This window comes from Nostoc sp. UHCC 0252 (genome assembly GCF_034931145.1).
Taxonomy (GTDB): Bacteria; Cyanobacteriota; Cyanobacteriia; order Cyanobacteriales; family Nostocaceae; genus Nostoc.
Map to the genome: position 1 here is coordinate 107,524 of NZ_JAYGHE010000011.1, position 47,522 is coordinate 155,045.

A 47,522-nucleotide genomic window follows, 5' to 3' on the forward strand; every position below is an offset into this window, starting at 1 on the left:
CGGGCGACGGTGTGAGATTGGGTAATCACTACAGTTTTTACTATTACCCAAGGATGATTTTGGGCAATAACTGGTTTTATCATGGTGAATGTCTCCTTTTGTTAGGGAGCCAAGAGCCAGCAGGAAGCCTCGGAAACTTATTTGCTGGCTTTTGACAAGATTTGTAATTTTGTTGCTGGGTTGCTGTAAGTGTGAGTGTGTTTTCATCGCTTCTAAACACTCTCATCTCATAGATTTTGTGGTAAAACCTGGGTTGCATCATGGTCGTGAAGTCCTGGGACAACTAGCCATAGCCACATCCGGCATTTGAACAAGCGCAATGATAGAAGTTCTTCAGGGAATTTTTGATTTCTGTGACCTTGCCAGTGTCCAAGGTGTGCAAGTTGTTGTTTGGCGCAGGTTGGGCAGAGGTCGCCTGGTTTTCCTTTGTCGATGGTGTAGTTTGAGTCTTCAGGATTAAGGGGTTTAATTCCAGGAAAGCGCCCTGCTTGGGAATGGGGGCAGGGTTTGCCGTCGAGTTCTGCGGGGATGATGCCAGTGCAAATTAGGTTGTCGGGGTATACGTTGCCGTCGGGGGAGAGGAAGAGGGCTTTGGGTTCGGTGTTTTGAATATTCATGCTCTACCGAATAAAATGTTTGACTAAAAAACAATATATGCGGTAAAGTATTATTATGTAAATAGATTTAGTTTAAATTTTGAATCCAGCTTGTTTTGCAATTAAGGTCAAATACTTAGATGTGGCTAAAGTCGGCTCATATACACTTTTTTCCCATTGGCTCACTGTTGCTTGTCGCACACCTAGCCTTTGTGCAAACTCCGCTTGTGTTAAATCCATGTGTTGCCGCAGTGCTTTAATTAACTCAGCATTCCACAGTACAGTATCACCCTGAAGCTGAATTTGATATTTATCAGGAGGTTTACGGAATATGACTTGTTGCTGATCAAAATCCACTTTTTCAACGCGATATCCCGCTTCCATCCAAGCGTAAGCTTGTGATGAGCCTTGTTTCCGGTTACTCCACCATGCCTGTTTATTTCTTGCTGATTCAGGCAATACATCGTTTATTAAAGTCTCAATTTCAGCAAATGATAGAGTTATTTCATTTTGATCACCGCCACGCAAAAATTCTAGGAGTGGCTGGTATTTGCTGCCCTCCTTCATGTAACCTCTTCCTCTACTACCATCTATTATCTTTTACCAATTAGTTAATCTTCAGTTAGCCTGCGACTTTCAAAGTTATTAATGTGTCCTGGCTGAATAATTAGATCGTGGAACTCTTCACAAATAGATTTGATTAACTCTTCATTCTCATCTGTTAAGTAGCGTCCATGCATCAGTCTATTCCTCAATACACGAATATAGTTGATTTTGTTTGTAATTGTATTTCGTGCGCTTTTGTCAACAATACTAGCGAAGGCTGACTGAGGAGAATTTGCTAACTTATAACCTCCTTCTAAGTCATCAACCATACTAATCATTTCTGATAAATCTGTGAAATTTGCATGGTAAAGCCAGTGCATAATTAGGGGTTTATGTCGCTGGTAGTCAGCTTCCCGTTTCTGACTATCCACCGCTTCACTTTTACATTTTTCATATCTTTGCAATTTCTCTTCCCATTTATATCCATATCTTATTTTGTATTTTTCAATATCTTGTTTAGCATCTTCTATATATTTATCAAGAGTATCTTGCCAGCCAGAGCCATATTTTTTGAGCATTACAGATATAATAAATTCCCTGACTGCGTTTTCAAAATTTATGACTAAAGGGAATAATCTCTTGCTTCGCTCATAACCATAAAAGTTATAAACTAGGGTCAATTTCGGAAAGTAAGTTTCTGTCGGCTGTGCTAAAGCCTTCTCAAGTTCGACAGGTTCAACTGGAACTACCATTTCAACGTCAAAAGTTATTAAAATATGGGAATTTATATCAGATTGCCAGTGTACATTTAAAAGAAACTCAAAATTTTGGGTAACTGCTGCTTGCAATTCATATTGATTACTTAATGGGTTTAGAGGTACTGATTCGTATTCGTCATATACAGCACCCAAGTCATCGAAAAGATCATACAAAGCTCTTTCTAATTCCTCCTGTGGCTGTTCAAAGACAGTCAAGTAACAAGCATGGATCATTTAAACTGCCTCTTGAAATAGCTTTCCAAGAAGCTTCTGGGCTTCAGTACGGCGCTCTTGGGCAGCTTTCGATAATTGCCCTGCCTCTTGTGTTAATCGCTGTGCTTCTGCAATAATTTGTTTCTGTTCAGCGAGAGAGGGAAGTATCACAGGCAAATCATTTAAAGCAGTAATGGTTAACATAGGCTGAACGCTACCAGTTGAAAGGGAGTGAATCAGGGCTTGACCAACATCTGAATTGAGATAGAAAACCAAGTAAGCTGAATCAATCTTATTCGTTAGGCGCAGTCTTGCAAGGTGTGTATCTATGTTCGCAGGCTGGTCAGATTCATAAACAGCAGCTATCCCCGGACGCATAATCAGACTAACTAGTACATCACCCGTATGAACTTGAGTTGCTTCAAGTTTCTTATGTTCATCTGGAGTTAGATAGCGCACATGATTAAGGTTGATACCCGGCGCTGAAATATTACGTGTTGAGAGTAAAGGAATCCCGTCCACATTCTCAACCCCAGTAACGGAGTAACCACGCTTGGTAGTTCCCTCAAGAAGTAAAGTTCCCAGTTTAACCACAGGAAAGGGACTTTTCTCTAATTGCGCCATTGCACCTGTTACTACTTGGGAGTAAGGCTGAAAGTTCCAGACACCCTTCTGACGCAACTGTGAAAGATTAACAACAGTTTTTTCCATTTAACTATCTCCCTAACAACTCAGCCAAATCTGTAATTACTTCTCTAACCTCTGACGGTTCGTTAACCTCATCTTCAGGGATAGAAATACGACCAGCCCCGTCATAGCCAATATTATCAATCCTAGCCATGTAAATCTCATAATCCCGATCAGCTTCGATAACTTCCTGACCAATTTCTAGCTGACTTTCTGTCGTCAAAGCTATCTCACGCTTTTCAAGAATAACCACGCTAGTCTTTACGCCAGCACCGTAGGGCATGAATGTTTCTTTTGGTAAACTAATAACTGCCTTCAAGCTTGCCCAGCGTAAAATCCAGTCTCTTACATTCTGCATTGAACTGTTTGCTAAAACTCCATCAGGTAAAACAATTACTAACTTTCCACTTGGTGCAAGATATTCCAAGCAACGATTTAAAAAAGCAACTTCCTGGGGAATACTTCTAACAATTTTACCATTTTTATTTGTCACCCCATCCCGTGCAGCAAAATCCTTCAAAACATTTTCATTTGTTAATTTAGAACCAAATGGAGGATTAGTTAAAATCATTGTCAGCCCTCCCAGATAAAACCCTGGACGTTCTGGAAGTCCCTCTGTAATTCCTCCTGTAATGCTACCCAATCGCTCCAGCGAATCCATTACCTTTAAATCCGCATATTGTGCGCCATTCATTAAAGTATTAACTCGCGCTACGTGCATCACATTTCGAGAATATTCAGCACCAAATAAATGATTATCTCGAAACTTGATAAACTCTTCTGTTGGTTCTTCAGGATTAATCCCTTCAGCACTACCACCATTATTTGCTATTGCTTTTGCATACTCCTGCTTACGCACATAATCCAAAACGTGGGTCAACATCCGCGCTGAACCGCAAGCAGGATCACCAACATAATCGTTTACTGTAGGTTGCAAAATTCCCACCATTAAATTAATTACAGGTGTAGGTGTGAAATATTGCCCCAAATCATCGCGGAAAGTCTTACTCAAAAAATCCTCAAACACCCCACCTTTGACATCTGCTGAAGATTTTCGCAAACTCCAAGGCTGTAAACGCTTGACGATTTCCATTGTCGTGTGAGGCTTGAATTGCAGCACATCAGCCTCATTAAAAGCCAAACGCACACCCAAATCATCACCAAATTTTTTCGCTATTGTTTCTCGTTCCCACTGCTTCGCTTTCTCAAAAGTGTCTCTTACCTGAACTAATAAACGTTCTGGGTCAGTTTCATTACTAACACTAAATACATAAGCCCGTGATTCTCCTGTTTGCTTTACCAAGTCAATTGTTGCCTGTTCGTCATACCACTTAGCAAACAAGAATTTAACCATTGCATCAACGGCTTCTTGTGGCTGCAAACCCTCATTATCTCTCAGAATAGAGTGACAACCAGATCGCGTATCTCCCAAAACCTCCCGAAACCTATCACGGGTTAGGGGCGTGAGTCCTGTTTGAATCCCATCTGGTTCACTGGGATTAAGGATTACAGTATAAAAACTGTGCTTTGCGGCTTCACGGGAGCTTTCATACTTCTGTAAATCACCAATTATTTCTAACTTGCGTGGATATTCAAGGTCACGACGATAAATTACTGTATGTTTACCACTGGTTAAAATCGCATAACGGGCAGATGGTGAAGCACTCATGTAAGCATTGAGTCGGTTAAGATGATCAACCCAACCTTCGCCCTCAGTCCCGCCAACTTTTTTACTTGGTTCCATAGCCTCCACCATAATGAAGGCTACATCCAAATTACCTACAGAATCAGCATAACGGTCATCGTAAACTACAAGGTCTGCCCTTCCTTGATAGCGTCGCCCACCTTGATGAGTTCCCTCGGCAAAATCCGAATTTAGTTCTAGTTCCATTGCCTCTAGTGGAACACCGTACTCTTCTACTAAAATCTGAAGCGCCCACATCGTCACAGGGTCTTCTGCTGGACGCACATAAGAACCATCAGCTTTAAATAACTTCCGTAGATTTATATCCTGGCGATACTTCTCTGGTATGTTAGCCGGATTTTGGTAAGGATTAGTGAAATCGGAGAAAGGCATGAAGTTATTGCTATGGGAGACAGACTACACAGTAGATAAATGATATGCGATCGCGGGCGATCGCGCTTTCTGTATTAAAAAGCGAAGACAAGCTATTTAGTCATAACTGCGATCGCTACGATCTGCTGCCCTACACAGAGAAGACATCGCTTTTGAGTTAATATAGGCATAAAACTAAGTAATTGTTGATTTATTATGCTATATCAACCAATTTCAACAATTTTACCCAAAATACGCGAAAGCTTAAAACAACTCTATGGAGAACAATTAGACAAACTAATTTTATTTGGTTCACAAGCCAGAGGAACAGCACAACCAGACTCAGATATTGATATTTTAATTGTATTAAAAGATGTCTTTAACTATTCTCAAGAAAGTGAAAAAATAAGTCAAACTATTGCTGATTTATGTTTAGAATATAATGTTTTAATTAGTTGTGCTTTTGCTACTAGTGAACAACTAGAAAATTATAATAGTGGTTTCTTTCGTAATGTCAGGCAAGATGGGTTATTAATATGACCCCTGAACAACAAAAACTCTTAGAAAAAGCGGAGAGAAGTTTACAAGCAGCAGAAGAACTCAACCAAAAAGGTTTTGCTGAATTTGCAGCATCTCGTGGCTATTACGCAATGTTTTATATCGCTACCGCTTTTTTAGAAGGGGAAGGACTGGCTTACTCTAAACATTCAGCCGTAATTGCTGCTTTTGGAGAAAGATTTGCACGTCCACAACGAGTTCCTCGTGAATTTCATCGTTATTTAATTGATGCAGAAAGAACTCGTTTACGCGGTGACTATAATACTGATCCTAATATTACTCAAGCTGATGCGGATCAGATTATTCAGAGAACTATCGAAATTCTTAATTTTGCCAAAGCAAATATTGACTCTCTATCCCCTTGAACAAGCACAAAAATAGCTTTATCATTGCGATCGCACCCCTAATCTATAATTTTACCGGCTTTTTTAGGTAAATTTTTGATTTAACCGGGAGTATCACAACGCACATTCCGCGCCCCCAAATGTCAAAAAAGACTCCTAAGCGAAAAAAATAGGGGATTGCCAATTTAATTAAATCAACCTAACGAGGAAGACGAAATCCCCAAAAAGCTGTTACTTAATAACTAGTGACTTTTTGCCAAACATGATTTTGATAGCAGACGAATTGTGATGAATACAGCTAATTTTCCGTGGCTGACGACGATTATTCTGTTGCCGATAGCCGCTTCACTACTGATTCCCATCATCCCGGATAAAGAAGGCAAAACAGTGCGCTGGTACTCCCTTGTCGTAGGGCTGATCGATTTTGCACTCATTGTTTATGCCTTTTATACTGGGTATGATTTCTCCAATCCAGATTTGCAGTTGGTGGAGAGTTACCCCTGGGTACCCCAACTAGATTTGAATTGGTCAGTAGGGGCAGATGGCTTATCTATGCCCCTAATTATTTTGACTGGATTCATTACCACGCTGGCGATATTAGCAGCTTGGCCTGTCACCTTCAAGCCGAAGCTATTTTACTTCTTGATTTTGGCGATGTATGGCGGTCAAATAGCCGTGTTCGCCGTCCAGGATATGCTGTTATTTTTCCTGGTGTGGGAACTGGAACTAGTACCGATATACTTCCTGCTGTCGATTTGGGGAGGCAAAAGACGGCAGTATGCAGCGACTAAATTCATTTTATACACAGCAGGCGGTTCGCTGTTTATTTTGCTGTCTGCCCTGACAATGGGATTTTACGGCGATACGGTGACGTTTGACATGCGATCGCTCGCCTTAAAAGACTTTGCCCTCAATTTCCAACTTGCCGTCTATGCTGGCTTCCTGATTGCCTACGCCGTCAAGTTGCCGATTATCCCCTTGCACACCTGGCTACCTGATGCCCACGGTGAAGCAACAGCACCTGTACACATGCTACTAGCAGGTATTCTCTTGAAAATGGGCGGTTACGCCTTAATTCGGATGAATGCCCAAATGCTCCCCGATGCCCACGCTTATTTTGCACCAGTTTTGGTGGTTTTGGGGGTAGTTAATATCATCTACGCAGCCTTAACATCCTTTGCCCAGCGCAACCTGAAGCGAAAAATTGCCTACTCCTCAATTTCTCACATGGGCTTTGTGATGATTGGTATTGCCTCCTTCACTGATTTGGGATTGAGTGGGGCAGTGTTACAAATGGTTTCCCACGGCTTAATTGGGGCGAGTTTGTTCTTCCTGGTTGGCGCAACTTACGATCGCACCCACACCCTGATGTTGGATGAAATGGGCGGTGTTGCGAAGAGAATGCCGAAAATTTTCGCCATGTTCACTACCTGTTCGATGGCTTCTTTGGCATTGCCTGGGATGAGCGGTTTTGTGGCAGAATTAATGGTATTTGTCGGCTTTGCTACTAGCGATGCTTATAGCTCTACCTTCAAAGTTATCGTGGTGTTCTTGATGGCAGTGGGAGTGATTTTAACTCCGATTTATCTGCTGTCGATGTTGCGAGAAATTTTCTACGGTAAAGAGAACGAGGAATTAGTTTCTCACCAAGCTTTGATAGATGCCGAACCCCGTGAAGTATTTATCATTGCCTGTTTGTTAATTCCAATTATTGGTATTGGTTTCTATCCAAAATTGCTGACTCAAATGTATGACGCGACAACTGTACAATTGACAGCAAGATTGCGTGATTCCGTGCCGACATTAGCACAGCAAAAAGACGACGCACTAAAGGTTTCTTTGAGTGCGCCGGAAATTGGTAATTAAGTTGCGATCGCTACTTTAGTTTAGTTTAAATATTGATTGCTTTGAGGGCAGGTTATGTACCTGCCCTTTTTGTTACTCACTCGTAATTTTTTATTTGGTAATGTAATAAATAAATCATTGAGCTGATTGATTTGTTTGCAACCAGTTCAGCAAATCTTCCATAGCAGTGAAATCTAACAAAGCTTCGCCAAGGTTTTCTAATTGATTTAAAGAAAGAGATTGGATGCGCTCTTGCAATTGTGGTGATAATTCTCCCACTCGTCTTTGTAGTAACCTTAAAATAAGCTGTTGTTCACCTTCCTTTTTACCTTCTTGTTTACCTTCTTGTTTGCCTTCTTGTTTTCCGCGCTCGTAGCCGATGCGCTCACCTGTAGTTATATATCTCATAGTCCGCTCCTGCTCAAATTGTTTAAACTCTTCCCAAAACTGATTTTCCAATGCTTTTGGTAATATCATAACCCAATCGATAAATCGATATAGATTGCGAATATCCTGCTCTTCTAAACCTAAATCATATAGTCTGCGAATTAAGCTAAATTTCCATATTTTGCGTTGTTCGGGTGATGAGCGTGTCTGTTGTGTTTTCAAATGCGCCATGACGACAGTTGCAAATGGATTATCGCTATTTTCTAACTCGTGGAAGCGATTTTCGTAATCCAAAAGTTTAATACTGCCAAATTCAAAAGTTAAGCGAGTATTGGGATAATTGTAGCTGTAATTGCTTGGTCGCCATTCGCGGTTTGGATCACAGAGAATTGCAAGGCTTATTGCTGGCCGATCAAAGCGGTCAAATATGCGAAAATTGTAGGTAAACATCCGCTTAGGAAAATTATCTTCTTTTTGTCCCTGAATTTCAACATGGATTAATAACCACAGTTCTTCCCCTTGCGTTTGCCAGACTTTGACTAATTGATCGGCATATCGCTTACCTTGTTCAGCTTCACGAGCTATTTGTTGAAATTCTTTATCCAGAAATTCATAGGGACGTTCCCAATCAATTAATGCAGAAGTTTCTGGAAAAAAGAAATGCATTGCTTGGGGAAAATAAGCTTCTATAATTTCTTTCCAAGGGCTATCAAAATCAGCGCGTTCGCTAACATTATTCATGAATTGATTGCAGATGATAAATTTGCAAAATTATTAACATTGAGTTTCGCTTTGCTCAACTATAGCATTCATAAATCCTGCGTTCAAAGCTGTGCCAACATTAGCAAAAAAAACGAGCATCAAAGGTCTTTTGAATGCGATCCAAATTGCTAATTAGATAGCGATCGCTATTTTAGTTGAAATATTTATTGCATTGAGGGCGTGTTTGTACCGGCCTTTTTTGGTACGCTTTTGGAGCAGTACATACCAAAAGAAAAATATTTCGCGCTTTTTTGCTATTGTCAGTTAGAGATTCTGGTAATCAATATCGAAAAACCATGAATTTAATGTAAAATTTTGTTTGCAATCACAAGTCTGTGAATACTGAGAAAGATCCACAGGCGATGTCTACAACGGGCTACGCCTAGACAAAAAATGGTTCTTTATTCTTGCCCTGCGATCGCACATCAATAGATTACGTACAATCTATCTAGAATCAAATTTGGCAAAACCGCTCATGTTAAACTACAATCCACTGCATTGTTTGCCATCTTCCGAAGAATTACCTGACTCAGATGATACTGCTGTGGATAATGAACTCCAAAATTTAATTCCCGGCTTGCTGAAAACGACACTGGCTTTAGCTTGGTGCGATCGCTGGGATTGGTTCTTTGGTGTTGATATGGGTATTTATTCTCACCCAGACAAACCAGCCATTGTCCCTGATGGGTTTCTCAGCTTAGGAGTTAAACGCTTCATTGATGAGGACTTGCGCCTAAGTTATGTACTATGGGAAGAAAAGAAGCAGCCAATTTTAGCACTAGAAGTTGTTTCCCAAATATATCGGGAAGAATATACCACCAAAAAAGAATTCTATGCCAAAGAATTAGGGATTTTGTACTACGTTGTATATAGTCCGCTTCGGCGTAAAAAGACACCTTTAGAGGTGTATCACCTAGTTGATGGGGAATATATCTTAATGTCAGGAAATCCCGTTTGGCTGCCGGAGATTGGTTTAGGAATTGGACGAGAACGGGGAATTTATCAAGGTATTGTGCGGGAGTGGCTGTACTGGTATGACGAAGAAGGGCAAAAATTGCTGACACCAGAAGAACGCATTAGAGAAGCGGAAGAACGCACAGCTTTTGAAGAACAGCGACGGGTGGAAGCAGAACAACAGGTGAAAATGTTAATTGAAAAATTGAATGCGCTTGGTATTGATCCAGAAAGTTTGTTATAGATTCAGCAGATTTTGTAATTTTCGCTGCCTTAGTGTTAATTAGCTTCTTGGCTGGGGAATTATATCTATGAAGCAACTAATAGCTGGACGGTAAAAATCGTCATAGCTTGTTGCTCAATAAATATATTTACCAAAACCTTCATCAAAAATATGGAAGTTAAATTAGGATTTGGAGCAGTCCCAAAACCTCAATATGTCTTTGTCAGCAAAGAATCCGATCACTGTTGGTATATGCTTGCTGAAGATGAAAAACGTATCGCAATTTATGAAAGAGCCTTGACTGGGTTAATTACAGGGATAGAAGTTAATAAAAAGGTTGAAAATACATTCGGAGAAGTTATCAGAACAGATTTAAATGTTTTGGCAGACAAACCCTATATTATCCGTTCAGGAAGTGATACCTATTTTTGTAAAGGTTTATTGCTGTCTTTAGATATTCTTACTTTTGAACAACTGCGTCATCCACTTACTATTGCCGTTAGTCCTGGAGATAAAAAAGTAGTATTCTGTAATATTTACGATCCAGTAACTTATCGCTCTATAGGTGTTAGTTGGGATGGACATAGAGAATTAGACTGGCAAGCTTTAGGACAAAGAGTAAGTTTAAAAATTAATAATATTCATAATTTTAATCAAGATAAAAATCAATCTCAATCAGAAGCAAATGACAATATAAAAACGCCTGAACCGCGTGATGTTTTTATAGCTAAAACTGACACATATTTAGCTCAATTAAATTGGACTCCAGAGCAGGGAAGGGAGTATTTACAGCAGAAATATGGCAAGCGATCGCGTCTACAACTCACTGATACAGAAATTCTGGATTTCATTGATTATCTGAGGCTACAACTAACCCAAAACTGCTCAACTTAGGTGCTGTTATGTGAACTTGGGATAATTGCGATCGCTTTTAGTCCAAATCTTCTTCGGTAAGTCCAGCATCTTTCATAATGCTTTTCAAAGTTCCAATCGGTAAATCTCGATTACTATGAACCGGAACGGAGAGGATAACATCAACACCTTCTTTTACGTAAATATGATGACTGCCAGTAATCCGTTTCAATTGCCAACCCTGCCGTTCCAAAATTTTACAAAGTGCTTTACCTGAAACCGCTTTCATAGCGATATTTCAACCAACTGTTTCTCCGGGTCAAGTTCTTCTCGTTCGCTAGCAACTTCCAACCAACCTTGAACTGCATCTTGCAGCATCTCTAACAAATGTTCATAGCTGTCTCCCCAAGTGTGGCATCCTGGTAGGGCAGGTACAGAAGCACACCACACACCGTCTTCTTGCCAGATAACTGCTTTAATTTTCATTACCAATCATCTCCACAAGATTGCGACTTAATATTCTAGCGTCAAGCCGAGTGCTGCATCTACGCCCGTCGTAGACATCGCTTGTTTGCTGCACTGAGGTTATTGTTAAAGACATCCAATTTAGTATTGTATTAGGTTGACTTCGCCTCAGACGCTGGATAAGCTTTATGTGCTTCTGCGTAAATCTTTAATGCCACAGCCATCTGCTGTTCGGCAGTCTCTCCCTGCTCTTTGAACCAAGCAAAAGTTTCAGGATCTACCTTAACTGTTATTGTTACAGGTGACTTGGGCATTCGCAATTGTGCTTTAGCAAAAAATTCTTCTGACAAGGGTGGAATATCTGAGGTGTCGATGTCTTCGTCATTCATTGCATCGACTCTAACCCAATCGGTTCTTGAGGTATTGTTCATAGCTTTTTCGTTCGTGAGACAGTGCCTTTCTTAATGAGATGATCCGAACCATTTCTTCACCTGGCTCGGTGTAAATAACTACTACAATTCGTCCATCAAGTAGTCCAATACCGAGATACCGTTCCTCTCCATAGTCCTCTCGTTCATCTAGGTAGACAAGCATGGGTAGATTAAACACGCGGAAAGCATCAGCAAAGTCCAAACCATGCTTTGTAATGTTGCTTTGGTTTTTACGCTCATCCCACTCAAACTTCATGGACTCAATATACCAGTGATACCCGGAAAATCAACTGCTTTAATTTTCATCACCAATCATCTCTACAAGGTTGCGACTGATTATTCTAGCGTCAAGTGGAGTGCGATCGCTTGTCCATTGCATTCAGGTATTAGCCTCCCACCGATGCGATCGCACTCAACACAAAAATGATTGACAACTGCATTCATCGCAGTATCAAATTTATACCTTCTGAATGTTTATTAGTTGGTATCTCAGGGAAAGATAAGTATAAGGTGATGCCTTGATTTTATGTTTGACCCGTAGACGAGTACTAACCAAATACTAATCACAATCAGGAGTATTTCATGATTCCACTGATTTTGGGCGCTGCTGCTTTGGCTACTGGAGCCTTCGGAGCGCTAAAAGGTGCTGAAGGCATTGGCAATATGAATCAGGCAAAAGAAATTGGTGAACAAGCTCAACAGAAATACGAAAGTAGCTTGCAAAACTTAAAAGCAACCTGGGAAATTACCAACCAGTCAGCAGAAACCTATGGTCAAATGCAACTTCGTATTAAGCAGAGTACAATTTCAAACTTTATAGCTTTTATTGAGAGAATTGGTCAGCGAGCTTCCCAAAACAATCTGGACATTCTAACTGGATTAGACATCTCTACTCAACAAATTCAGGAGTACAAAACAGAAGTTATCAAAGCTGAACAGTGGGTAAAAGGTGGTGTATCAGCAGCCGTTGCAGCCTCAGCAGCAGGTTCTGGTGCAGTTACCTTAGCAAAGAGTGTAGGTACTGTTACTGTTTCCAAGTTCTTTGGATTGTGGGCTAGTGAAGTTGCTATCTCACAAGTTGGTGGTGCTGCTGCTTGGACTGGAGCCATAACTTGGTTAGGTGGTGGTACTAGTATGGCGGTTGGTGGCGCTGTATTGGGAGGTATTACACTCGGCCCGGCGTTCATGGTTGGGGGTTTTCAACTTGCTGGTAAGGGTGAGGAAGCTTTGACTAAAGCGCGAGAGTATGAAGCTAATGTCAATGTAGAGATTGCCAATATTGAAGCAGCTCAAGACTTTCTATTACAGGTTAAACGGCGAACAGTAGAACTGGCTAATTTAGTGTGTAATTTAAACAACCGTGCTAAATCTGCACTTCAAGAGCTTGAAGCCCAACCTTTTAATCGCGATCGCGATGCTAGGAAGTTTCAAGAAGTAGCACTTCTGGTAAAAGCGCTTGCAGAAATCATGAAAACTCCTATTTTAGACAGTGAAGGGTATCTGAATCCTGCTTGCACGACTATCCAAGCAAAGTATCGTACTTTGGGAGCAAATTAAGCATGTCAGTACACAAAATAGCTACTTTTGCACTCGCAAACTTAAATCCTGCTGAATGCTTACAGCAAATGGTTTCAGCTTGCACCGATTACCTGAAGGTTGCCGAACAGGAAAAGACAAAGAGACGAGAGATTGAAGCTTGGGAAAACGAAACAATCACCAAGATTAACGCCCAGCGAGAGTTGCTGATGGCGTATCTAGATCGCTCTTTTGATGAACGTGCAGAAAACTTTCGCGCTTTGTTTGCTGTCGTTGATAATGCGATCGCATCCGGCAATAATGAACAACTAGCCCTTACCTTAAACTCAATCACAGAAATAGCTAAATCTAGCCCCTTCAAAGACCTTGCAAATTTAGCTTCTGTTCGCGCCGCCCTGGATGATCCAGATCACGAATGGAAATTTTGATTTTATAACAGCGCGATCGCTCTCCCAAAACTTTCTAAAAAGCCTGCCTACGTAGGCTTTTTTCATGTACTACAAAACTTCCAGGCTAGAGGGGCTCTGAGATCATAGCGATCGCCACTATAATCAAGTTGCATTGCAAAATATTGCAATATAATATATTGCAAGACAACTTTCACAAGACGATGAGCAAAGAAAATATTACGTTTCGGATAGATAGCGATCAGAAGGCTGCACTTGATGCGATCGCAGCAGGAATGAATCGCGATCGCAGCCACATACTTAATGAGGCGGTAGCCACTTATCTAAAGATGTATCACTGGCAAACCGAGGAAATTCAAAAGGGGATTGCTGAAGCGAATAGTGGAGACTTTGCCGATGATGAAGAAGTAAAAGCGACTTTTGCAAGACTCACTAATGTATGTTAAGTGGCTGCGTAATGCGCTTCATACCATGCAGTCACAAATAAGGTTATCAAATATCTCTTGCTTCTGGTAGCCAGTTTTCATCTAATACTAACTCTACAGAATATGGGTACTCTTCTGGAAACACGGATACAAGTATTCCCGTTTGCTTGGCTGCTTGCCGACGTGCCCTTTGATAACTTTCCTCAAGTTGCTCTGTAGGATAACTCTTAAGACTAGGACTATCTTTTATTGCTAACTCAATTTGGGTGCGAGAATCAGTGATGGAATCGAGCCAACTATCTGAGCGACGCTGGGGTTGATATTGCCACTTCAGCAGATGCAAGAGTAAGCGAGTTAGTTGACTGGCAATAGCCCGCCTTTCACTTTTGCCCAAGCCTTCAACCTCTTCAATCAAATGTTCTACATCAACTTCATGCCAGTGATGCGATCGCAATAGTTGGGCTGTCTGCTCAATCCACAAATTAAAATCTGCTTTATAAGTTGCGCTCATAGCCGTTCTCGATCTTACGGAAGCCAAAATATCCTTATTTTCCAATACGCTCAAGTTCCTCTCGCAATACTCGCCTTAATGTCTCTTCTAACGGTTCACGGCGCTGCTGAATGTACTCACGCAAGGCATCGTTAATCAAAGTTTGGTAATTTCCCCCACCTGCTGCGTGAACTTGGTCACGAAACCATGCTAGTACTTCATCATCTAGGCGAATTGTAATTCGAGTTTTGCCTGTTGGTGTTGATTCAATTGCTCCCCGCTTGCCCTGGCTAAAATCATACTCAGCTTCCATAGTTTTTAAATCTAATACAGTGTCAAAACTCCCAAATTTGGATTTTTGTCAAAAGCTTGGATATCCTCTAAATGCGATCGCAAAATCTCTTCAATCTGTCTGGTTGAACAATTGCCATAACGAATCCAAATCACTTTCGGAGGAAATCCTCGCAAAATGCTCAACTCATTAAAATCAGCATCTCTCGTTACAACAGTAAATCCATTTTGTCGGGCATACTCCCAAACAGTTAGATCATCTGCTTGATCTAAGCCTATAAGAAAAAGATGCTGAGAGTTTGGGTAAATATCAGCCAGTCGATCAACTAATCGAGGTGATAAGTTATGGTCAAACAATAACTTCATGCTTGCATTGTCAGCATTTGCCGTTCTCGATCAGCTGCATAGCTTAGGCAAGCTAAAATATCCTCTTGTGTCAAATAAGGAAAGTCATCAAGCAATTCCTCGTAGGTCATGCCAGAGGCAAGATAAGATAAAACATCGTATACAGTAATTCGCATTCCTCGAATACAAGGCTTACCACCTCGTTTTCCTGGTTCGATTGTAATAATGTTTTGATACTGCACAGCTATTCAACCCTCAAAAATCTTCATCGTCAACAAAAAATTCCGCATCGTCTTCTAATCGAGAATTACCCTGCCCAATACCAGCAAGTCCCCACAGAGGTTGCAGCAGTGCCATGCCAATTAACCCTGCACAGGCACTAAAAGCCAGCACTAAACCCATTGGTATTTGAATCGATTGGAATGTTAAGAATTTTAACGATACGGGTGTGGCATTTTGGACTGAAATAATTGCGATCGCAATTACCCAAACCGCTACAACTAAAGATGTCAAAAAAGGAGCGAGAGTTTTCATATTTTGATTGAAGTGAGAAGTTAGGAGTTATATTTTGCTCAAAATTAAAAACCAAGGAGTTAAGAATAATTATTTTACAATTCTTAACTCCTAATTAATAACTCTTAACTCCGACAAATTAAGCTGCTACTGCCTCTAGTTTAGCAATGGCAATCTCTAACTCTTGGGCGATTTGAGTGAGTTTTTCGGGAGTGTTGGTTTCTAGATAGACGCGCACCAGTGGTTCTGTACCGGAAGGACGCAGTAAAACCCAGCTACCTTCTTCTAAATACAGCTTAATACCGTCTTTACGTCCTACTTCCTTGACTTTAATTCCTGCTACCTCTGTAGGTGGATTTTTGGTAAAGGAGTCGATGACGGCGGTTTTGTGCGCCTCTGTGAGGTGCAAGTCTAGGCGGTTGTTATAAAGTGGGCCGTCGGCTTCGGCGATCGCTTCTTTAACCATCTGACTTAAAGGTTTACCTTCATAAGCGATCGCTTCTGCCACCAACATATCGGCTAAAATGCCGTCTTTTTCGGGGATATGCCCAATAATACTCAAACCACCTGATTCTTCTCCACCGATTAATACGGCAGTTTCGCGCATTTTTTCGCCGATGTATTTAAAACCAACTGCTGTCTCATAAATTTGCAGCCCATTTTTAGCAGCGAAATTATCCAGCAGGTGGGTTGTCGCCACAGTGCGGACTATAGCGCCTGTTTTACCTTTGTTTTTGAGCAAATGACGCGCTAGAACTAACAGCACAGTATTGGGAGTCAGGACAGTTCCTCGTTCATCAACGATGCCAAAGCGATCGCTATCTCCATCCGTCGCCAAACCCAAATCAGCGCGATCGCGAACCACTGCTTCCACTAACTCAACTAATTGTTCTCCTTTGGGTTCTGGCATCCCACCCCCAAATAAAACATCTCTCCAATCGTGGAAACTTTCTAACTGAACGCCGCTATGTTGCAAAACTTCATCTAAATAGCCGCGAGAGGTAGAATACAAAGCATCGTACTTTACTTTTAAATTTGCGCTTTTAATCTTTTCTACATCAAGTAGGGTGTAGATAAATTGCAGATAATCTGGTTTTGGATCGAAAATTGAAATTGAACCTGATGGGTTGCTTCCGGGCAACTTATCCGATGCACTTTCTATATTTGCCACAATAGTATCAGTAATCTCTGGAGTGGCAGGCCCAGCATAATCGGGTATATATTTAATTCCACAGTAAGGTGATGGATTATGACTAGCAGTAAACATTAACGCCCCTGCGGAATTTAAGTAACGGGCGTTGTAGGCAATTACTGGTGTAGGGCAATCCCGAACAGTAATTTTCACAATCCAACCCAAGTCTGCCAGTACTTGGGCCGCTGTTTGGGCAAACTGTTCAGCTAAAAAGCGAGTATCGTAGGCAATAAGTACTGGTTTGCTTTTTGTGTACGCTGTCTCCAAGTAAGTGGCGATCGCCCTTGTTACTTTCCGTACATTGGGAAAAGTAAAATCATCGGCAATAATCCCTCGCCATCCATCGGTGCCAAATTTAATCTTGCTGGACATTTTGCCACTTGCTTCCGTACATTATCAGTACTATAAAAGCTTTCCGTAAACCTTGTGTAGCAGCAAGTATCCTCCGAAGTTATTCTCTAAGCAAGCCTTAGTTTAAACTTCTCCCCACCGTATTTTCTCTCACTGTTTCTGAGCAATGTCAACCCCCGATCGACCTTTTGCCAGTTATCACCTTTGGTCTCTAGTTGCCCCAGCGATCGGGCAAGAACGCTGGCATTGCCAGATGAGACGGGGGTTTATCAAAGCACGGCAACACGAACCACAAGTCAAGGCGCTTCTAGGGCAAGCCACCGCACCCCAGAGGATTGGCATACTCGCCCAAAAAGGCATTTATGAGTTTCATCATCACAGGTATCTGTTGAAGCAAGCAGATGGTGTAGAAAGAGTTGCACAGCTACTTAAATTAAGCAACTCAAGCGTTCAAGTTCAGCAACGAGTGCTGCAAATCCTGAAAAAATATCACGATGCGCCGTTGCTTTTGGATAAAGATATTATCCAATTGACTCCGGGTGATGAAGGCTTTCCTAAACCGATAGTAGTTGAACAAGAAGATTATTGCTTTCGCTTATATGCGGCTATGGACTGCGTTTTTATCGAGTCTGATAGCACTTTACATATTTTAGATTTCAAAACTGGTAAGTCGGCTTTTGACCGACGACAGGCATTAGTTTATTTGGTGGCTGCTCGTTATCTTTACCCTGGACGGAAAGCTGTTGCATCATTTTATAATTTGGAAATATGTAAAAAGTCTGAGTTAATTAGCATCAATAATAGTGAATTAGAATACTTAAAATTCGAGTTAGCTAATATTGCCCACAAGCACCAGCACGATTTACAAAAATATCAAGCAGAAACTACTAATTTTAGTAAGATTTTCCCCCCCAATCCTGGCTCTCACTGCCGCTTTTGTCCATTTAACTCAATTTGTGAATTTGCTGATTTTAAGCAACATCACTCGTATCCACTGCCAAGTTTAAGAATTAATAGTTAGTTTATTTACCTGTCTCTTTTTCTTCAATTATAAAAAACGTTACTAAATTCTCGTAATTTTACTGACATCACTCTTGATTCCTGTCAGACAAACTAGATGCAAACTGCACCTATTTTATTTTAGATTTTCAGGACTCAAGACTAATGCGATTAAAGATAAATAAATCTATTTTTATATCAAAAATAATTTGGAATTTCCTTTTAATTTTAATAATTAAAGGTATTTTACCTCAATCTACATATACATTGCTGCCATCTTTAGACTCGGAATTAGCTACTACTGCTGAGGCTGCCGAAATAACGGTAACTAGCACAAACACACTTATAAAAGCTACTAATTCATCTGTAGAAGATGCTGCTAGTAATACAGCTATTGAGAAAATGCACTTACCTGAAATTGCTAATGTTTATATTTGGAATATTGGTCAAAATAAACAGGATAAAAATAAAGCTAAGGAAATATATTGTTCTTTTTATCCACTTAATTTAGTTTGTGGCCCACAAGGTCAATCTTCAGTTCTTTATAATTACAAATTTCACCAAACAGTACATTACAGAAGGTCTGGTTATCCCGACAAATTTGTAACTCATCATTATCGAAGTTGGCGATCTGTACCAGGGGCAATTAGAAGTTTAGTTCAATATCAAGATATTCAATTTGGTGGTGGTTATCCTCCTTCTAGTGATTATGTAACCTGGATTCGTTTAAATGATGGAGATGGTAATCATCAAACTCGTGGGGTCGTTTATGAATATTCAACTGGCGACACCATGACATGGGATGATTATGCAAATTATTCTAACAATAATGTTGAGGGAGAATGGATTAGCGATGTGGTTCGTGCTGATATACTGCCAGATAATTCATCCCCTCGTGATAGAAAAGATTGACCTGAATAAAAGCACGATATAGTTGTTCAATTACTAAATCTTCACCAAATTAGAGGTTGCTAGCATGAAAGAGCTTTTTACGCTTCTCCAAAAGATTAAAGAAAATCCAGTTATGTACATAGATAAGCCATCAATTACCTGTCTTGATTTCTTTGTAGGTGGGTATTTAGGTCAACTAAGTGACTTAGGATCAACTCCTGAAGGCGACCCAATGGAAGGATTTGACGAGTGGATGCAAGAAATAGCAGAAACTAATTTAATTAAATCTTGGGCTAGAATAATTCTGTTTCTTTTTCCTGGTGAAAGAAATGCCTTCTATAAATTTTTTGAACTTTTTGAAAAGTTCATAGAACAGAAAGATAATTCAGGAATTCAAGGAAGTGAAGACGTTTTAAGGCTTCGTCGGGATTTGATGTTTCCTCGGTTTGATATTTACAAGGAGATTCTAGGCGCTATAAAGAAAAGACCAGGAATGTATTTAGGGACTAGTTCAATTACTAGACTTGATATGGTTCTGCGAGGATATAGTCTGGCTCGAAGAGAAGTTGGCGTACCTCCAACTGAGCCAGAAAAGGAATTTGAAGGTTTTCAATCATGGGTTGAAGAGAAATACGGAATTAACTCAGGTCAGTCATGGTCTAAAATAATTCTTTTCTACACTGTAGACGAGCATGAGGCACTACATAAATTTTTTGAATTGTTTGAAGAATACTTGAATAGAAATAAGAGTTTAGAACTAGACGAAAATTGTGGTTAAGCAGAGAGTATTAAAGTGGATTAGCTTACGGCATAACGCACCCTAGTCCCTAAATTAAATTGGAGTAATCAATATGATGAATCTTTCTACGCTTCTCCAAAACATTAAAGAAAATCCAGTTATCTACATAGATAAGCCATCAATTACTTGCCTTAGTTCCTTTGTAAGCGGCTGGTATTTTAGTCGAATAGAGCATTTCGGATTAAATCCACAAGGCTACCCAATGCAAGGATTTAACGAGTGGATGCAAGAAAGAGCAAAAATTACAGTTTCACGATCATGGAATGAGATAATTCTGTTTCTTTGTTGGACTGAGAGAAATGCCTTCTACAGATTTTTTGAAGAGTATGAGCAGTTTCTAAAACACAAAGATGATTCCAAAATTCAAGAAAGTGAAGAAGAAGCTAGCCCTACTAGAGATAATTCAAAGGTTCGTAAATTTGATATTTACGACGAGATTCTAAAGGGCATAAAGAAAAGGCCGGGTATGTACTTAAGAATTAATCCAATCACTGAACTAGATATGCTTTTGCGAGGATATAGTCTGGCTCGAAGAGAAGTTGGTATACCTCCAAGCGAGCCAGAAAAGGAATTTGAAGGTTTTCAATCATGGGTTGAAGAAAAATATGGAATTGACTCAGGTCAGTCATGGTCTAAAATAATTCTTTTCTATTCTGTAGACGAGTACGAAGCACTACAGAAATTTTTTGAATTGTTTGAAGAATACTTGAATAGAAATAAGAGTTTAGAACTAGACGAAAATTGTGGTTAAGGAGTGAGTATTAAAGTGCATTAGCTTATAATTTGGAAATTTGTAAAAAATCTGAGTTAATTACTATTAATAATAGTGAATTAGAATCCTTAAAATTTGAGTTGGCGAATATTGCCCACAAGCACCAGCACGATTTGCAAAAATATCAGGAAGAGACTAGTCATTTCAGTAAAATATTCCCTCCAAATCCTGGCTCTCACTGCCGTTTTTGCCCATTTAACTCCATCTGTGAGTTTGCCGATTTTAAGCAGCATCAATCGTATCCATTGCCCAGTTTAAGAGTTAATATCAGGCGTTAGAAATTTGACGTTGTTGAATGAGGGGAATGCGAATGATAAACTCAGTACCAACTCCTGGTTGCGAAATACATTCTAAAGAACCGCCATGTCTTTCTGTGACAATTTGGTGACTAATAGCCAGCCCCATACCTGTACCTTTTCCAACTGGCTTGGTCGTAAAAAAGGGATTAAATAGTTGCTTTTTAGCATCTTCTGGTATTCCGAGTCCGTTGTCGGCAATGCGAATTGTGATTTGATTTGGTGTTAGTAATTGGGTGCGAATATAAATTCGGGGATTATCCGTTTTTAGTCGTTTTTTTGTTGTCCACCGAGATGTAACCATCGAATCTTCTAAAGCATCGATCGCATTCACTAAAATATTCATAAATACTTGGTTTAGCTGCCCAGCATAACATTCAACCAAGGGGAGGTTGCCATATTCTTTGATTACCTCAATTTTCGGGCGCTGGTCAGTAGCCTTGAAGCGGCTTTGGATAATCATCATCGTACTATCAATTCCCTCATGGATATCAACCCGTTTCATTTCAGCTTCATCTACGCGTGAAAAAGTCCGCAGGGAAAGCACAATCTCTCGAATCCGCTCTGCTCCCATCATCATCGATTGGAATAATTTGGGTAAGTCTGACCTTAAGAAGTCTAGTTCAATTAGATTTGTAAACTCGTGAATTGCCTTGACTGGTTGGGGATAATGTTTTTGGTAGAGTTCTAACAGTGAAAATAAACTTTTAGTGTATTCATCAGCTGGGCTAATATTGCCGTAAATAAAGCTAACTGGGTTGTTGATTTCATGTGCCACACCTGCAACTAGTTGGCCCAAACTGGACATTTTTTCGCTTTGAATTAACTGAGATTGGGTATTTTGTAGTTTGGATAATGCTGTTTCTAATTCTTGTGTTTGCTGTCGGAGGTCTGCTTCCGCTTGTTTAAGCACAGCATTACTACGGCGCAGAGCAGCTTCTACCTGCTTTTGCTGTGTTAAATCACGAATAATCCCGACTAAGAAACGATTACCTAAATCATCCTTAAATAAATATTTTTTGGTCAGGATACAGTGTGTTGCGCCATCGGAATCTGTAAATAATTCCTCGTTTTCATGAGTTACCCCTGTAGTGAAAACAACTTCATCTTTTTCCCAAAACACATCAGCTTCTGCTTTGGAAAAAACATCATAGTCAGACTTACCAATTAATTCTTCTCGGCTATACCCGATGAAATTACAAAAGGCATCATTAAGTAGTATCCACTGATGTTGGTCGTTTTTAAGAAAAATGGGGTCAGATATACCATTGATCATCCGCAGCAGAAAAGCCAGCGAGAAGTTTTGCTGCTGCGTATATTGTTTGTCAGAGAAGTCATTCAGAGATTTCCAATCATTCATACCCTTAGTCTGAATCTAAAATGTTGTTTTCATGGTTGATGAATAGGAAAAACCACTAAATCAACATAGCCTAAAAAGCAGATAAAAACCTCAGCGATCATATCGCTGAGGCTTTAAAAGACTGGCTCAATAATCCTGAAAAACAGGAGCTAATTAAAAAGCATAATTTGGGTAAAATAAATCGAAGGAATTCAAAAGGGCGGCAATTCTTTAAGAATTGTGAATCGGATATGATTTATCGCTAAATCACCGATGGGGATATCTTCTTTGGTTAGCCGTTCACCTTGACTTGTCACAGTTTCAAAGGTGATACCTTTGCCAATTTCAATGTGATACCAGCATAAGCCCATAAAAAAGCGCGTTGGATAAGGGCCGCCTTCACCTACATCGTCAGGATTTGATTCCATTGGCAACCAGCCAAAATTCGGGACGTAGAACTCCAGCCAAACATGATTAAAGTCGGGTTGTAGCGGTACTCCTAGTAAGTCACTATGGGGAGGGCATTTGTATCTGCCTACGGTACGGCAGGGGATGCCATTTAAACGGCATAGGGCAAGTAAGACACCGACATATTCGCCACAAGAACCAACACCCCGTTCTAAAACTGTATCTGGTGTATCAATGTAAGGTTTAATACCGTAGGATAACTCATCGTAGACGTAGTTGCGGATGCTGTACATTTTCCGCAGAACATTGGTTTCAGAACCAATTGCTTCTCTAGCGGCCCGGCGAACAATGGTAGTATCCATTGCTAGATCATCGTCATCCACTAAGTAGCGCATTTGTAATTCTGAGGAAAGGTCGGGAACGTCTTCTACATCTCTGGGTGTGATGCGATACTTAATGCCTCGAACTTCCAAAAGTGCTTTCCAGCCAAATATATGCCGCTCTCCTGGGGCAAGAGATTCAAATTTAAAGACTGCTACACGTTGCCCTTCTATCACTTCTTCGGTAAAGGGTATACCAATTGGTTCAACGTGTTTTACCTTTTGACGCTCAGTTTCCGATGGTAAGGCAATGCGCCATTCGACATCAGGTAAATAAACCTCGTCTAAGGGTGCAATTTCTTCGGCATAAGACATTTCAATGAGATAGCCGTTAGAGAGGGCGTAGCGCTTATCTGGTTCGTAATGATAATACAGGGGATGAATAAAAGTGCGATCGCGGAATGTCAACTCATGACTCGGATCGGCATTGGGATTATCCCGAATGTAAGCTTCCTCTGAGGCATAAGCGACGTAGATACTTTCTTCGCCTGTTTCGCCATTTTTATGGATTGCAATGCCTGTAGGACATTCAAAGGGCGTTAGGACACTAAATTGGAGTTCTCCTGTGGCCCTATCCATCGCGTAAACGGATTGTTCGGTGCGATCGCAAATCCATAGCATTTCCTGATTTACTGCCAAATTCTCTATCCCAACTCCAGGGGCATAAAATCTGGTAATCTCTTTTCGGCTTTCGCGGTCATAAATTAGAATGTAACCTAGCCTTTGGCAGGTGATATAAACTGTTGTTTCCCAAACAGCAACGCCATCAGCCGGATAAGGCAATGTCACAAAATGCTCCAGACCCAAAGCATTGAGGTTGCACAAGTAGACACTATTTTCGCGGCTTACCCAAAGGGTATCTTCCCATACTGCTAAACCAGTGACATCAATAAATTCTTTAACTTGATGGGGATTCAGAATTTTACTGTTGTCGGAGGTGAGATCGATCTCCAGTAGATGCCCTTTAATACTGTCAATGGCAATGAGTCTATCTTTAATGAAAGTAATGCCACATAAGGAAGCAGCAGTAAGCGGTCGAATTGTTTTTTGCCCAAACATCTGGCTAACGGTCGTGGGGAGTGCAAAACTCATATTAAGCATATTTATTGAATGGTTTAGCACGCCTGAGTAATTCAAAATTCTAATTCGGCTAGAAAAGTTTGCTAAATTGGAAAACCCTAATAGCACTCCAGTTTGCTTAAGCGGTAAAATACACGAGGGAATGGCTCAACTTTCCGCGAAATAAAAAATGAATAAATCCAATCGTGCCATGCATCCTGGCTATTGACTACTGGATGTAAATGAAAGGAATAGCAGCCTAAAAGTAATTGTGGCATATCCTCTGTAACAAAGCTTCAAAGAAGAGGCAGGGGAAAGCTGCGAAGCAGAGCAGAACATGGGTCTGAGTTCTCCATAACAAGGGTCGTGGCTCTTGTTATGGTGGGGTCTCATTTTTTTCCATCCCCCTCGGTTCCTGCTCCCTGCTCCTTTGCCTTTTTTTCTAAGCTCTATTACTCACAATTATCGGTAAAATGTGTTCCGATCGACTCTTTCGTGAGAAAGAATACTGTGTCAATATAAGATAAATTTACAAATGTTAAGAATTAAATAATAGCGGTTCTCGTTTACTTGAGGGACACCCGTAAGGGCACGGCAGTGGCTGCCCCTACACCTCGCAATATAATCTTGTACCGCATCTGAATGGGAACTGCTATGTATTCATTTAACTGGGCATTTAACTGGGCGATCGCCTTAATGTAACTTTAAAAGATGTAAAAGATGGAATTCCTGCCATCACTAAATTATGATCAAACTTTGTAAGCATTTCCTGTGACCTACACGATGTCTGCTAATTCTCTGCCTGAAGGTGCCGCCGTTTGGCATAGTTTAGAAGTTGATAAAGCGCTAGACCTGCTTGATAGTAATGCAGACAGTGGCTTAACACCCCAAGAAATTCAACAGAGGTTGCAAAAGTACGGCCCCAACGAACTTGAAGAAACTGCTGGCCGTAGTACTTGGGAAATTTTGGTGGATCAGTTCAAGAACATTATGTTGTTGATGCTGATTGGCGTAGCTCTGATTTCTGGGATTTTAGACCTGGTGGCTTTGCGGGCTGGTGATTTGAAGCCTGGTGAAGTGCCATTTAAAGATACGATCGCTATTTTAGCAATTGTCATTCTCAATGGCATACTCGGTTACGTCCAAGAAAGCCGTGCTGAAAAAGCCTTGGCAGCTCTGAAAAAAATGACCTCTCCCTTAGTGCGAGTCATCCGCGAGGGTAGATTGGTGGAGATAGCAGCCAAGGAACTAGTGCCAGGGGATGTAATGCTGCTGGAAGCTGGGATGCAGATAGCCGCAGATGGACGCTTAATCGAGCAGTCTAATTTACAAGTGCGTGAGTCGGCGCTGACTGGTGAAGCCGAAGCGGTGAATAAACAGGCATCATTAAAATTGCCGGAGGAAACATCATTAGGCGATCGCCTCAATGTCGTGTTTCAAGGAACCGAAGTAGTCCAAGGACGCGCCAAGATTCTGGTGACTAACACCGGAATGACTACAGAACTCGGCAAAATTGCCACCATGTTGCAGTCGGTAGAAAGTGAACCTACGCCGTTACAGCAACGAATGACTCAACTGGGTAACGTCCTAGTTACGGGTTCTTTGATTCTCGTGGCGATCGTTGTCGTCGGCGGTGTGATCCAGGCAAGAGGCTTTAGCAACATCCAAGAACTCTTGGAAGTTTCCTTAAGTATGGCGGTTGCTGTAGTGCCTGAAGGTTTACCTGCTGTAATTACCGTGACTCTAGCGCTGGGAACCCAGCGAATGGTGCGCCAAAATGCTTTGATTCGCAAACTGCCCGCAGTGGAAACTTTGGGTTCTGTAACCACAATTTGTTCTGATAAAACCGGTACACTGACGCAAAATAAAATGGTCGTGCAATCGGTTTTTACCAATAACCAAACTTTTCGCGTTACCGGCCAAGGTTATGCTCCCACAGGGGACTTTCAGTTAGATGATCGAACAATTTCCCTAGAGGAAGCTCCAGAAATTTCAGCGTTGTCTGTTGCCTGTGCTGTTTGTAATGATTCAGTGTTGCAAAAAGAACAAGGTGAATGGGCAATTTTGGGAGATCCGACAGAGGGCGCATTAGTTACTCTGGCGGGAAAAGCTGGAATCGAAAAAGATCAGTGGAACAGTAAATTACCTCGCGTTGCCGAGTTTCCCTTTTCTTCAGAACGCAAACGGATGAGCGTGATTTCTCAGGTGGAAGGAGTCGCCACGGGTGAAGCGTCTTCGAGAGATGTTGACCCGGCGATCGCTGGCTTGATCCAATCTGAACCTTACTTAATGTTTACCAAAGGTTCCCCAGAGTTAATCCTGGCACGTTCCACTCAGATTCATTTGGGCAATCACTCACCCTCCTTGACCGAAGCACAACGCCAAAACATTTTGGCAGAAAATGACCTTATGGCGAGTAAAGGTTTACGGGTGCTAGGTTTCGCCTACAAGCCCCTGACGGAGGTTCCACCGGAAGGTTCAGACGAAGCATCTGAGCAAGGCTTAGTATGGCTGGGATTGGTAGGAATGTTAGATGCGCCACGCCCAGAGGTAAGGGCAGCTGTGCAAGAGTGCCGAGAAGCAGGAATTCGCCCAGTCATGATTACTGGCGACCACCAATTAACGGCACGAGCGATCGCTACCGATTTGGGAATTGCCGAAGAAGGCGCACGTGTCCTCACAGGTCAAGAATTGCAACGGATGAGTGACCAGGAATTAGAGCAAAATGTTGACCTAGTGAGCATTTACGCCAGGGTTTCCCCAGAACACAAACTGCGAATTGTCCAAGCATTGCAACGTCGAGGTAGATTTGTAGCAATGACGGGTGATGGTGTTAACGATGCCCCAGCCCTTAAACAAGCCGACATCGGGATTGCAATGGGCATTACTGGCACTGATGTCAGTAAAGAAGCCAGCGATATGGTCTTACTTGATGACAACTTCGCCACCATTGTCAGCGCCACCAAGGAAGGTAGAGTTGTTTACACCAATATCCGCCGCTTTATTAAATACATTCTAGGCAGTAACATTGGTGAAGTTCTCACCATTGCAGCCGCACCCCTAATCGGTTTGGGAGGCGTTCCCCTTACTCCCTTACAAATTTTGTGGATGAATTTGGTGACAGATGGTTTACCAGCTTTGGCATTAGCTGTAGAACCTCCAGAACCAGATGTGATGCAACGTCCGCCTTTTAGTCCCCGCGAAAGTATTTTCGCTAGGGGATTGGGTTCTTACATGATTCGCATTGGGATCATTTTTGCCATTATCAGCATTGCCTTGATGTGGTGGGCTTATCAACATACCCATGCCCCTGAGTATCAGGGCAATCCTGAAGCTTGGAAAACAATGGTATTTACTACCTTGTGTATTGCCCAAATGGGACATGCGATCGCTATTCGTTCCAATAACCGACTGGCGATCGAAATGAATCCCTTTTCTAATATATTTGTACTAGCGGCTGTTGTCGTCACCACGATTTTGCAGCTAATGCTAGTTTACGTCCCACCCCTGCGAGATTTCTTTGGTACTCACTATCTCAACATGCAAGAGTTGGGGGTTTGTATTGGCTTCAGTTCCTTAATGTTTGTCTGGATTGAAGCGGAGAAGATATTTCTGCGGATTATGGGCAAGAAGGCTGTGTAAATTGGGAATGGGGAATGGGGAAGAAGCAAGGGAGCAGGGGGACAAGGGGACAAGGGGACAAGAGGTGAGAACTTGAAATAAGTCTTTTCCCAATTCCCAGTTCCCAATTCCCAGTTCCCAATTCCCAGTTCCCAATTCCCAATTTTCAATTCCCACTATGTACCTAAAAACTCTAAGCCTCCGACAATTTCGCAATTATCAAGACCAGCAGGTTGAGTTTAATGCCGCTAAAACAATTTTGGTAGGTAATAATGCTCAAGGAAAGTCGAATTTGTTGGAGGCGGTGGAGTTGCTGGCGACGTTGCGATCGCACCGAATGACCCGCGATCGCGATTTGGTTCAAGAAGGGGAAGCCATAGCCCAAATTAATGCCACCCTTGAGCGTCAAGCAGGGGTTAGTGATCTGACTTTAACGCTGCGCCGCAATGGTCGCCGCAGTGTTGCGATTAATGGTGAATCCATCCGCCGTCAAATGGATTTTCTCGGCGTTCTCAATGCAGTCCAGTTTTCTAGCCTGGATTTAGACCTAGTACGCGGCGGCCCCGAAGGTCGCCGCAACTGGTTAGATACACTCTTAATTCAACTCGAACCAGTTTATGCTCACATTTTGCAGCAGTATAACCATGTCTTACGCCAGCGCAATGCCTTTTTAAAACGCCATGTAGAAACGTTAGATGCAACGTCTCTACACTCAGAATTGGCGGTGTGGGATGCACAGTTAGCGACCACAGGAACCAGGGTAATTAGACGACGCGATCGCGCTATACAAAGATTAGCTCCTATTGCAAGTGCTTGGCACGCTAGTATTAGCGGCAGTACAGAAGTTCTGCAAATTAATTACGTGCCTAATATTCCTTTAGAGGATAACCATCCAGAAGAAGTGCAGCAAGCTTTTTTAGCAAAAATTCAGCAAAGAGCGATCGCTGAAATGCACCAAGGCACTACTCTTGTCGGCCCTCATCGAGACGAAATAGAATTAACTATTAACCAGACACCTGCTCGTCAATACGGTTCTCAAGGTCAACAACGAACACTAGTTCTAGCCTTAAAATTAGCAGAATTACAATTAATTGAAGAAGTCGTTAAAGAGCCACCTTTGCTATTGCTTGATGATGTCCTTGCTGAACTCGATTTATCACGCCAAAATCAATTGCTCGATGCCATTCAAGACCGCTTTCAAACGCTAATTACTACCACTCACTTAGGTTCTTTTGATTCCCAGTGGCTGAAATCCTCCCAAATTCTTTTTGTGAAAGCAGGAGAAATAATCCGACAGTGATTATCAATTATGAATTATTTTGATATTATTCAAACCTTTTAAAAACGTTGAGAACTATAAGAGTCAGCCCAGAACTGATTAATCCTAACTGCCATAAACCACAGCCAGCAGCAATTCCCAATGCAGCCGAAACCCAAATAGCTGCTGCTGATGTGAGTCCATGAATTTTAAATCGCTGTGATTCTTGGGGAGATTGGCGCACAATTTCTCCAGCACCGAGAAATCCTACACCAGTTGCAATTCCCTGAATCACGCGGCTCAGTGCATCAGGACTATCTTGCAGTTGTCCTGTTTGCATAATTATCAAAATAAATATGGCTGAACCGAAACTCACCAGCATGTGAGTTCTTAAACCAGCTGGTTTGTTCCTAATTTCGCGGTCTAAGCCGATTATTGCTCCAATAAACAATGCAATGCATAGCCGGAAGCTTATGTTCAGCCAATCATTAGTTGCGAGGTAGTAAGTATTTGGCAATGTTTAGTCTGGTATAGAGAATTTTATCTGCTAGTACATCACGACCGAAATGCAGCTAACATATCAATTAATCAGATAAGAGGCAAAATGTCCTGGTTTTTAAGGTAGATAAACTTTCACCAAAATGTACTAGATTAAATAGTAATTTTTTTGCAAAAAAATACTGTACAAATATTTATATCTTTTGATTAATGGAGTTTCATTCTACAGGTGCAATTTTATTTTATAAACTATATTATACTTGAACTCTCTCAGTTTTATAATTTTATAATATTTTATTTAGCTTAAAACTAGAATTTTCCATTGTTCGGATTATGTTGCAATAAGACATTATTTTTTTCGATGAAAAATTAAGTTTGCGTTATGCATTATTAAATTATGGCGACGATCTTAATCTCGACAAACTGGATGATTTTTTAAGTTAATTAAATAGTTAATTAGCTATTTAATTATGAAATTATACCTAAAATTGCTAGATTTAACCCATACGCTCAATAATAAAATATGATACCGCCATCTACAACTTGCCCAAATATAGCAGATTGCAACTTGGTGAGGTAATATGTTGTGCCCCTACCCATGTAGTTCATTTACCTCAAATACGCTGTAACTAAACTCTGTTTTCAGGGAAGGAGGCTAAAGAGAGGAAAAGATTTGATTTACAAAGGTGTCGAATTACAGCGATACATTGTGTAACTAGCTTTCATCAGGTCGGTAAATTAAACGCAAATCCTGAAAACTATTCCTAGTAGGGAGTCAGTGAATTTAGGGCTGATAAGTACCAAGAAAAAATGGCTGTGGCTACAAATAGACAACTAAAAAATTGAGTGGATAAACTCTACTGGCTAAACCAAATTAAACTACAAGACCGCGCCAAGGTAGGTGACAAAGCGTTTTACTTGAGCAGAATCATGCAGCGTGGCTATCCAGTGGTGCCTGGTTTTGTTGTTTCGGCGGAAAATTTGCTGCAATTTCTCGAAAATCTCAATAGTTCAGAATCATTAGTGGCTGACTTGCCCCATTCTTCGTTACACCTAGATGTAACTAATTGGCGGCAACTCCAGCAGGTAGCTGGTCGCTTGCGTCAAGAAATTCTCACTGCGACTGTGCCACAGCAGTGGGTAAGTACAATTTTCCAAGCAGCTAAAGAATGGCAAACTAGCTGTTTGATTCTTCGGCCTACTTTGGCGGTATCAACTGGTACTCCAAGTATGAAGAATATATCTGGTTTGCTGGAGTCGGTGTTTTGTCGGTGCGAACCGGAAGCGATCGCTTTTGCCCTAAAGCGTACCTGGAGCCAGATATTTCGGGCCAGAAGCCTTTTATATTGGCAACGAGCAGGAATTAATCTGCAACAAATAAATCTTGCTGTGTTGGTGCAACCTGTTGAAAATGCGATCGCTAGTGGTTTGCTCACAGCCAACTCCTCTGGATGGGAAATTGAAGCTACTTTGGGATTAGGAATTGCGATCGCTCTTGGCGAAGTCCAGCCAGATGTTTACTACATTCAACAGGCAACCGGGGCTGTGGAGCAACAGTTAGGCAATAAAATACTCGCTTATGGTGTGGATGATGCCGCGCTTGAAGCTTTTTCCCAACCCATGCCTAACTCAGCGCTAACACCAGATCACACTTGTCTGAATACCTACGTAATTCAAGAAGCCCAGCAACAACAGTACGCTCTACAAGAAGAATATTTACAGCAAATAATCGGTCTGGGAACTCAACTAGTAAGTGAACTAGGTAAAACTTTCACTATTAAATGGACTATTGCTCAACAAACTACATCTAGCAAGCTCTACATTACACAAGTTAGTTCCCCCCAATCTGCAATTCCTCACGGACACTTCATTAGGGGACTAGGCGCGGCAAGGGGACGTGTTGTAGCGACTGCCCTAGTAATTAATAATTCGCAACAGAAACCCGAACAACTACCCAAGGGAGTGATTTTAGTAGTACCAACAATCACTCCTGATTGGCTACCATTACTACACCAAGTTGCTGGTATTGTCACAGAACAAGGCGGATTAACCAGCCATGCTGCCATTCTTGCCAGAGAATTAAGTATTACAGCCGTAGTAAATGCAACATCTGCCACAACCTTAATTCAAACTGGCGAACGACTGTTGCTTGATGGCGACAGAGGAGAAATTTATCGAATTACAGGAAACTCAAAGGAGGAAATGGAAAGAGGTAGAGAGCAGGAAAGTGGGAAACTGGGAGGAGAAAATTCTATTTCCCCGAATCATCTCAACCCGAAAGCGCCCCAATCTCCTGTTTCTCATCTACCTATGATTGCTACCCAACTGCTGGTTAACTTGAGTCAGTCCAGTTTAATAGAAGAAGTGCAAAGCTTTCCTGTGGATGGGGTGGGATTGTTGCGTTCAGAATTGATGGTATTAAATATATTAGACGGGCAACATCCTAATAGTTGGATTTTAGGCGGTCGTCAGGCAGAATTATTAGAGCTATGGTCTGAGCAGATTATGGAGTTTGCTCGTGGTTTTGCACCCAGACCAGTTTTTTATCGTTCTTTAGATTGGCGATCGCAGGATTTACCATCGTTTAGTGATAGTTTAGAATCTTCGTCGCAGTCGATGTTAGGTGAACGTGGCACTTTCAGCTATTTACGAAATCCCGCACTATTTGAGTTAGAACTACAAGCTTTAGCGAATGTACAGCAAGCTGGCTACAATAATGTAAATCTACTATTGCCCTTTGTGCGGACTGTAGAAGAATTTATCTTTTGCCGTCGCAAAGTTGAGCAAGCCCTTTTAACTGAGGTGTCGCAGTTTCAATTGTGGATGATGGCGGAAGTACCAAGCGTCCTGTTTTTACTGCCCGAATACGTGAAAGCAGGTGCAGCCGGAATTTCTATTGGTACAAACGACCTAACCCAATTATTGCTCGGAGTAGATCGAGAACAAGGACAGTTAGCAAAAGTATTTAATGAACGTCATCCAGCAGTTATGAGTGCGATCGCTCAACTGATCCAAATGGCTAAAAGTGCCGGTATACCTTGTTCAATCTGCGGTCAAGCACCAGCCCTCTATCCAGAAATCATCGATAAGTTAGTGGAATGGGGCATAACTTCCATTTCTGTTGAACCGGAAGCAGTAGAGCGAACATATCGAGCGATCGCTCGTGCCGAACAACGCTTAATTTTAGCAGCTGCACGACACGACTTAAAGTAATCCTATTAAATAGCAATACAGTTCAGATAAGACCAAAACCCTTGTAGAGACGGCGATTTATCGCGTCTCAAAAACCCAAAATTTTTGCCGCTAGCCCTTAACCCAAGCGTATTGTATTTAATGATTCTAGCTGTGACAGCCATGTGTTGAAGTGGGGACACCTGCTCCGAATTATTTGCAGTCCGATCCGTTCAGCCAACTGTGGTGCAAAAGCAGGCTTCGCTTTTTCATAATCAGGAAACCGAGCGATGATGCGTTTACTGGGAGCTGTCTGCTGTCCGTCGTTGATCAACTCAGGTGTCTCATGTTGATTAGCGATCGCCTTAAGAGCCTCAATCTCCTTTGTACGTCGAGCATCAAGATATTCAAAGCACGTTGGATCGGCAAAAAGGTATGCCTCGTATTCATGTAACTGAATGTACGGGATAAATCGGGGATCACTGATATCATCTGCAAAGCGTTGCTCTAGAAATTCGACCCGTTGTACAGGATTTTGGCGTTTACTCTCAGCTTCGGCCAATCCCGGAAAATCAGGAGCAATAGCATACAAATCAATCATGGTAGTGAAGAATGCATCAGGATTGCTATCTTCCTTGAGCGATCGCAGAATATCGTTTTTCATTGGCTCGTAATTGCGTCCACCGCCGCGATGCACCTTCCCTTTTTTTCTGGCGTGAGCGATCAGCCGAGGGTAGTGCATAAACACTTCATGTTGAGCTAAGTGCGGTTTTATCAAAGTATCGGCGAATGTCTGCTCGGTTTGCCCTTCAGCAAATAGGTAGAGGCGCACCATTAATGCGGCCCTCCCCCGATGATATTTTTCTCCCAAATTTCTCCCAGACTGTACTCGTCGAGCCAAGTTTCTAATACTCTGGGATTGAGGCGCTTAAATTGCGACTCCTTGCCCTCTCGGTTGACCGCAATCACATTTTCAGGATCAAAATTATCCAACAAGGAGATTGATTGAGTGCTGATGAGGATTTGCGTATGGAGCGAAGCCTTGCTAAACAAGGCAGCCACAACATTTAGAGCATAGGGGTGAAGACCTAGTTCTGGCTCATCAACAACGATGAGTTCTGGTAGTTTATCCTCTGGCTGTAAGAGCAGCGTTACAAGACATATAACGCGTAAAGTGCCATCTGAGAATTGATGGGGCCCAAACACCCTATCTGACTCCTTTTCTTGCCAGTTCAGAATGACACGATTAGATGAATCTGGCTCAAGAACAAAGTCATCGAAAAATGGTGCAATCAAACGAATTGTTCCGACGATACGTTGGTAAGCTGAAATATTGTCCTCGCGGAATTTTAGAAGTAATGCAGCTAAATTTCCGGCATCAGGCATGAGCCATCGGTTATCGCCAACGTAACATGATTGCCGCACTCCCGCCGTAGAAGATGTATCGTGAAAATGATAAACACGACAACGATCAAGCAAGTACTTGAGAGCCTTGGCTGTTTGTTTACCTTCCTCTGCTGCTTCAGTGATTTTTGTTTCCTGATGCCCTGCACCCAAGTGGTCAATTCTTGGGGATGTCCTACCCGTTTGCAGAAAGCTCAATGTCTCTTCAGCAAAGAACAGCGTATCGCCTGCGGCATGGAATAACCGCAGATCGTAGGTATCCACCCCGTTTTCGACTTCAAACTCCAATTTTGCTTCTATCTGAGGAGTTACCTTGGGCCCAAAGTGCAAAAGGGACTGAGCGCGCCCTGACATACCGATATATTGTTGGAAGCGTCCAGCCATCATCTCATTAAGCATCTTGAAGAACGAGATGAGATTGCTTTTGCCTGCTCCGTTTGCTCCGATCAAAATATTTAAGGGACGCAACTCAATATCTATCGCCTTAATAGACTTGAATCCGTTAAGGGTTATTCGTTGCAGCCTGTTCAAAAGTCGGTCTCCTGAATCTGTAAATGTGTATTTGCTTGCTATTATCTAACACCCACAGACTTCTAATAGAGGATTATTTTGATTTTACAAATAAAAAATTTGGAAAACCTCACGAGCCGATATTTTTTAAATCTTGCAGGATAATTTTAGTACAGAAGATACACAGATTGCTGTCTTGGTGTTGTATATAGCACATTCAACTTTATACAACACCATCAAAATGTCAATATCGGTAAATTGCCGCAACGGCTGTGCTATATGGAATCTCTTCAAAGGGAACAGCGTAAACCGTGCCACCATTTAATAAGGTATGAGCAGCGACAAAATCCAACAAATCTTCATCACCAGTTTCTTTTTCTGGGTGCAAATAAACTGTTTCTGAACTTGGATCGAATAAACCCCATTGTTGCTGACCAACTGCGACTAGTAATGAATCCACTCGTTGGTAATAAGCTGCTGAGACGACTTCTTCGAGGTTGTTAGATGCTTTACCAGTATCGCTGCCAAACAATTCATGAAATTGCTCCAAAACTGCTTGCTGTGACTTTTGGAAATCAGCCTCGACAATCGGCCAAGCTTGCTCATGTAACTCTTGGGCGCTGAGAATTTCTGGATTACCAGCGATCGCTTCATCCATCAAATGCTGGTAAGTATTTGCTTGTCTGTACACAGGCAAGAGATATTCTACCCCAGCCAGCACCAAAGGCGCTTTTTGCAATTTCAGTTTATCGTGTAATGCGTGATCGACAATCTGAAAGAATTGTAGAATGTCTTCTTGCCGTCTATCCTTGTCAGGGCTTCCCTGCCCGTGAAACGTGCCTGGTTGCGAAAAAGAATTGGAGGTTCCCCCTCTGGATGTTGCGATGCGAAATTGACCTTCTTTAGCAGTATCGTCTCTTTGCAGAGCTTCATCTAGACTTTTAGGGAGATTCTCTACTTCCACTTCTTTGACGCTGTAGCGTGTTCCTTCAAAGAATCTGACATCTTGTTGGCTCAAAGCCAGTATATAAAAGCGACCATTGCCATTTAAAATTGGTAGCAGTGGTTTGATGTGAAATCGGTCTGTAACCACAACCAACTCTTGAAACTCAATTGGCAGAGGATAGTAGCGAAAAATATTTTCAGAAATAAAAATTGCTAATCCTGGTTCTCCCATTTGCTCCCAAAATTCTTGCGTATCAATTTCTTGGGATTTTTCCAACAATGCGATCGCGTCTTCCTCCTCCAAACCCGCATCAATTAAACGAGCCTCTGCTTCTCTGAGCAAATTTTTAAAGCGAATTGGGTTTTGTCGCACTGCTGGCCCGGCTGGGTGCATTGGCATATAAATGGAAACACAATTTCCTTTTGGCTGTTCTATTAATGCCTTTATTTCTTCTCTAGAGATTAATTCCATGAGATATCCCTCCTATCAGTGCGAGCAAAAAACATCAGATCAGACCATCGATATTCAATGATCTGAAAGGACATTATTCTCAGATGGTGGCTGTTAAAGTCCAACCGTTTGCTTCTGAGTTTATTTCACCTTAAGGAGGGTTTAGTTGCATCTTTCTTTTGATAGGCAATATTCATCAAAGGAATTATTAATGAAAACCCCAAATTTAAAATCTGAAATCGCCACTAACATCAAATGTTTGGCGTGTTAGAGTTAGTGCTTTCTGATTTAATCCCAATTCTAGTATCTGGTCGGCTAAGACCTAAAGTTACTCGTTTCATAATCCAGTACAAACCGGCAAGTACCATAAAGGTGATAGCAATAATTACTAGGGGCTGTTTTCCCAGGATTTCTTCTACTCCTTTGGTAAGTAAGGCATCGGGTTGAGTAATAAAATCCCAACTGTTGAAACGTAAAAATCGCCCCCAATAAACACCAACAGCGCAGAGAATATGGGTAATCAACTCAACGCGCCAAATCCATTGGCTTTTGCCGATGCGATGTAAGTAGTAACCCCAATTAATTAACGAGATTACATAAGCTTCAAATCCACTGAGAATTACTAGCAAATACAGAGGAATAAGTACTAAAGTAATCATCCACACCGATTGAATTGTGCGGATATCATCTATCAAGTGAATTACATCGGTCAACAAATACGGTGCATTTGGTAAGAAAGCATAGAAAACTAAGAATCCTAGCCACCAAAGCCAAGAGCCACCGCGCTTATAGCGAAATAGCCACACACTCAAAGCTAAAGGTATAAAAGCCAGAAATAAATTCCAAGTCATCCAACTCGTGTTAATTCGCATTACTTGTATAACTCTGGCTATCAATTCTTCTTTCATAGGTGCTAACTCAGAAGACGTTTGATTGTTCTAGATTTACTTTGTAGTGTTAGTCTTAATCTCAGCGATTGACTGATAAAATTTTTTACCCCAAGGAAATTTATTTACTCTAAAACCAGAGAAGGCTTTTGTGTCACTTAAAAGGAAATGCACTGTGATATATGTCTGAAGTTTAGAGTTTTTATGTGTTTCATACTGGGAGATAAAATTTCTCAATCAATCAGCTTAAATCACTAGTATAGCCAGAAAATCATCTGGGTAAAATCTCCCACCGAAATGAAGCCTGAGCAACAAAAACGCCGCAAATAGCTTCTAGTGGAGTTTTTTAATTACAATATTGCCCGTGTCTTGGCTATTATATAGATTTCCTTTTGCCCTGCAATAGTTCCAGCACCTTAGAACTTTTGCCAAGATACCCTATCTCTCAGTTTTCGGGGCTACGCTATATATACAAGCTTTTTAGAGTTTTTTCATAGGCTTTTGATCTCCCAACCCCCTTAAAAAAAGGGGGCAAAAGAAGCTCTCAAATAACTAACGTACTAGCACTCGACTACGAGGGCCGATCGCTTGTTTGCGTGAAGCGGGTATTGTGCAGCTATTGGTAGAATCCTGTGAACAAGCAGCTTGAAAAAGGGTTGCAGGGTTAACCATTACTTGATTACCCTCTAAAGAATTACCGTTACTCAATTCCATATTAGGTGTAGTAGAAAGTGATGGAGAATTAGTGCTTGTAGGTGTTGGGGAAGCGATCGCACTTCCACTATTAACTATTGGTGTAGCAGTAAATTCACTTCCACTATTAACTATTGGTGTAACAGTAAATTCGCTTCCACTATTAACTATTGCTGTAGCAGTAAATTCACTTCCACTATTAACTATGGGTGTTGGTGTGGGTGTACTACCACCACTAACTACAGGCGCTGGAGTAGGCGTATTACCACCAACGGGTGCAGGAGTTATGAGGGTTGCATTTGCAGGTACTTTGATTGTTATTCTCGCTAGGGGAGAGTTAGTCATTTCCAAAGATGTCACCTTTGGCGAACCTGGGAGATCGGACTTGAAATCAAAGACTGTGGGAGTTGCACCACCATTGCGATCGCTATATCGCACTCCATATCCACTCACTTCAAAAGTACCCTGATACTGATTCCCAGTCTTTGGATCGGTGACAGTACCAGTATAGAAGGCTTTTGTGAGATTAAATTCATCCTGAACGACTCCTTGAAATGTAGTTCCTGCCAATTTTCCCTGGTAATTATAAGGTGTTAACTCACCGCCAGCGAGAATTGGCGAATTCAAAACGCCATTAAAGGAGACAATCGGAATCCCTTTAAAGTCAACAAAGTAATGCAAACTCCCATCCTTGCGTGTTTGTACTTTTACATAGTCTGACTTGTAAACCGGAACGTAATTAGGATTGTTTTTAGTACCTAAGTTCCGTGAGTAAGTCCCCGCATCGTCTGTATCAACACGAGTAGTACTTTGATTGAAATTGGGATTAATACTGGGAAGTTGGATAGTGCCCGATAATGTGCCAGTGCTTTGAATTGTGATTTGAGCAGAAGCACCTGTTCCGCCTAAACCGATGATAACTGCGGCTAAACTGCTACTGCTAACAACTGCACAACCCAATTTAGTTAATGAATCTAATTTCATGAAAAACTTGCTCCTTTAATCACATATAAAAAAATACACGCAGCTTTTCGTCCCTTCTATTGGGCAATACAAGCATTTCATACTGAATTAATCAGTATGAAAATAGCGCTCTTTATTACATTTTCATCAGTATAAAGTTAAAACCGGAAAGTTGCCCTTAATGCTCCAACGACTAAAGTATCGTTAGCTGCATTGTGATCGGGATTGAAAATAACGAATAAGCCCGGAGTCAAGGCGATATTGTCGCTTAACTGGGTGCGGTAAAAAAGTTCTACGTGAATTGATGTGTCACTACGTCCGCCTGCTGTTCCCCCATCAGAAAAGTTAGGGAAATTGAAACCTTCGGGTAAAGTACTCGAAGTAATTTTGGGCGGTTGTCCGACGAGAACGCCCCCTAAATTTCCAGGGCGCAGTAAGTTGGGGAAGGCTGCGAACACCATCCAGTTTGTAGTTTCTACGCTTCCAGGAAGGTTGAATGGTTTGGAAGAAGTAAAGCCACCCCAACCGCCCAATTGCAAATTAGGGTTAATTCGCCAAGCAACGGTAGCGCCAATGGCTTGGGTATCAAAAGCTGTTGCATCTGCAAAAGGCGAAATCAATTGAGAATCGCCGATACCACTTCCCAATAAACCATCTGGAGAGTGGGAATAAAGATAATGTACGCCGATATCGATATCATTGGTGGGTGCTAAACTTAACTGAGCGCCAGCAGTAAATCTACCGCCAAATAATCCGCCCTGGTTGATATTGCCAGGGAAACTAGGGATTTCGGAACTATAAACGCCTTGCAAACTGATGCGATCGCTAATCTGCCAATCAAAACCTATACCACCAGTGCCGTTGCCAATACCTAAAATCGGGTTACGCTGACCGAATAGAGAAATTGCCCCATCGTTGGAACCTTCTAAAGGACTAATACCGCGAAAGGTGTTGATGGGGTTGACTCCCGCCGTACCGACGACAATTCCCAAGTTATCTGTGGCCAGAAATCGATAAGATAAGTCACTAATAACTAGATTGTTGTCTGTATTTGACTCGAAACCCAACCGTCCCATATTGGTAAATAGCAACGATGCATTAGAACCCAAATTACCCGCAGACAACCCTGTTAGCAGCAAATCTCGCCCTGTAAATGAAGTTGCTAAGGTTAGTTGGGCGCTACTTGTGAAAGTCAGATTGGTTTTTCCTTGACGTTCAGGAACTCCATCTCTAGGAAACAAATCCACATCGGGGCTATTGCTTCCCTGGACGCTAAAAACGGCTTGGCCAAATAATCTGGTAGTTGTGGAAAACTGATTTGCTTGTAATTCAGTACTTCGGTGTTCGGTAGTCTCAATAAGCTGTTCTAATTGCTGCAACTCTGTTTTGAATTCGCCTTGTAGCCTTTGCAGCAAGATTAAATCTTCATTATTAATAGGATTAATTTTATGATTAGCGATTGCTTCGTTAATCTTTTCCAAACAGGCATTTAAACGAGCCGCAAATTCATAACGGCTGATAGTACGGTTTCCTGAATAAGTCCCATCAGCATATCCCGCAATGCAGCCATAGCGTTCTACTAAGGATTGCAAAGCATCAAAAGCCCAGTCAGAGGGTTGCACATCTTTAAGTTGCGACACCGAGGTGACTTGAGACATTGGGTTGTCTGAGTCTGGAGACTGGGGAGGTAGAGAGAATTCTTCTGTGTTTTCCTGGTTCTGTGCAACTTCGATTACAACTTGAGTATTTTTTAATTCGGGTAAGTTAGAGGAATTTATAAATTGAATTTTTTCTCTACTTTTTTTAAGTATATTCTCGTACTTATCTTTGATTGCTGATGAGGTAGTTATATCTGGTTGCACAAATTCAGGCGGTGTAATTTCAGCAGGGGAGACAACTTGAGATAAATTTTCTTGTGTTGACTCCTGTACCAGCTTATCTGACCTAACTACAGGCTGTTCTGGTAAATTAAGCGCAGAGATTGGCGCTGTTGCTAACACACTCGCCATCAGTAGACTAATATCACTCATGGTATTTCATTTGACTTGCACCAATACTTCTTTTGACAGAAGAAGTTGGTGTATATCAGGAAGATTTATGAAAAATGAGTGATAAAAATTACTGCTAGTTTAAAAGGCGATCTCTAAGATTTTGAGTAAAAAAACATTCTAGTGAAACGTGCGGTTAGAAACCGCGTCTACACAGACAAAACCCGCCTGCGCGGGTTAAAAATATTAATTTTCTCTTAGTCCGCGCAGGCGGACTTTGTTTGTGTAGCCGCGAATTCTATTCGCCTGGGCTGTATAATGCCAATGCCCCAGATAGATTATTCTGGCTGGCTACAATACTTGTTCATTTGATTGACTAACGTATCCGACTGCTTGCCAAGCGTTGTAGCTGTTGTCAGTGCTGAGTCGATTTCAGTTCTCGCTTTTTGGATTTTTTCTCTACCAGATGCGGAAGCGTCTGCTATCTTGGTTGCACCAAGGGCTTTACCTGCTTTAGCGATCGATTGACTGAGATTTTGAAAAATTTTCACAAAACCGCTTTGAAATTCTTTCAGCTTGGGATCTTTTAAATTCAGTTCTTTAATCGATTTAGTCACAAATTCTAAATCTTTAGACAGTTGTATGCTCGTGATCACTTGCGTTCCTTTATTCTGATCAATCAGAGAATTTCCCGCATTTACAACTCGAATCAGTCGCTGGCACTGAGAAACTTTATTTTCGTTGCAACTGCTAACGAACAAAGCAATGCTCAGACTAACAGGAACAATAACAGTATATTTACGTAAAACAGACATTAATACCCCAACGGTAATAAAATCAACATTATAGTATCCAATATTACGAGTAAAGAAGATAACTAAGGTAGGGGGCTTTAGACAGGAGTTAGAAAACTTGCTTCATCCACTTTTTTACAACCAGGACTTATGCAAACAATAGCCAAAACTTGATTTTCTGCTTAGGGCAATCCATGTAGACACAAAGCGGCTTCTCGCAGGGTATTGCCCCTGAGTGCATGTAGTTTTGAGTAAGTTAAGTAACTACGCAAAATTAATTACAGTCATTGCGAACGAAGCGTTCGCGGAGCGTCTCGTAGAGATAGCAATTCGCTTGCGGCTGGGATTGCTTCATTTCGCTTCGCTACATTCGCAATGGCACTGTGTAATTAATTATGTTTAACTACTTATAACAACTATTACAAGAAAGCCCAGAGCAATATCTAAACTGCGTGATCCTCTGGCTCAATTAACTTCATGCTTATCTTTGCTATTTTTTGATAAACTCTTTTAGTGATTTCACTCGCTCAATAGCTTTTATTTAGTTGCAATCACTACTTAGGTTACGGTAATAACTTTAGATTGATATATTAGCCTTACTAATACTAAAACGTCTTCACATAGTCTTGATAAACTGTATATTTGCTGACTTTGGGGACTTAATGGTACAGTATTTATTGTCTGTATAAAAAATTTTGGAACCAGGCAAGAGATACCATATAAACAAATGGTTAAATATAAAGTTTAGATAAAGTTCAGAAAAATACTGTGAATTGAGGTGCGGGAATTACTAAACTTTTCAGAACAGCTAACTGTAACAAAACTATTCATCAAATTTTGGCTAATTAGGTTCAATCAATAAGGCCAGCAAGTGTTCGGCTTTATTTGCCTGGGCCTTTACACATCCTCGTTCTGTAATGTGAAATTATGAAGATTAACTCATCCAGCTCACTGTTAACAGTACCAACTGGCCCACTAAAAATTTCAGATTTACCCCCTAACCATCAGGGTACAAGTGCTGAATCTATTCATCTTTCTCTAGTAATTCCTACTTATAAAGAGCGTGACAACATCCAGAATGTGGTCAGTATATTGAGTCGGCTATTGGATGAATCGATCGCAGGAAAGTATGAATTAATTGTGGTAGACGATGATAGCCCAGACCGAACTTGGGAAATAGCACAATCCTTGACGGAAGAATACCCTCAGTTGCGGGTGATGCGGCGGCAGCAGGAACGGGGGCTGTCTTCGGCGGTAATTCGCGGATGGCAAGCAGCTACGGGGAATGTGTTGGGGGTAATTGATGGAGATTTGCAGCATCCGCCAGAGGTGCTGATGCAACTGTTGCGTAGTGTTGAGAAGGGAGCAGATTTAGCAGTAGCCAGTCGTCACGTTGAAGGAGGCGGTGTGAGTAGCTGGAGTGTTGTGAGGCGTTTCTTGTCTCGTGGCGCTCAGTTGTTAGGCTTGGTAATATTACCGGGAGTATTAGGCAGAGTTACCGACCCCATGAGTGGTTATTTTATGGTGCGCCGGAGTGCGATCGCCAATGCAACACTCAATCCAGTCGGATACAAAATTCTCTTAGAAGTAATTGGGCGGGGAAAAGTAGACCAAGTTGCCGAAGTTGGGTATGTATTCTGCGAACGCAAAGAAGGCGAGAGCAAGGTTACATGGAAGCAATATATAGATTACATCCATCATCTAGTGCGGTTGCGGCTTTCCACAGGGCGAGTCGGAAAATTGAGTAGAAAGGTCAATTTCCCTGTTGGTCGATTCCTTCGCTTTGGGTTGGTTGGGCTGAGTGGAGTATTTGTGGATATGACAATTCTTTATTTACTCAGCGATCCCACTACCTTGGCTTGGCCATTAACGCGCAGCAAAATTATTGCTGGTGAAATTGCTGTTTTAAATAATTTCATTTGGAATGACGCTTGGACATTTGCTGATGTCAGTGCCAGACAGCAAGAATGGCAGCAACGCCTGAAGCGGTTTTTGAAATTCAACGCTATCTGTCTTGCTGGACTGGTATTGAATGTACTGATATTAAATTTAGTATTCAATTTCTTGATTCCTAACCGTTACATTGCCAACTTTATTGCGATCGCAGTTGCTACAATCTGGAATTTCTGGGTTAATTTGAAACTTAGCTGGCGCATTACCGATGTGAAATAATCACAATGATGGATTTGAGATTTTGACTTTTGTTTTTAGACTTTAGAACGAACTTAAATCTAAAACGTCAAATCTACAAATTCACAAGTGTGAGGCCAGGTAATGAGAGTTCTTTCTCAAGGTGCATTTTGTTTTTACAAAAAAATTATTGCTCATGCTACTCATTTCCTACAAATGGTAGGTTCAAACTCTACCTTACAACGTAAGCATTGGCATAACTTGCAGGCTCGCCTCCCACCTTCCTGGCTTCACCCTTTTCTAAACTTGATGTGGTTAATCATCGGCATTAGCTTACGCTTAACCAACTTGACTGCAAAGCCTCCTTGGACTGATGAATTTTCCACCTTGGTATTTAGCTTGGGGAATACTTTTTTATCAGTGCCCCTAGATCAAGCGATCGCACCTGATATCCTATTACAACCACTGCAACCAAACCCAGCAGCTAGTATTGGTGATGTGGTTCATAACTTAATTACTCAAGATACTCATCCACCACTGTATTTTGCACTAGCTTACCTGTGGATGAAATTATTTCCTAGCGACGGCGGATTAGTATCTTTGTTTGGTGCGCGATCGCTACCCGCGATCGTAGGCGCTGCTTCTATACCGTGTATTTACATATTGGGTAGGGTAGCATTTCGTTCACAATTAGTAGGACATTTGGCTGCTGCAATGATGGCAGTATCACCCTACGGTATCTTTTTAGCACAAGAAGCACGCCATTACAGTTTGGCAGCCTTATGGGTAATTGCCTCTCTTACCTGCTTAGTAATTGCTACACGCCATATTCAAAATCGCACACCTTTACCCATTTGGATAGTACTTTTCTGGGTAGGAATTAATGCTTTAGGTGTTGCAACTCATTACTTCTTCACCCTTACCCTCTGCACAGAAGCCGTAGTTTTGATTTTTCTTGCTTGGCTGCAATTGCAGACTAGCAAAAAATTTTCGCTTTTCTTCTCTCCTACCTGGTGGCGCATCTATGCAGTTGCTACAGGTACAATTGTTGCGAGTTTAATTTGGCTACCAGTCTTTTTAGAGAATAGAAATCGTAGTAATTTGACCGAGTGGATTCGAGGTTCGCGCGTCGGGCTAGATTGGTTAAGCCCAATTTTTCAGGCTTTAGGAACATGGATTGCAATGATTTGTCTGTTACCAGTTGAATCTTCACAGCTATTGGTTGTGATTCCTTCTGGACTGGTGACGCTGATTTTCTTTATTTGGGCACTGCCAATTCTGCTGCGTAGCATCAAGATTCAACTACAGCACCCAGAAAACCGGATTATGATTCAGGTGTTTGCTGGAGTTGTGATTAGTGCGATCGCTTTATTCTTTATCTTTACGTATTTTTTGGGTATTGACCTGACCAGAGGTGCTAGATATAACTTTGTTTACTTTCCTGCGATCGTGATTTTACTAGCGGCAAGCCTCGCAGTTTGTTGGCATTATCCCAAAAAATTGATTGAAATAGAACAAGGAAAAAATGGCATAAAAAGTATAGGTAGATGGGGAATAAACGGTAAAAAAGCCGTAATATTAATTTGGTTAATGGGATTTTTTAGTGCAGTTACGGTAATCTGCAATCTTGGGTATCAAAAATATTATCGCCCTGACCAGTTTGTGCAGCTAATTCAACAAACATCCCCAGAATCAGTATTAATTGCCACTACTCACAAAACTTATGTACACACTGGCGAAATGATGGGAGTAGCTAGGGAGTTTAAACTTGCCAATTCATCCCAAAATTCTTTGTTTCTCCTCGCCCATCAAGATAAAGATCCAAATACTTCTACAATTGCTCTAGAAAATACTTTAAAGACGTTACCACGACCTTTTGATTTGTGGCTAGTAAACTTTCACGCCCCTGTAGCAGAAGCCGTCAAAACATGCGTCATGTCTGATAATCAATCTTTGCCAGCTGTAGACGGCTACGAATATCAACTTTATCACTGCCATTTTGGAGGCAGGGAGTAGGGGGCAGGGAGCAGGGGGCAGGGGGACAAGGGAAAAATTATACTCAACGCCCAATGCCCAATGCCCCATTCCCCATTCCCCATTCCCCATTCCCATCGGTAGATGCATCTTCTGGAAGTTCCTCAAATATCGATATCCATAGGAGACTAGAGATAGAAGAAAATTTATCTTGATAGGTTTTCAAACAGCGAGGGCTGTAATTAGTTAAGGAGTATTTATGCGTGCAGTACTGATGGCAGGGGGTTCGGGGACGCGGCTTCGCCCTTTAACTTGCGATCTGCCCAAACCGATGGTGCCTATCCTCAATCGGCCAATTGCCGAACATATTATCAATCTCCTCAAAAGACATCGAATTACAGAAGTTATTGCGACGTTGCATTATTTACCTGATGTCTTGCGAGACTATTTTCAAGATGGCAGCGATTTTGGGGTTCAGATGACTTATGCCGTCGAAGAAGATCAGCCTTTGGGTACAGCAGGCTGTGTGAAAAATATTGCTGAACTCCTTGATGAAACCTTTTTAGTCATTAGTGGCGATAGCATAACAGATTTTGACCTTACAGCTGCGATCGCATTTCACAAACAAAATAAGTCAAAAGCTACTTTGATTTTGACCAGAGTTCCCAACCCCATTGAGTTTGGGGTGGTAATTACCGATGAGGAAGCACGAATTAGGCGATTTTTAGAAAAACCCTCTAGTAGTGAAATTTTTTCCGATACAGTCAATACTGGTACTTACATTCTTGAACCAGAAGTTTTAGAATATCTACCACCAAATATTGAATGCGACTTTTCCAAAGACTTATTCCCCTTACTGCTAGCAAAAGATGAGCCAATGTATGGTTACATTGCTCAAGGTTACTGGTGCGATGTTGGTCACTTAGATGCCTATCGGGAAGCTCAATACGATGCCTTAGATGGGAAGGTAAATCTCGATTGTGCCTATAAAGAAGTTTCTCATGAATTATGGGTAGGTCAAAATACTTACATCGATCAAACGGCTGTGATTGAAACCCCAGCAGTGATTGGTGATAATTGCCGCATCGGGGCTAGAGTGCAGATTGAAGGTGGAACTGTAATTGGCGATAATGTCACCATTGGTGCTGATGCCAATCTCAAACGCCCCATAGTGTGGAATGGTGCATTTATTGGTGAGGAAGCGGCTCTTTCTGCCTGCGTAATTTCCCGTGGCGCTCGTGTAGACCGCCGCGCTCAAGTTTTAGAAGCGGCTGTTGTGGGTTCGCTTTCCACGGTGGGAGAAGAAGCCCAAATTAGTCCAGGTGTGCGCGTTTGGCCCAGTAAAAAGATTGAGTCGGGGGCAGTTTTAAACATTAACTTGATTTGGGGAAACACCGCCCAGCGAAATTTATTTGGGCAACGTGGTGTCCAAGGATTAGCTAATATTGACATCACTCCAGAATTCGCTGTGAAATTGGGATCTGCTTACGGTTCTACCTTGAAACCTGGTTCTAAAGTAACGGTTTCTCGTGACCAGCGTAATGTTTCTCGGATGGTGACGCGATCGCTCATTGCGGGTTTAATGTCAGTAGGTATTGATATTCAAAACCTCGATGCTACAGCTATCCCCATCGCCCGTACAGTTATACCCACAATGTCGGTAGCTGGCGGTATCCATGTCCGAGTCCACCCCGATCGCCCTGACTACATTCTGATTGAATTCATGGATGTTAAGGGTATTAATATCACCAAAGCTCTGGAAAAGAAAATCGAAGGCGCTTACTTTAAGGAGGATATGCGGCGGGCGCTAATTCATGAAATTGGTGATGTATCTTATCCTAGCCAAGTCATGGATCGCTACTGCACTGCTTTTGAGAAATTGTTGCATGTTCATACACTCCGCAACAGCCGCGCAAAAGTGGTGATTGACTATGTTTATGCGGTATCGGGGGCAGTTTTACCCCAAATGTTGGATAAATTTGGCGCTGATGCGGTGGTACTGAATGCCAGTGTCAATAAAACGGCGATGTCAATTACCGATCGCGAAGGACTGCTGACTCAAGGG

46 protein-coding genes and 1 pseudogene (1 of these 47 running past the window's edge) are annotated in these 47,522 nt (G+C 41.6%); 19 read left to right on the forward strand and 28 right to left on the reverse strand.

Annotated features, from left to right (window positions below; translation table 11 throughout):
* The 6 genes from VB732_RS09905 to VB732_RS09930 form a co-directional block, all read right to left on the reverse strand.
* On the reverse strand, positions 1-83 hold the beginning of the coding sequence (locus VB732_RS09905; protein WP_323230654.1) for a hypothetical protein. 121 nt of this gene lie to the left of the window's left edge; only the first 83 of its 204 coding nucleotides appear in the window; it begins with the start codon at positions 81-83; the stop codon falls past the left edge of the window.
* Positions 84-227: 144 nt separating this feature from the next.
* Positions 228-617, reverse strand: a complete 390-nt coding sequence (locus tag VB732_RS09910) for a hypothetical protein (RefSeq protein ID WP_323230655.1) — start codon at positions 615-617, stop codon at positions 228-230.
* A gap of 72 nt (positions 618-689) precedes the next feature.
* Positions 690-1,163 carry a helix-turn-helix domain-containing protein gene (locus tag VB732_RS09915; protein ID WP_323230656.1) on the reverse strand — a complete coding sequence of 158 codons (474 nt, stop codon included), beginning with the start codon at positions 1,161-1,163 and terminating at the stop codon, positions 690-692.
* A 44-nt stretch (positions 1,164-1,207) separates the two neighbouring features.
* Positions 1,208-2,134: a hypothetical protein gene (locus VB732_RS09920; protein WP_323230657.1), complete on the reverse strand. Its 927-nt coding sequence runs from the start codon at positions 2,132-2,134 to the stop codon at positions 1,208-1,210.
* Positions 2,135-2,824 carry a restriction endonuclease subunit S gene (locus tag VB732_RS09925; RefSeq protein ID WP_323230658.1) on the reverse strand — a complete coding sequence of 230 codons (690 nt, stop codon included), beginning with the start codon at positions 2,822-2,824 and terminating at the stop codon, positions 2,135-2,137. It abuts the gene before it with no gap.
* A gap of 4 nt (positions 2,825-2,828) precedes the next feature.
* Entirely contained in the window at positions 2,829-4,877 is a 2,049-nt protein-coding gene (locus VB732_RS09930) for a restriction endonuclease subunit M (protein ID WP_323230659.1), read from the reverse strand.
* 195 nt (positions 4,878-5,072) lie between these two features.
* Between VB732_RS09930 and VB732_RS09935 the strand changes: the two genes are divergently transcribed.
* From VB732_RS09935 to VB732_RS09945, 3 genes are all read left to right on the forward strand, one after another.
* Positions 5,073-5,396 carry a nucleotidyltransferase domain-containing protein gene (locus VB732_RS09935; protein WP_323230660.1) on the forward strand — a complete coding sequence of 108 codons (324 nt, stop codon included), beginning with the start codon at positions 5,073-5,075 and terminating at the stop codon, positions 5,394-5,396.
* Complete coding sequence (locus VB732_RS09940; RefSeq protein ID WP_323230661.1) at positions 5,393-5,779, forward strand: HEPN domain-containing protein; 387 nt, start codon at positions 5,393-5,395, stop codon at positions 5,777-5,779. Before VB732_RS09935 ends, VB732_RS09940 begins: the two co-directional genes overlap by 4 nt.
* 267 nt (positions 5,780-6,046) lie before the next feature.
* A complete protein-coding gene (locus VB732_RS09945; RefSeq protein WP_323230662.1) occupies positions 6,047-7,624 on the forward strand; it encodes an NAD(P)H-quinone oxidoreductase subunit 4 in 1,578 nt (525 codons plus the stop codon).
* Between the two features lie 114 nt (positions 7,625-7,738).
* On the opposite strand, the gene VB732_RS09950 is transcribed toward VB732_RS09945, so the two are convergent.
* A complete protein-coding gene (locus tag VB732_RS09950) occupies positions 7,739-8,731 on the reverse strand; it encodes a DUF4351 domain-containing protein (RefSeq protein WP_323230663.1) in 993 nt (330 codons plus the stop codon).
* A 496-nt stretch (positions 8,732-9,227) separates the two neighbouring features.
* Between VB732_RS09950 and VB732_RS09955 the strand changes: the two genes are divergently transcribed.
* Both VB732_RS09955 and VB732_RS09960 read left to right on the forward strand, forming a co-directional pair.
* Positions 9,228-9,950: a Uma2 family endonuclease gene (locus tag VB732_RS09955; RefSeq protein WP_323230664.1), complete on the forward strand. Its 723-nt coding sequence runs from the start codon at positions 9,228-9,230 to the stop codon at positions 9,948-9,950.
* Between the two features lie 150 nt (positions 9,951-10,100).
* Entirely contained in the window at positions 10,101-10,823 is a 723-nt protein-coding gene (locus VB732_RS09960; RefSeq protein WP_323230665.1) for a hypothetical protein, read from the forward strand.
* A 37-nt stretch (positions 10,824-10,860) separates the two neighbouring features.
* On the opposite strand, the gene VB732_RS09965 is transcribed toward VB732_RS09960, so the two are convergent.
* The 4 genes from VB732_RS09965 to VB732_RS09980 form a co-directional block, all read right to left on the reverse strand.
* Positions 10,861-11,070, reverse strand: a complete 210-nt coding sequence (locus VB732_RS09965) for a type II toxin-antitoxin system HicA family toxin (protein ID WP_323230666.1) — start codon at positions 11,068-11,070, stop codon at positions 10,861-10,863.
* Positions 11,067-11,267 (reverse strand): type II toxin-antitoxin system HicB family antitoxin, encoded by a 201-nt coding sequence (locus VB732_RS09970; protein WP_323230667.1) that lies wholly within the window; start codon positions 11,265-11,267, stop codon positions 11,067-11,069. Before VB732_RS09970 ends, VB732_RS09965 begins: the two co-directional genes overlap by 4 nt.
* A 131-nt stretch (positions 11,268-11,398) precedes the next feature.
* Positions 11,399-11,677 (reverse strand): hypothetical protein, encoded by a 279-nt coding sequence (locus VB732_RS09975; RefSeq protein WP_323230668.1) that lies wholly within the window; start codon positions 11,675-11,677, stop codon positions 11,399-11,401.
* Positions 11,646-11,933 (reverse strand): BrnT family toxin, encoded by a 288-nt coding sequence (locus VB732_RS09980; protein WP_323230669.1) that lies wholly within the window; start codon positions 11,931-11,933, stop codon positions 11,646-11,648. Before VB732_RS09980 ends, VB732_RS09975 begins: the two co-directional genes overlap by 32 nt.
* Positions 11,934-12,259: 326 nt before the next feature.
* Between VB732_RS09980 and VB732_RS09985 the strand changes: the two genes are divergently transcribed.
* The 3 genes from VB732_RS09985 to VB732_RS09995 all read left to right on the forward strand — a co-directional run bounded on the left by VB732_RS09985 (position 12,260) and on the right by VB732_RS09995 (position 14,066).
* Positions 12,260-13,234: a hypothetical protein gene (locus VB732_RS09985; protein WP_323230670.1), complete on the forward strand. Its 975-nt coding sequence runs from the start codon at positions 12,260-12,262 to the stop codon at positions 13,232-13,234.
* Positions 13,235-13,236: 2 nt separating this feature from the next.
* Positions 13,237-13,641: a hypothetical protein gene (locus tag VB732_RS09990; RefSeq protein ID WP_323230671.1), complete on the forward strand. Its 405-nt coding sequence runs from the start codon at positions 13,237-13,239 to the stop codon at positions 13,639-13,641.
* 182 nt (positions 13,642-13,823) lie between these two features.
* Positions 13,824-14,066, forward strand: coding sequence for a CopG family ribbon-helix-helix protein (locus VB732_RS09995; RefSeq protein WP_323230672.1), 243 nt, complete (start codon positions 13,824-13,826; stop codon positions 14,064-14,066).
* A 46-nt stretch (positions 14,067-14,112) separates the two neighbouring features.
* Here VB732_RS09995 and VB732_RS10000 read toward each other — a convergent pair whose 3' ends face one another.
* From VB732_RS10000 to VB732_RS10025, 6 genes are all read right to left on the reverse strand, one after another.
* A complete protein-coding gene (locus VB732_RS10000) occupies positions 14,113-14,556 on the reverse strand; it encodes a DUF29 domain-containing protein (RefSeq protein ID WP_323230673.1) in 444 nt (147 codons plus the stop codon).
* Between the two features lie 34 nt (positions 14,557-14,590).
* On the reverse strand, positions 14,591-14,848 hold the full coding sequence (locus tag VB732_RS10005) for a BrnA antitoxin family protein (RefSeq protein ID WP_100901828.1): 258 nt from the start codon (positions 14,846-14,848) through the stop codon (positions 14,591-14,593).
* An 11-nt stretch (positions 14,849-14,859) separates the two neighbouring features.
* The gene (locus tag VB732_RS10010; RefSeq protein ID WP_323230674.1) at positions 14,860-15,192 is read right to left on the reverse strand and encodes a DUF5615 family PIN-like protein; all 333 of its coding nucleotides are present in this window, start codon (positions 15,190-15,192) and stop codon (positions 14,860-14,862) included.
* Positions 15,189-15,413 carry a DUF433 domain-containing protein gene (locus VB732_RS10015; protein ID WP_012412401.1) on the reverse strand — a complete coding sequence of 75 codons (225 nt, stop codon included), beginning with the start codon at positions 15,411-15,413 and terminating at the stop codon, positions 15,189-15,191. Before VB732_RS10015 ends, VB732_RS10010 begins: the two co-directional genes overlap by 4 nt.
* A gap of 13 nt (positions 15,414-15,426) precedes the next feature.
* Positions 15,427-15,705 carry a LapA family protein gene (locus VB732_RS10020; RefSeq protein WP_323230675.1) on the reverse strand — a complete coding sequence of 93 codons (279 nt, stop codon included), beginning with the start codon at positions 15,703-15,705 and terminating at the stop codon, positions 15,427-15,429.
* A 118-nt stretch (positions 15,706-15,823) separates the two neighbouring features.
* On the reverse strand, positions 15,824-17,248 hold the full coding sequence (locus tag VB732_RS10025) for a phosphoglucomutase/phosphomannomutase family protein (RefSeq protein ID WP_323230676.1): 1,425 nt from the start codon (positions 17,246-17,248) through the stop codon (positions 15,824-15,826).
* 145 nt (positions 17,249-17,393) lie between these two features.
* Between VB732_RS10025 and VB732_RS10030 the strand changes: the two genes are divergently transcribed.
* The 5 genes and pseudogenes from VB732_RS10030 to VB732_RS10050 form a co-directional block, all read left to right on the forward strand.
* Positions 17,394-18,248, forward strand: coding sequence for a PD-(D/E)XK nuclease family protein (locus tag VB732_RS10030; RefSeq protein WP_323230677.1), 855 nt, complete (start codon positions 17,394-17,396; stop codon positions 18,246-18,248).
* 143 nt (positions 18,249-18,391) lie between these two features.
* Positions 18,392-19,138, forward strand: a complete 747-nt coding sequence (locus VB732_RS10035; RefSeq protein WP_323230678.1) for a hypothetical protein — start codon at positions 18,392-18,394, stop codon at positions 19,136-19,138.
* Positions 19,139-19,202: 64 nt separating this feature from the next.
* Positions 19,203-19,895, forward strand: coding sequence for a hypothetical protein (locus VB732_RS10040; RefSeq protein ID WP_323230680.1), 693 nt, complete (start codon positions 19,203-19,205; stop codon positions 19,893-19,895).
* Positions 19,896-19,968: 73 nt separating this feature from the next.
* A complete protein-coding gene (locus tag VB732_RS10045) occupies positions 19,969-20,667 on the forward strand; it encodes a hypothetical protein (protein ID WP_323230681.1) in 699 nt (232 codons plus the stop codon).
* A 26-nt stretch (positions 20,668-20,693) separates the two neighbouring features.
* Positions 20,694-20,966: pseudogene (locus VB732_RS10050) on the forward strand (hypothetical protein); the annotation flags it as partial.
* Here VB732_RS10050 and VB732_RS10055 read toward each other — a convergent pair.
* Positions 20,956-22,344, reverse strand: a complete 1,389-nt coding sequence (locus VB732_RS10055; RefSeq protein ID WP_323230682.1) for a PAS domain-containing sensor histidine kinase — start codon at positions 22,342-22,344, stop codon at positions 20,956-20,958. The pseudogene VB732_RS10050 and the gene VB732_RS10055 overlap by 11 nt on opposite strands.
* A 191-nt stretch (positions 22,345-22,535) precedes the next feature.
* A complete protein-coding gene (locus tag VB732_RS10060) occupies positions 22,536-24,203 on the reverse strand; it encodes a transglutaminase family protein (RefSeq protein WP_323230684.1) in 1,668 nt (555 codons plus the stop codon).
* A gap of 750 nt (positions 24,204-24,953) precedes the next feature.
* Here VB732_RS10060 and VB732_RS10065 point away from each other — a divergent pair.
* A complete protein-coding gene (locus VB732_RS10065; RefSeq protein WP_323230704.1) occupies positions 24,954-27,812 on the forward strand; it encodes a cation-translocating P-type ATPase in 2,859 nt (952 codons plus the stop codon).
* A gap of 157 nt (positions 27,813-27,969) precedes the next feature.
* A complete protein-coding gene (recF, locus tag VB732_RS10070) occupies positions 27,970-29,091 on the forward strand; it encodes a DNA replication/repair protein RecF (protein ID WP_323230685.1) in 1,122 nt (373 codons plus the stop codon).
* A gap of 25 nt (positions 29,092-29,116) precedes the next feature.
* Here the strand turns inward: recF and VB732_RS10075 are convergent, their stop codons facing one another.
* A complete protein-coding gene (locus tag VB732_RS10075) occupies positions 29,117-29,566 on the reverse strand; it encodes an MgtC/SapB family protein (protein ID WP_323230686.1) in 450 nt (149 codons plus the stop codon).
* 827 nt (positions 29,567-30,393) lie between these two features.
* Between VB732_RS10075 and VB732_RS10080 the strand changes: the two genes are divergently transcribed.
* The gene (locus VB732_RS10080; RefSeq protein WP_323230687.1) at positions 30,394-32,760 is read left to right on the forward strand and encodes a putative PEP-binding protein; all 2,367 of its coding nucleotides are present in this window, start codon (positions 30,394-30,396) and stop codon (positions 32,758-32,760) included.
* 97 nt (positions 32,761-32,857) lie between these two features.
* Here VB732_RS10080 and VB732_RS10085 read toward each other — a convergent pair whose 3' ends face one another.
* The 7 genes from VB732_RS10085 to VB732_RS10115 all read right to left on the reverse strand — a co-directional run bounded on the left by VB732_RS10085 (position 32,858) and on the right by VB732_RS10115 (position 41,374).
* A complete protein-coding gene (locus tag VB732_RS10085) occupies positions 32,858-33,553 on the reverse strand; it encodes a DUF4276 family protein (protein WP_323230688.1) in 696 nt (231 codons plus the stop codon).
* Positions 33,553-34,653 carry an AAA family ATPase gene (locus VB732_RS10090; RefSeq protein ID WP_323230689.1) on the reverse strand — a complete coding sequence of 367 codons (1,101 nt, stop codon included), beginning with the start codon at positions 34,651-34,653 and terminating at the stop codon, positions 33,553-33,555. The genes VB732_RS10085 and VB732_RS10090 overlap by 1 nt, the downstream gene beginning before the upstream one ends.
* A gap of 223 nt (positions 34,654-34,876) precedes the next feature.
* The gene (locus tag VB732_RS10095; RefSeq protein WP_323230690.1) at positions 34,877-36,049 is read right to left on the reverse strand and encodes a hypothetical protein; all 1,173 of its coding nucleotides are present in this window, start codon (positions 36,047-36,049) and stop codon (positions 34,877-34,879) included.
* A gap of 230 nt (positions 36,050-36,279) precedes the next feature.
* Positions 36,280-36,936 carry a DUF1361 domain-containing protein gene (locus tag VB732_RS10100; RefSeq protein ID WP_323230692.1) on the reverse strand — a complete coding sequence of 219 codons (657 nt, stop codon included), beginning with the start codon at positions 36,934-36,936 and terminating at the stop codon, positions 36,280-36,282.
* A gap of 531 nt (positions 36,937-37,467) precedes the next feature.
* A complete protein-coding gene (locus VB732_RS10105) occupies positions 37,468-38,592 on the reverse strand; it encodes a hypothetical protein (RefSeq protein ID WP_323230694.1) in 1,125 nt (374 codons plus the stop codon).
* A gap of 137 nt (positions 38,593-38,729) precedes the next feature.
* Positions 38,730-40,601, reverse strand: coding sequence for an iron uptake porin (locus VB732_RS10110; RefSeq protein ID WP_323230695.1), 1,872 nt, complete (start codon positions 40,599-40,601; stop codon positions 38,730-38,732).
* 296 nt (positions 40,602-40,897) lie between these two features.
* The gene (locus VB732_RS10115) at positions 40,898-41,374 is read right to left on the reverse strand and encodes a hypothetical protein (RefSeq protein WP_323230696.1); all 477 of its coding nucleotides are present in this window, start codon (positions 41,372-41,374) and stop codon (positions 40,898-40,900) included.
* Between the two features lie 906 nt (positions 41,375-42,280).
* Between VB732_RS10115 and VB732_RS10120 the strand changes: the two genes are divergently transcribed.
* Both VB732_RS10120 and VB732_RS10125 read left to right on the forward strand, forming a co-directional pair.
* Positions 42,281-43,525, forward strand: a complete 1,245-nt coding sequence (locus VB732_RS10120; protein ID WP_323230697.1) for a glycosyltransferase — start codon at positions 42,281-42,283, stop codon at positions 43,523-43,525.
* Positions 43,526-43,792: 267 nt separating this feature from the next.
* Entirely contained in the window at positions 43,793-45,499 is a 1,707-nt protein-coding gene (locus tag VB732_RS10125; RefSeq protein WP_323230705.1) for a glycosyltransferase, read from the forward strand.
* A 43-nt stretch (positions 45,500-45,542) separates the two neighbouring features.
* On the opposite strand, the gene VB732_RS10130 is transcribed toward VB732_RS10125, so the two are convergent.
* Positions 45,543-45,683, reverse strand: a complete 141-nt coding sequence (locus VB732_RS10130) for a hypothetical protein (protein ID WP_323230698.1) — start codon at positions 45,681-45,683, stop codon at positions 45,543-45,545.
* Between the two features lie 33 nt (positions 45,684-45,716).
* On the opposite strand from VB732_RS10130, the gene VB732_RS10135 reads away from it, so the two are divergent.
* On the forward strand, positions 45,717-47,522 hold a 1,806-nt coding region (locus tag VB732_RS10135), incomplete at its 3' end, for a sugar phosphate nucleotidyltransferase (protein WP_323230699.1).

Coding starts and splice junctions, on each gene's coding strand:
- VB732_RS10005 (WP_100901828.1), bottom strand. CDS start 14,848: ATGGAAGCTGAGTATGATTTTAGCCAGGGCAAGCGGGGAGCAATTGAA.
- VB732_RS09945 (WP_323230662.1), top strand. CDS start 6,047: ATGAATACAGCTAATTTTCCGTGGCTGACGACGATTATTCTGTTGCCG.
- VB732_RS10065 (WP_323230704.1), top strand. CDS start 24,954: ATGTCTGCTAATTCTCTGCCTGAAGGTGCCGCCGTTTGGCATAGTTTA.
- VB732_RS09910 (WP_323230655.1), bottom strand. CDS start 617: ATGAATATTCAAAACACCGAACCCAAAGCCCTCTTCCTCTCCCCCGAC.
- VB732_RS10055 (WP_323230682.1), bottom strand. CDS start 22,344: ATGAATGATTGGAAATCTCTGAATGACTTCTCTGACAAACAATATACG.
- VB732_RS10085 (WP_323230688.1), bottom strand. CDS start 33,553: ATGGTGCGCCTCTACCTATTTGCTGAAGGGCAAACCGAGCAGACATTC.
- VB732_RS09995 (WP_323230672.1), top strand. CDS start 13,824: ATGAGCAAAGAAAATATTACGTTTCGGATAGATAGCGATCAGAAGGCT.
- VB732_RS09955 (WP_323230664.1), top strand. CDS start 9,228: ATGTTAAACTACAATCCACTGCATTGTTTGCCATCTTCCGAAGAATTA.
- VB732_RS10110 (WP_323230695.1), bottom strand. CDS start 40,601: ATGAGTGATATTAGTCTACTGATGGCGAGTGTGTTAGCAACAGCGCCA.
- VB732_RS09970 (WP_323230667.1), bottom strand. CDS start 11,267: ATGAAAATTAAAGCAGTTATCTGGCAAGAAGACGGTGTGTGGTGTGCT.
- VB732_RS09940 (WP_323230661.1), top strand. CDS start 5,393: ATGACCCCTGAACAACAAAAACTCTTAGAAAAAGCGGAGAGAAGTTTA.
- VB732_RS09950 (WP_323230663.1), bottom strand. CDS start 8,731: ATGAATAATGTTAGCGAACGCGCTGATTTTGATAGCCCTTGGAAAGAA.
- VB732_RS09920 (WP_323230657.1), bottom strand. CDS start 2,134: ATGATCCATGCTTGTTACTTGACTGTCTTTGAACAGCCACAGGAGGAA.
- VB732_RS10030 (WP_323230677.1), top strand. CDS start 17,394: ATGTCAACCCCCGATCGACCTTTTGCCAGTTATCACCTTTGGTCTCTA.
- VB732_RS10095 (WP_323230690.1), bottom strand. CDS start 36,049: ATGGAATTAATCTCTAGAGAAGAAATAAAGGCATTAATAGAACAGCCA.
- VB732_RS10100 (WP_323230692.1), bottom strand. CDS start 36,936: ATGAAAGAAGAATTGATAGCCAGAGTTATACAAGTAATGCGAATTAAC.
- VB732_RS10115 (WP_323230696.1), bottom strand. CDS start 41,374: ATGTCTGTTTTACGTAAATATACTGTTATTGTTCCTGTTAGTCTGAGC.
- VB732_RS10105 (WP_323230694.1), bottom strand. CDS start 38,592: ATGAAATTAGATTCATTAACTAAATTGGGTTGTGCAGTTGTTAGCAGT.
- VB732_RS09930 (WP_323230659.1), bottom strand. CDS start 4,877: ATGCCTTTCTCCGATTTCACTAATCCTTACCAAAATCCGGCTAACATA.
- VB732_RS09925 (WP_323230658.1), bottom strand. CDS start 2,824: ATGGAAAAAACTGTTGTTAATCTTTCACAGTTGCGTCAGAAGGGTGTC.
- recF (WP_323230685.1), top strand. CDS start 27,970: ATGTACCTAAAAACTCTAAGCCTCCGACAATTTCGCAATTATCAAGAC.
- VB732_RS10000 (WP_323230673.1), bottom strand. CDS start 14,556: ATGAGCGCAACTTATAAAGCAGATTTTAATTTGTGGATTGAGCAGACA.
- VB732_RS10040 (WP_323230680.1), top strand. CDS start 19,203: ATGAAAGAGCTTTTTACGCTTCTCCAAAAGATTAAAGAAAATCCAGTT.
- VB732_RS09915 (WP_323230656.1), bottom strand. CDS start 1,163: ATGAAGGAGGGCAGCAAATACCAGCCACTCCTAGAATTTTTGCGTGGC.
- VB732_RS09990 (WP_323230671.1), top strand. CDS start 13,237: ATGTCAGTACACAAAATAGCTACTTTTGCACTCGCAAACTTAAATCCT.
- VB732_RS09975 (WP_323230668.1), bottom strand. CDS start 11,677: ATGAACAATACCTCAAGAACCGATTGGGTTAGAGTCGATGCAATGAAT.
- VB732_RS10045 (WP_323230681.1), top strand. CDS start 19,969: ATGATGAATCTTTCTACGCTTCTCCAAAACATTAAAGAAAATCCAGTT.
- VB732_RS09985 (WP_323230670.1), top strand. CDS start 12,260: ATGATTCCACTGATTTTGGGCGCTGCTGCTTTGGCTACTGGAGCCTTC.
- VB732_RS10020 (WP_323230675.1), bottom strand. CDS start 15,705: ATGAAAACTCTCGCTCCTTTTTTGACATCTTTAGTTGTAGCGGTTTGG.
- VB732_RS09960 (WP_323230665.1), top strand. CDS start 10,101: ATGGAAGTTAAATTAGGATTTGGAGCAGTCCCAAAACCTCAATATGTC.
- VB732_RS10035 (WP_323230678.1), top strand. CDS start 18,392: ATGCGATTAAAGATAAATAAATCTATTTTTATATCAAAAATAATTTGG.
- VB732_RS09935 (WP_323230660.1), top strand. CDS start 5,073: ATGCTATATCAACCAATTTCAACAATTTTACCCAAAATACGCGAAAGC.
- VB732_RS10010 (WP_323230674.1), bottom strand. CDS start 15,192: ATGAAGTTATTGTTTGACCATAACTTATCACCTCGATTAGTTGATCGA.
- VB732_RS10125 (WP_323230705.1), top strand. CDS start 43,793: ATGTGGTTAATCATCGGCATTAGCTTACGCTTAACCAACTTGACTGCA.
- VB732_RS10060 (WP_323230684.1), bottom strand. CDS start 24,203: ATGAGTTTTGCACTCCCCACGACCGTTAGCCAGATGTTTGGGCAAAAA.
- VB732_RS09980 (WP_323230669.1), bottom strand. CDS start 11,933: ATGAAGTTTGAGTGGGATGAGCGTAAAAACCAAAGCAACATTACAAAG.
- VB732_RS10025 (WP_323230676.1), bottom strand. CDS start 17,248: ATGTCCAGCAAGATTAAATTTGGCACCGATGGATGGCGAGGGATTATT.
- VB732_RS10120 (WP_323230697.1), top strand. CDS start 42,281: ATGAAGATTAACTCATCCAGCTCACTGTTAACAGTACCAACTGGCCCA.
- VB732_RS09965 (WP_323230666.1), bottom strand. CDS start 11,070: ATGAAAGCGGTTTCAGGTAAAGCACTTTGTAAAATTTTGGAACGGCAG.